Annotated in this window: 53 protein-coding genes and 1 pseudogene (2 of these 54 running past the window's edge); 40 read left to right on the plus strand and 14 right to left on the minus strand. The window is 66.8% G+C overall.

All coding sequences use genetic code 11. The features are described from left to right. The 4 genes from J7I89_RS03515 to J7I89_RS03525 all read right to left on the minus strand — a co-directional run. On the minus strand, positions 1-698 hold the 5' portion of the coding sequence (locus J7I89_RS03515) for an alpha/beta fold hydrolase (protein ID WP_214967315.1). It extends 115 nt beyond the left edge of the window; the window shows 698 of its 813 coding nt (coding positions 1-698); the start codon lies at positions 696-698; the stop codon falls past the left edge of the window. An 82-nt stretch (positions 699-780) separates the two neighbouring features. Beyond that, positions 781-1323, minus strand: a complete 543-nt coding sequence (locus J7I89_RS03520; protein WP_214967317.1) for a DMT family transporter — start codon at positions 1321-1323, stop codon at positions 781-783. Between the two features lie 32 nt (positions 1324-1355). Continuing rightward, on the minus strand, positions 1356-1484 hold the full coding sequence (locus J7I89_RS25560; RefSeq protein WP_285290175.1) for a hypothetical protein: 129 nt from the start codon (positions 1482-1484) through the stop codon (positions 1356-1358). Further along, entirely contained in the window at positions 1477-2211 is a 735-nt protein-coding gene (locus J7I89_RS03525) for a TetR/AcrR family transcriptional regulator (RefSeq protein WP_214967319.1), read from the minus strand. Before J7I89_RS03525 ends, J7I89_RS25560 begins: the two co-directional genes overlap by 8 nt. Positions 2212-2339: 128 nt before the next feature. Between J7I89_RS03525 and J7I89_RS03530 the strand changes: the two genes are divergently transcribed. The 3 genes and pseudogenes from J7I89_RS03530 (at position 2340) to J7I89_RS03540 (ending at position 5818) form a co-directional block, all read left to right on the plus strand. After that, positions 2340-3794, plus strand: coding sequence for an NAD(P)/FAD-dependent oxidoreductase (locus tag J7I89_RS03530; RefSeq protein ID WP_214967321.1), 1455 nt, complete (start codon positions 2340-2342; stop codon positions 3792-3794). A gap of 56 nt (positions 3795-3850) precedes the next feature. Then, a complete protein-coding gene (locus J7I89_RS03535; protein ID WP_214967323.1) occupies positions 3851-5374 on the plus strand; it encodes an APC family permease in 1524 nt (507 codons plus the stop codon). Between the two features lie 40 nt (positions 5375-5414). Next, a pseudogene (locus J7I89_RS03540) lies at positions 5415-5818 on the plus strand (pyridoxamine 5'-phosphate oxidase family protein). 108 nt (positions 5819-5926) lie between these two features. Here the strand turns inward: J7I89_RS03540 and J7I89_RS03545 are convergent. Continuing rightward, positions 5927-7267, minus strand: coding sequence for an MFS transporter (locus J7I89_RS03545; protein ID WP_214967324.1), 1341 nt, complete (start codon positions 7265-7267; stop codon positions 5927-5929). A gap of 226 nt (positions 7268-7493) precedes the next feature. Here J7I89_RS03545 and J7I89_RS03550 point away from each other — a divergent pair, with 226 nt between their 5' ends. The 4 genes from J7I89_RS03550 to J7I89_RS03565 all read left to right on the plus strand — a co-directional run bounded on the left by J7I89_RS03550 (position 7494) and on the right by J7I89_RS03565 (position 12526). Then, positions 7494-8222, plus strand: a complete 729-nt coding sequence (locus J7I89_RS03550) for a GntR family transcriptional regulator (protein WP_214967327.1) — start codon at positions 7494-7496, stop codon at positions 8220-8222. A gap of 181 nt (positions 8223-8403) precedes the next feature. Beyond that, the gene (locus J7I89_RS03555; protein ID WP_214967329.1) at positions 8404-9750 is read left to right on the plus strand and encodes an L-fuconate dehydratase; all 1347 of its coding nucleotides are present in this window, start codon (positions 8404-8406) and stop codon (positions 9748-9750) included. Further along, positions 9747-11318, plus strand: coding sequence for an aldehyde dehydrogenase (NADP(+)) (locus tag J7I89_RS03560; protein WP_214967331.1), 1572 nt, complete (start codon positions 9747-9749; stop codon positions 11316-11318). The genes J7I89_RS03555 and J7I89_RS03560 overlap by 4 nt, the downstream gene beginning before the upstream one ends. Further along, positions 11315-12526, plus strand: coding sequence for a fumarylacetoacetate hydrolase family protein (locus tag J7I89_RS03565; RefSeq protein WP_214967333.1), 1212 nt, complete (start codon positions 11315-11317; stop codon positions 12524-12526). Before J7I89_RS03560 ends, J7I89_RS03565 begins: the two co-directional genes overlap by 4 nt. Before the next feature lie 64 nt (positions 12527-12590). On the opposite strand, the gene J7I89_RS03570 is transcribed toward J7I89_RS03565, so the two are convergent. Next, complete coding sequence (locus tag J7I89_RS03570) at positions 12591-13058, minus strand: SRPBCC family protein (protein WP_214967335.1); 468 nt, start codon at positions 13056-13058, stop codon at positions 12591-12593. A gap of 164 nt (positions 13059-13222) precedes the next feature. On the opposite strand from J7I89_RS03570, the gene J7I89_RS03575 reads away from it, so the two are divergent. Then, positions 13223-13483: a hypothetical protein gene (locus J7I89_RS03575; protein ID WP_214967336.1), complete on the plus strand. Its 261-nt coding sequence runs from the start codon at positions 13223-13225 to the stop codon at positions 13481-13483. Between the two features lie 211 nt (positions 13484-13694). Then, entirely contained in the window at positions 13695-13904 is a 210-nt protein-coding gene (locus tag J7I89_RS03580) for a hypothetical protein (protein ID WP_214967338.1), read from the plus strand. Positions 13905-13964: 60 nt separating this feature from the next. Here J7I89_RS03580 and J7I89_RS03585 read toward each other — a convergent pair whose 3' ends face one another. Continuing rightward, positions 13965-14603: a hypothetical protein gene (locus tag J7I89_RS03585; RefSeq protein ID WP_308159792.1), complete on the minus strand. Its 639-nt coding sequence runs from the start codon at positions 14601-14603 to the stop codon at positions 13965-13967. A 512-nt stretch (positions 14604-15115) separates the two neighbouring features. On the opposite strand from J7I89_RS03585, the gene J7I89_RS03590 reads away from it, so the two are divergent. Continuing rightward, positions 15116-15691, plus strand: coding sequence for an alpha/beta hydrolase (locus J7I89_RS03590; RefSeq protein WP_308159800.1), 576 nt, complete (start codon positions 15116-15118; stop codon positions 15689-15691). Between the two features lie 75 nt (positions 15692-15766). Here J7I89_RS03590 and J7I89_RS03595 read toward each other — a convergent pair whose 3' ends face one another. Both J7I89_RS03595 and J7I89_RS03600 read right to left on the minus strand, forming a co-directional pair. Then, positions 15767-16450, minus strand: coding sequence for a response regulator transcription factor (locus J7I89_RS03595; protein WP_308159793.1), 684 nt, complete (start codon positions 16448-16450; stop codon positions 15767-15769). Further along, on the minus strand, positions 16443-17819 hold the full coding sequence (locus J7I89_RS03600; RefSeq protein WP_214967344.1) for a sensor histidine kinase: 1377 nt from the start codon (positions 17817-17819) through the stop codon (positions 16443-16445). The genes J7I89_RS03595 and J7I89_RS03600 overlap by 8 nt, the downstream gene beginning before the upstream one ends. A 769-nt stretch (positions 17820-18588) precedes the next feature. On the opposite strand from J7I89_RS03600, the gene J7I89_RS03605 reads away from it, so the two are divergent. The 5 genes from J7I89_RS03605 (at position 18589) to J7I89_RS03625 (ending at position 22895) form a co-directional block, all read left to right on the plus strand. Beyond that, positions 18589-19020, plus strand: a complete 432-nt coding sequence (locus tag J7I89_RS03605) for a hypothetical protein (protein WP_214967346.1) — start codon at positions 18589-18591, stop codon at positions 19018-19020. A gap of 109 nt (positions 19021-19129) precedes the next feature. After that, positions 19130-19510, plus strand: coding sequence for a VOC family protein (locus J7I89_RS03610; RefSeq protein WP_214967348.1), 381 nt, complete (start codon positions 19130-19132; stop codon positions 19508-19510). A 44-nt stretch (positions 19511-19554) separates the two neighbouring features. Continuing rightward, a complete protein-coding gene (locus J7I89_RS03615; RefSeq protein WP_214967350.1) occupies positions 19555-20577 on the plus strand; it encodes a PHP domain-containing protein in 1023 nt (340 codons plus the stop codon). 134 nt (positions 20578-20711) lie between these two features. Then, positions 20712-22091, plus strand: coding sequence for an MFS transporter (locus J7I89_RS03620; protein ID WP_214967352.1), 1380 nt, complete (start codon positions 20712-20714; stop codon positions 22089-22091). Between the two features lie 27 nt (positions 22092-22118). Continuing rightward, the gene (locus J7I89_RS03625; RefSeq protein WP_214967354.1) at positions 22119-22895 is read left to right on the plus strand and encodes an SDR family NAD(P)-dependent oxidoreductase; all 777 of its coding nucleotides are present in this window, start codon (positions 22119-22121) and stop codon (positions 22893-22895) included. Positions 22896-22921: 26 nt separating this feature from the next. Here the strand turns inward: J7I89_RS03625 and pdxA are convergent, their stop codons facing one another. Continuing rightward, positions 22922-25345, minus strand: a complete 2424-nt coding sequence (gene pdxA, locus J7I89_RS25725) for a 4-hydroxythreonine-4-phosphate dehydrogenase PdxA (RefSeq protein ID WP_214967355.1) — start codon at positions 25343-25345, stop codon at positions 22922-22924. A gap of 208 nt (positions 25346-25553) precedes the next feature. Here pdxA and J7I89_RS03635 point away from each other — a divergent pair, with 208 nt between their 5' ends. The 11 genes from J7I89_RS03635 to J7I89_RS03685 all read left to right on the plus strand — a co-directional run bounded on the left by J7I89_RS03635 (position 25554) and on the right by J7I89_RS03685 (position 36153). Next, positions 25554-27128: an ABC transporter substrate-binding protein gene (locus J7I89_RS03635; RefSeq protein WP_214967357.1), complete on the plus strand. Its 1575-nt coding sequence runs from the start codon at positions 25554-25556 to the stop codon at positions 27126-27128. Between the two features lie 3 nt (positions 27129-27131). Further along, positions 27132-28067 (plus strand): ABC transporter permease, encoded by a 936-nt coding sequence (locus J7I89_RS03640; RefSeq protein WP_214967359.1) that lies wholly within the window; start codon positions 27132-27134, stop codon positions 28065-28067. After that, a complete protein-coding gene (locus J7I89_RS03645; RefSeq protein WP_214967361.1) occupies positions 28064-29011 on the plus strand; it encodes an ABC transporter permease in 948 nt (315 codons plus the stop codon). The genes J7I89_RS03640 and J7I89_RS03645 overlap by 4 nt, the downstream gene beginning before the upstream one ends. A gap of 1 nt (position 29012) precedes the next feature. Next, positions 29013-30008: an ABC transporter ATP-binding protein gene (locus J7I89_RS03650; protein WP_251044869.1), complete on the plus strand. Its 996-nt coding sequence runs from the start codon at positions 29013-29015 to the stop codon at positions 30006-30008. Next, positions 30001-30834, plus strand: coding sequence for an ATP-binding cassette domain-containing protein (locus J7I89_RS03655; RefSeq protein WP_214967363.1), 834 nt, complete (start codon positions 30001-30003; stop codon positions 30832-30834). Before J7I89_RS03650 ends, J7I89_RS03655 begins: the two co-directional genes overlap by 8 nt. 49 nt (positions 30835-30883) lie before the next feature. After that, a complete protein-coding gene (locus J7I89_RS03660; protein ID WP_214967365.1) occupies positions 30884-31873 on the plus strand; it encodes an aldo/keto reductase in 990 nt (329 codons plus the stop codon). A gap of 58 nt (positions 31874-31931) precedes the next feature. Continuing rightward, complete coding sequence (locus tag J7I89_RS03665; RefSeq protein ID WP_214967366.1) at positions 31932-32708, plus strand: HpcH/HpaI aldolase/citrate lyase family protein; 777 nt, start codon at positions 31932-31934, stop codon at positions 32706-32708. A 3-nt stretch (positions 32709-32711) separates the two neighbouring features. Next, a complete protein-coding gene (locus J7I89_RS03670; protein ID WP_214967368.1) occupies positions 32712-33992 on the plus strand; it encodes an exo-alpha-sialidase in 1281 nt (426 codons plus the stop codon). After that, complete coding sequence (locus J7I89_RS03675) at positions 33989-34678, plus strand: SDR family NAD(P)-dependent oxidoreductase (protein ID WP_214967370.1); 690 nt, start codon at positions 33989-33991, stop codon at positions 34676-34678. The genes J7I89_RS03670 and J7I89_RS03675 overlap by 4 nt, the downstream gene beginning before the upstream one ends. A 96-nt stretch (positions 34679-34774) precedes the next feature. Then, positions 34775-35560 carry a DeoR/GlpR family DNA-binding transcription regulator gene (locus J7I89_RS03680; RefSeq protein WP_214967372.1) on the plus strand — a complete coding sequence of 262 codons (786 nt, stop codon included), beginning with the start codon at positions 34775-34777 and terminating at the stop codon, positions 35558-35560. Between the two features lie 68 nt (positions 35561-35628). Further along, the gene (locus J7I89_RS03685; protein WP_251044870.1) at positions 35629-36153 is read left to right on the plus strand and encodes a universal stress protein; all 525 of its coding nucleotides are present in this window, start codon (positions 35629-35631) and stop codon (positions 36151-36153) included. 127 nt (positions 36154-36280) lie between these two features. On the opposite strand, the gene J7I89_RS03690 is transcribed toward J7I89_RS03685, so the two are convergent. Together J7I89_RS03690 and J7I89_RS03695 are read right to left on the minus strand one after the other, a co-directional pair. Continuing rightward, positions 36281-38566: a fibronectin type III domain-containing protein gene (locus J7I89_RS03690; RefSeq protein ID WP_214967374.1), complete on the minus strand. Its 2286-nt coding sequence runs from the start codon at positions 38564-38566 to the stop codon at positions 36281-36283. A 344-nt stretch (positions 38567-38910) separates the two neighbouring features. Continuing rightward, a complete protein-coding gene (locus J7I89_RS03695) occupies positions 38911-39309 on the minus strand; it encodes a DUF5997 family protein (RefSeq protein WP_056623534.1) in 399 nt (132 codons plus the stop codon). 79 nt (positions 39310-39388) lie between these two features. Between J7I89_RS03695 and J7I89_RS03700 the strand changes: the two genes are divergently transcribed. The 5 genes from J7I89_RS03700 to J7I89_RS03720 all read left to right on the plus strand — a co-directional run bounded on the left by J7I89_RS03700 (position 39389) and on the right by J7I89_RS03720 (position 45072). Further along, complete coding sequence (locus J7I89_RS03700) at positions 39389-40126, plus strand: LysR family substrate-binding domain-containing protein (protein ID WP_214967376.1); 738 nt, start codon at positions 39389-39391, stop codon at positions 40124-40126. A 58-nt stretch (positions 40127-40184) separates the two neighbouring features. Further along, positions 40185-40649 carry a DUF6278 family protein gene (locus J7I89_RS03705; RefSeq protein ID WP_214967378.1) on the plus strand — a complete coding sequence of 155 codons (465 nt, stop codon included), beginning with the start codon at positions 40185-40187 and terminating at the stop codon, positions 40647-40649. A 93-nt stretch (positions 40650-40742) separates the two neighbouring features. Continuing rightward, positions 40743-41501: a LamB/YcsF family protein gene (locus J7I89_RS03710; RefSeq protein ID WP_214967380.1), complete on the plus strand. Its 759-nt coding sequence runs from the start codon at positions 40743-40745 to the stop codon at positions 41499-41501. Positions 41502-41599: 98 nt separating this feature from the next. After that, positions 41600-43264: a 5-oxoprolinase/urea amidolyase family protein gene (locus tag J7I89_RS03715; protein WP_214967381.1), complete on the plus strand. Its 1665-nt coding sequence runs from the start codon at positions 41600-41602 to the stop codon at positions 43262-43264. Continuing rightward, positions 43264-45072 carry a biotin carboxylase N-terminal domain-containing protein gene (locus tag J7I89_RS03720; protein ID WP_214967383.1) on the plus strand — a complete coding sequence of 603 codons (1809 nt, stop codon included), beginning with the start codon at positions 43264-43266 and terminating at the stop codon, positions 45070-45072. The genes J7I89_RS03715 and J7I89_RS03720 overlap by 1 nt, the downstream gene beginning before the upstream one ends. Before the next feature lie 495 nt (positions 45073-45567). Here J7I89_RS03720 and J7I89_RS03725 read toward each other — a convergent pair whose 3' ends face one another. Then, positions 45568-45987, minus strand: a complete 420-nt coding sequence (locus tag J7I89_RS03725; protein ID WP_214967385.1) for a MarR family winged helix-turn-helix transcriptional regulator — start codon at positions 45985-45987, stop codon at positions 45568-45570. A gap of 351 nt (positions 45988-46338) precedes the next feature. Between J7I89_RS03725 and J7I89_RS03730 the strand changes: the two genes are divergently transcribed. The 5 genes from J7I89_RS03730 to J7I89_RS03750 all read left to right on the plus strand — a co-directional run bounded on the left by J7I89_RS03730 (position 46339) and on the right by J7I89_RS03750 (position 51340). Then, positions 46339-47745, plus strand: a complete 1407-nt coding sequence (locus J7I89_RS03730; protein WP_251044872.1) for a DUF6421 family protein — start codon at positions 46339-46341, stop codon at positions 47743-47745. Beyond that, positions 47742-48473 carry an SDR family NAD(P)-dependent oxidoreductase gene (locus J7I89_RS03735; protein ID WP_214967387.1) on the plus strand — a complete coding sequence of 244 codons (732 nt, stop codon included), beginning with the start codon at positions 47742-47744 and terminating at the stop codon, positions 48471-48473. Before J7I89_RS03730 ends, J7I89_RS03735 begins: the two co-directional genes overlap by 4 nt. A 172-nt stretch (positions 48474-48645) precedes the next feature. Continuing rightward, positions 48646-49575 (plus strand): ABC transporter substrate-binding protein, encoded by a 930-nt coding sequence (locus J7I89_RS03740; protein ID WP_214967388.1) that lies wholly within the window; start codon positions 48646-48648, stop codon positions 49573-49575. Continuing rightward, positions 49572-50555 carry an amino acid ABC transporter permease gene (locus tag J7I89_RS03745; protein ID WP_251044873.1) on the plus strand — a complete coding sequence of 328 codons (984 nt, stop codon included), beginning with the start codon at positions 49572-49574 and terminating at the stop codon, positions 50553-50555. Before J7I89_RS03740 ends, J7I89_RS03745 begins: the two co-directional genes overlap by 4 nt. Then, positions 50552-51340: an amino acid ABC transporter ATP-binding protein gene (locus J7I89_RS03750; protein WP_308159794.1), complete on the plus strand. Its 789-nt coding sequence runs from the start codon at positions 50552-50554 to the stop codon at positions 51338-51340. Before J7I89_RS03745 ends, J7I89_RS03750 begins: the two co-directional genes overlap by 4 nt. A gap of 84 nt (positions 51341-51424) precedes the next feature. Here J7I89_RS03750 and J7I89_RS24975 read toward each other — a convergent pair whose 3' ends face one another. After that, positions 51425-52894 (minus strand): FG-GAP-like repeat-containing protein, encoded by a 1470-nt coding sequence (locus tag J7I89_RS24975; protein ID WP_308159795.1) that lies wholly within the window; start codon positions 52892-52894, stop codon positions 51425-51427. Positions 52895-53332: 438 nt separating this feature from the next. Between J7I89_RS24975 and J7I89_RS03760 the strand changes: the two genes are divergently transcribed. From J7I89_RS03760 to J7I89_RS03775, 4 genes are all read left to right on the plus strand, one after another. After that, the gene (locus J7I89_RS03760; RefSeq protein ID WP_214967390.1) at positions 53333-54037 is read left to right on the plus strand and encodes a LacI family DNA-binding transcriptional regulator; all 705 of its coding nucleotides are present in this window, start codon (positions 53333-53335) and stop codon (positions 54035-54037) included. Between the two features lie 375 nt (positions 54038-54412). After that, the gene (locus J7I89_RS03765) at positions 54413-55321 is read left to right on the plus strand and encodes an ABC transporter ATP-binding protein (protein WP_214967391.1); all 909 of its coding nucleotides are present in this window, start codon (positions 54413-54415) and stop codon (positions 55319-55321) included. Beyond that, positions 55321-56256: an ABC transporter permease gene (locus J7I89_RS03770; RefSeq protein WP_214967393.1), complete on the plus strand. Its 936-nt coding sequence runs from the start codon at positions 55321-55323 to the stop codon at positions 56254-56256. The genes J7I89_RS03765 and J7I89_RS03770 overlap by 1 nt, the downstream gene beginning before the upstream one ends. 39 nt (positions 56257-56295) lie before the next feature. Continuing rightward, a protein-coding gene (locus J7I89_RS03775; protein WP_251044874.1) for an LLM class flavin-dependent oxidoreductase crosses the window boundary here: on the plus strand, positions 56296-57671 show its 5' portion. The gene runs 79 nt beyond the window's last position; only the first 1376 of its 1455 coding nucleotides appear in the window; its start codon is at positions 56296-56298; its stop codon lies beyond the right edge, outside the window.

The raw sequence follows: 57671 nt of genomic DNA on the forward strand, positions 1-57671 counted from the left end.
GCGCGAGGGTAGTGCTCGATCAACTCCCAGGGGCCTGTGTACCCGGCCGTGGCATCCTGTCGCCCGGCAAGGACCAACACTGGATGCGGATAGGCTTTCGCAGCTTCCGGCCGATTCCGTAGCTCCCAGTGCGAAAAGATTCGCATCAGGCTCGACTCGTCAACGAGTGACGTTGCGGGAGCCACATGCTCCCGGAATCGGCGCAGAGTTTCAGCCGTCTGCACCACGAAGTAGCTACGGTAAGTGGCCTCGAGATCCGGGTCCAGTTCGCCGGTCAGATCGGCCGACGACACAAGGATCTCGTGCTGAGGCACGTCACGCGTATGCGCGCCAACCGGGCAGATGAGCGCCAGCCCGACAGCCTGATCAGGTCTGAGATTGGCAACCGCACGGGCTAAGTACCCACCGTAGGAATGACCGATGACAAGAAACGGTTCATCACCAATGGTGCTGTCGATAAGGCCGAGGAGAACGTCCAGGACGTCATCGTTGCTCGTGATCGTCCCGGGCGCCGGGGTGCGGCCCATCCCAGGCAGGTCCGGGTACAGGCGCCGAAAGCCATGCACGGTGCTGAATATCGGTTCAAGAGCGCCGGCGATCTCTCTGTGATCCGCACCAGCCCCGTGCAGAGCGAGAACCGGCGTGCCGCTGCCGTACTCGGCGTAATGCACAGGCAATTCGCTGACCGTAGCTTCCATCCAGACAGTGTAGAAGGCGAGTCCATGGATAGCTCCGCACGTGTGACACCTGCGAGCCAGCTGGAATGGTCGGATCCAACACTTATGCCGTCGGATTGCCGACTTTCTCCGGTTGACCCGTGACAGTCGATGCCCCTTGCGGTGCCTTGAGTTCCAGCCGCTGGCCCCACATGGTGCCAGCCAGCACGAGCACCACACCGAGGATGCCGACAGGGCCCAGGACGTCGCCGGCGAGTGTTGCGCCGATGACTGCCGCCCAGACCGGCTCGGTTCCGAGCAGGAGGCTCACCCTGGTCGGAGAAGTCCTGCGTGCTGCCCACATCTGGATGAAGAACGGAAACACCGTGCACACGATCACGAGATAGGCCATTTGCAGCGCCGCCGGCCAGTTCATGCTTCCGGCATAGGCCGCCACCGGTGTGCCCCAGAGACCCGACATGATGAGGAAAACCAGCCCGCAAGTAGCCATCTGCACGAAGGTCAGGTTCAGTGAATCGATGCGGCGTCCGGCTGAGAGCCGGTGCATTCCGGTCACGTGGACCGCCCGCGCAACGGCAGCCAGCAGGATCATCAAGTCCCCGAAGCCGAAGGACGCAGAGGCACCGCCGGTGGCGAGGAAGTACACGCCGGCAACCGCGGCCAGGTAAAACAGCCGGCTCAGCTTCCGCTGACCAGCTCCTTGGTGACCCAGTACGTTGAACCCCAGGCCACGGCAACGGCGAGCAGTAACATGTCGACGGTTGATGTCCGCCGTGTCGAGGCCCGGGCGGCCATGCGGTCAGGCACCCCGAAGCGCCCCGAGCCCGGCAATGAGTGCCTCAAGCCCCAGGCTGAACGCCACGTCCGCCGGCCGTTCGTGCCCCTGCGCGGCCAGGCTGCGCACCGCGCCGGTGAAGCTGGGCGTGGCTTCGGCCATGGAGCCGGAGTCGAAGATGTCCGCCGGCGCGGTGACGTCGTAGGCCGAGCCGAAGATGAATGACTCCAGCGCCACGATGGACGACACAATCCGCTCTTCCGGGAAGCCGGCGTCGCGGAATCCCGCGCTCACGGTCTCATACATGGCGAGGGTCTGCGGGGCGTCCGTCACCGGCAGCACCGCGATCACGGGAATCAGCGGGGTGTGCCGCGAGAAAACATCCCGGTAGCTCCACGCCCACTTCCGAACCGCTTCCTCCCAAGGCTCGGCGCCGAAGGCTGACACGTCAACCAGCGCGGCGAGGTGGTCTTCGACCAGCAGCAGCACGTCGCGTTTGGATTCCATGTGGTTGTAAAGGGCCGACGGCGCCACGTTCAGTGAGCGGGCCAGCGCGGCCATGGTGAGGCCGTCGTAGCCCTTCTTTTCAATGAGTTTCAACGCTGCGGCCGTGATGCCGGCCTTGTCCAGGACCCCGCCCACCGGGCGGCCGGCACGGCGCCGACCGGCGTCGGATCTCGGTTCCCCCAGGGCTGTGCTTCCGGGGGCGGCTGGTGATGCCGGCATGGCTGGCCTTTCTGCGGGCGGTGTCCTCAGCATTATTCCCTATGCCTCTTCATTCCGACCCCCTCTTCCCCGGGCAGGCCAAAGGCGCTATAGTTTCTCGTAAATGAATGGCATTCATTTAGTGGTCCGCATCACTCGGGCGGCCACAGAGAGAGGACATCATGCTGAATCTTGACCGCGACGTCGTCGTCGTAGGCGCTGGCCCCTCCGGGCTCACCGCGGCCCGTGCACTGAAGAAGGCCGGCCTCACCGTCGCCGTACTGGAGGCCCGCGACCGCGTGGGCGGCCGCACCTGGACGGACACCGTGGACGGGGCCATGCTGGAAATCGGCGGCCAGTGGGTCTCCCCGGACCAGACGGCCCTGCTGGCGCTCCTGGACGAGCTCGGCCTCGAGACCTATTCCCGCTACCGCGAGGGCGAGTCGGTCTACATCGGCGCGGACGGCGCCCCCGTCCGCTATGCCGGGGAGTCTTTCCCCGTCAGCGCCACCACGGCCGCCGAAATGGACAAGCTCACGGGACTTCTCGACGCCCTGGCTGCGGAAATCGGCCCCACCGAGCCCTGGGCCCACCCCAAGGCGCGGGAGCTGGACACCATTTCGTTCCATCACTGGCTCCGCCAGAACTCCGCGGACGAGGAAGCCTGCAACAACATCGGCCTGTTCATCGCCGGGGGAATGCTGACCAAGCCGGCCCACGCCTTCTCCGCGCTGCAGGCCGTGCTGATGGCCGCCTCCGCCGGCTCCTTCACCCACCTGACGGACGAGGACTTCATCCTGGACAAGCGGGTGATCGGCGGAATGCAGCAGGTATCCCTGCTGCAGGCAGCGGAACTGGGTGCCGACGTCGTTCTTGACAGTCCGGTGCGCACCATCAACTGGGAGCCAATCGCCGACGGTGGAAACAGCTCCGGTTACCGCGTCACCGCTGTCTCCGAGCGCGCCACGGTCAACGCATGCTTCGTGATCATGGCCGTGCCGCCCAACCTGTACTCGCGCGTCTCCTTTAACCCGCCGCTGCCGCGCCGCCAGCACCAGATGCACCAGCACCAGTCGCTGGGCCTGGTGATCAAGGTGCACGCCGTGTACAGCACGCCGTTCTGGCGCGAGGACGGGCTGTCGGGCACCGGCTTCGGCGCCGGGTCCCTGGTCCAGGAGGTCTACGACAACACCAACCACGGGGATTCGCGCGGAACCCTGGTGGGCTTCATCTCGGACGAAAAGGCCGACGCCGTCTTCGAACTCAGTGTGGAGGACCGCAAGCGCGCCGTCCTGGAATCCATCGCCGGCTTCCTCGGGGAGAAGGCGCTGCAGCCGGAGGTCTACTACGAATCCGACTGGGGCTCGGAGGAATGGACCCGCGGCGCCTATGCCTCCAGCTACGACCTCGGCGGCCTCCACCGCTACGGCAAGGACCAGCACGCGCCGGTAGGCCCCATCTACTGGTGCTCCTCCGACCTTGCCGCCGAAGGCTACCAGCACGTGGACGGCGCCGTCCGCATGGGCCAATTCACGGCGGCACGCATCACCGCGGCAGCCGGGAAAACCCCTGCGGCCCACAGCGTAGTGGCGTTCGGCGAGGCAGAGCTGGCCGACGCCGCTGCCGCCGTCGGCTGACAAGCCCCGGCCCCCACCCATTCAAAGACGAATGAAGATTCCGGAGAGGCAATTCCATGAGCACTGAAGCCGCTGCCGCCCAGGGCGCGGATGCATCGCACAAGACCCTGAGTGAAAAGGGCCTGAAGGCAGGGTCCGTGGGGCTGGTCGGCGCGGTGGTGATCGGGGTGTCGTGCATCGCTCCCGCCTACACGCTCACCGCCGCGCTCGGTCCCACCGTGTCCGAGGTGGGCGTGCACCTGCCGGCTATTTTCCTGGTGGGGTTCATCCCCATGCTGCTCGTTGCGCTCGGGTACCGCGAACTGAACAACGCAATGCCCGACGCCGGGACCTCCTTCACGTGGGCAACGCGGGCCTTTGGCCCGTGGATCGGCTGGATGGGCGGCTGGGGGCTGATCGCCGCCACGATCATCGTGCTGTCCAACCTGGCGGCGGTGGCCGTCGACTTCTTCTATCTCATGCTCTCCCAGCTGTTCGGCAACCCCGAACTCGCGGAGCTGGCCACCAACCTGCCGCTGAACATCGCCACCACGCTGGTGTTCATCGGCCTGGCCTGCTGGATTTCCTACCGGGGCATGGAAACCACCAAGGGCGTCCAGTACGTGCTGGTGGGCTTCCAGCTGCTGGTGCTCGGCTGGTTTGCGGTGTCCGCCTTCCTCCACGTGGCCAACGGCTCGGCCTTTGACGCCACGGCGATTTCGCCCGACTGGTTCAACCCCTTCGCCGTGGATTCCTTCTCCTCCTTTGCGGCCGGCGTTTCGCTCTCGATCTTCATCTACTGGGGCTGGGACGTGACGCTCACCATGAACGAGGAAACCAGGAACCCCGAGAAGACGCCCGGGCGGGCGGCAACCGTGACCGTCGTCGTGATCATGGCCATTTACATGACGGCCGCGCTGGCCACCCTGTCCTTCGCCGGCGTGGGCGAGACGGGACTGGGCGCCGGGAATCCGGACAACCAGTCCAGCATTTTCGCCGTGCTGTCCGGGCCGGTGATGGGCCCGTTCGCCATCCTGATGTCCCTGGCCATCCTCAGCAGCTCGGCGGCGTCGCTGCAGTCCACGTTTGTGTCCCCGGCCCGGACCCTGCTGTCCATGGGTCACTACAAGGCACTGCCGCGGACCTTCGGCAAGGTCAGCCCGGCGTTCAAGTCCCCGAGTTATGCCACGATCGCTGCCGCCGTCGCCGCAGCAGCGTTCTACGTCATCACCAGGACCACGTCCGAGAACGCCCTGTGGGACACCATCACGGCGCTGGGCATGATGATCTGCTTCTACTACGGCATCACGGCCCTGGCCTGCGTCTGGTTCTTCCGGGCCTTGGCGTTCAGCAGCGCCCGTGCGTTCTTCTTCAAGTTCCTGGCACCCCTGCTGGGCGGTGTGATCCTGCTGGTCATGTTCTTCAAGACCGCTTACGACTCGATGGATCCCGAATACGGGTCCGGGTCATCCGTGGGCGGCGTGGGCATGGTGTTCATCCTGGGCATGGGCGTGATCCTGCTGGGCGTGGTGATCATGCTGGTGATGGCCAGGATCAGGCCGGAGTTCTTCAAGGGCCAGGTGCTCGGGCGAGGTCTGTAGCGGCAAGGTTACGGACATCATCAACGATTCCCACATCGGAATGTTCACCACCATCAACGAAGAGGGCGCGCTCGTCAGCCGGCCGCTCGCCGTCCAGGACGTCCAGGACGACGGCGACATGTGGTTCTTCACCGGGGAGGGAACCTCCCAGGTGGCCCACATCGGCGCGGATCCACGGGTCAACGTGTCCCTCGGGAGGAGGACGGAATGGGTGTCCGTGGCCGGAACCGGGCGAAGATCCGGGAACTGTGGAACCAGACCGTTGAAGCGTGGTTCCCGGACGGACCCGACACCCCCGAGGTGGTCCTGCTGCACGTCGATTCCGACTCCGCTGAATACTGGACGAGCCCCGGCGGCACTGCGGCCACCGTGCTGCAGTGGGTCAGGTCCAAGGTCACCCACAGCCCGATGAGCGTCGGCGAAAGCCGGACCGTGGAGCTGTAACCGCATAACCAGGGCAGGCACGCGAAGGCCGCCATCCGGATGACCCGGATGGCGGCCTTCGCTTTTTCATGTCGCTTCCTGGGGCGCTGGTTCCGAGGGGAGGGCCGCTCAGGCCGCCGGTGCCGGCTCCTTCACCTTCAGGGGTTCGATCTTGCCCATGACGAACAGATAGTTGGCGGCACCGATGAGCGAGACCGCGCCGATCACGGCGAGGGGCGCCACGAACGATCCGGTCTGGTCAACAAGGACGCCGATGAGGATCGGGGTGAAGATGCCGGCCAGGTTGGAGGCGAAGTTCTGCAGGCCGCCGATGGAGCCCACGTGCCGTGAGCTGGGTGCGACGTCGGCCGGCAGCGACCAGATTCCGGTGGCGGCAACCGTGAGGCTCGAGTACGCCACGGACAGCAGCGCGAGGGCCATCCATGCCTCGGGAACCAGTGCGGCGAACATGATGACGGAGCCGCCCGCGAGGCCGCCGGCAATGGCGGTCTTGCGGACCTTGGTGACGGATGCCCCGGCCCGGACTGCGCGGTCGGCCAGGTAGCCGCCGAGCCAGCCGCACAGCACGGCGCAGATGCCGGGGATCGCGCCGAACATGCCGAGCTTGAGGAGGTCGAAGCCGCGTTCCTTCACGAGGTAGCTCGGGAAGAAGGTGATGAAGAAGTAGATGGCGCTGTTCAGGCAGAAGAAGCCAAACATCATGCTGAGGACGGTGCGGTACTTGAACAGTGAACGCCACGGCAGCTTTGCTGCGTTTGCATCGTCGCTTCCCTCACTGCGGGCGCCGCCTTCTTCGATGTAGGCCACCTCGGCGGCATTGGCTCCCGGGTGTTCCTGCGGGCTGCGGTACACCTTCCACCACACTGCCGCCCAGATGACTCCGGCGATGCCGATGATGATGAAGACCGCGTGCCAGGAGGTGAGGGCCACGATCAGGGTGACGATGGGCAGCGCGATGACGGCGCCCACGCGCGATCCGGAGTCCCAGATGCTGGTGGCAAAGGCCCGCTCCCGGATCGGGAACCAGGTGGCCACTACCTTGGCGGCAGTGCTGGGGGCCGGGCTTTCGCCGACGCCGAGGAGGAACCTGGCGGCGAAGAGGGACCAGAAGTTCGTGGCGGCGGCGGTCACCATGGTGAAGACGGACCACCATACTGCCGCCAGCGAGAACGACCGGCGCGGTCCCACCTTGTCCACGTACCAGCCGGCAGCGAGCTGGCAAAAGTCGTAGGCCCAGAAGAAGGCGGCGAAGATGAGTCCCTGCTGCGTGGCGGTGAGCTCGAAGTCCTTGCCCATGAACGGCAGGGCGACGCTCAGGCTTGAACGGTCAAGGTAGTTGATGCTGAGCCCGATGAAGGCGAGCCAGATGATGACCCAGCGTTTCCGGGTCATCATGCGCGGTGGTGTGGGGGATGACTTGGTGGCGGTCTTACTTCCGAGCGCAGTCATGCGGTCTCCTTCGACGTGAACATGGCTTCGGGTGCCTTGGGCACCGGCGGGAGGGAAGACGCCGAAGATGTCGGCGCCAAAATCATATAGGAATCTGGTCAATCATATAGATAATGTGATCCGGATCAAGTCCTGTTCGAAAAAAGTTCCACACGCCGTTCGCGGAGCGCCGTGGCTTATGATTCCCCAAGCGACTCCAGTCAGACCAGAACCAAGAGGTAAGCACGTGCCACCACGTCAATCGTCCGATACTTCACGAGGCAAGGCCGCTGTCAGTGACGTCTATTCGTCCATGCGCGCCGCCATCCTGGAGGGCGAAATTGCGCCGGGCACGCGCATCAACATCGATGCCGTTGCGCGCAGCCTCGGCGTCTCGCAGACACCGGTGCGGGAAGCGCTGCAGCGCCTCGAGGGCGACAACCTGGTGGTCTACAGCCCCGGACGAGGCTACAGCACCACCCCACTGCTGGGCCTGGCCGAGCTGCGGTCGCTGTTTGAATTCCGGCTCCTCGTGGAGCCCTGGGCGGCGCGCTCGGCCGCCGTGGACCGGCTGGCGAATCCCGCGGCGGCCCTGGGGAAGGAGCTCGCCGGGTTCCGGGAAACCATGGCCTCCTCTGGAGACCTGCGGCAGGACCTCGTGGCCCATGACACCCGCTTCCACGACACCATCCTCGCAGCCTCGGGCAATCCGGTGGTGCGCCACGCCTTTGCCCAGACCCACTGCCATCTCCACACCTTCCGCCTGTACCCGGCCGACGTCGACGGCGCCATCACCGTGGCCGAGCATACGGCCGTCCGGGACGCGATCGAGGCGTGCCTGCCGGAGCAGGCCGAGGCCGCGATGGCGGAACACATCCGCAACTCCTTTGACCGCTTCGCCCAGGCCTTCGAGGGGCACGCGGAACTGTCGCCCTTGGAGGAGAGTGGACCGCCCCGGAAGCGGATCATCAGGTAGGCGCATCCTCAGCAACCCAGCCCCGGCCTTTGCGGCCGGGGCTTTTTTCTGCCCCGTGGTGCCCCAAAAGGCGGGATCCGGGAGGCTGGGACTTGATCTGCATCACAGGTCCTATATGATTGGTGAAATTCGTATAGGAAATCATGCAAACCCTCCAGCACGACCATGAGAGAAGAGATACATGCCTTCCATCACCTCCATCACCACCCAGGACGTCCGCTTCCCGACGTCCCTGGAACTCGACGGTTCCGACGCGGTCAATGTCGACCCCGACTACTCCGCCGCCTATGTAGTGATCCGCACCGACGCGGGCGACGAAGGCCACGGCTTTGTGTTCAGCTGCGGCCGCGGCAACGAGATCCTGACAGCCGCCATCGACGCCTACGCCCGCCTGCTCATGGGCCGGGACATCGACGAGCTGATCTACGACCTGGGCGGTGCGTCCAAGCGCCTCATCCACGATTCCCAGCTGCGCTGGCTGGGACCGGAAAAGGGCGTGACGCAGATGGCCTGCGGCGCCCTGGTCAGCGCCCTGTGGGACATCCGTGCCCGTCGCGAGAACAAGCCCCTGTGGCTCCTGCTCAGCGAAATGTCCCCCGAGGAGATCGTGGACGTGGTGGACTTCACCCACATCCGCGACGCCCTCAACCCCCAGCAGGCGCTGGACATCCTGCGCGCCGGCCTGGACGGCAAGGCCGCCCGCATTGCCGCGCTGCAGGCCGACGGCTACCCGGCCTACACCACTTCGCCGGGCTGGCTGGGATACAGCGACGAAAAGCTGGTCCGGCTGAGCAGGGAAGCGGCCGCGGACGGATTTTCCATGATCAAGCTCAAGGTGGGCGGCGACATCAATGACGACCGCCGCCGCATGGCCTTGGCTCGCCAGGCCGTGGGGGACCTCCCGATCGCCATCGATGCCAACCAGCGTTGGGAAGTGTCCGAGGCCATTGAGTGGGTCAACCAGCTCGCCGAGTTCAACCCGTACTGGATCGAAGAACCCACCAGCACCGACGACATCCTGGGTCACGCCGAGATCCGGAAGGGCATTTCGCCGGTGCGCGTGGCCACCGGCGAGGCTGTGGCCAGCCGGATCGTGTTCAAGCAGCTCCTGCAGGCCGGCGCCATCGATGTCCTCCAGCTTGACTCCACCCGCGTTGGCGGCGTCAACGAGAATATCGCCAACCTCCTGCTGGCGGCGAAGTTCGGAGTACCCGTCTGCCCGCATGCCGGCGGCGTGGGCCTCTGTGAACTGGTCCAGCATTTCTCCTTCTTCGACTTCGCCGCCGTCAGCGGCAGCCAGGAAGGCCGCATGATCGAATACGTCGACCACCTGCACGGGCACTTCGCGGAGCCCGTCCGGATCGTCAACGGACGCTACGCCGCGCCGAAGCTCCCGGGCACGGGCGCCGAAATGTTCAGCGCCGCACGCACCCGCTGGGAGTTCCCCGCCGGCGCGGGATGGCAGGAAGTGGGCAACCGGGCAGCCGTCACGGGCGCCTCGCTGGTTCCTGCGGCGGCCAGCCGATGAGCGCCGCGGACACCGCGGTCCGGACGTCCGCAGCAGCAGCGGCCACCGGAACCGGGGAGCTCAATGCGGCCGTCGAGGCTGCCCAAGCCGCCTTCGAACAGGGCCGGACGGCGGATCCCGCCACCCGGGCCGCGTGGCTTGAGGCCATCGCGGCCGGCCTGGAGCAGGACTCTGCGGCGCTCGTGGAGATCGCCGTCCGGGAGACGCACCTCGGCGCACCGCGCCTGGAAGGCGAGCTCAAACGCACCGTTTTCCAGCTCCGGCTCTTCGCCGCGGAAATCCTGCAGGGTGAGCATTTCGACGCCACGATCGACCACGCGGACCCCTCCTGGGGCATGGGACCGCGGCCGGACCTGCGCCGCTACAACGTTCCGCTCGGCGTGGTGGGGGTCTTCGGAGCCTCAAACTTCCCCTTCGCATTCAGCGTGATGGGCGGCGACAGCGCCTCGGCCATCGCCGCCGGCTGCGCCGTCGTGCACAAGGCACATGACGGGCACCGGGAGCTCGCGGTCCGCACCGCCCAAACAGTGACCGCGGCGCTCGACGCCGCCGGGGCGCCGTCGGGCCTCTTTGCCCTGGTCACCGGACGGCAGGCGGCCGAAGCGCTGGTGGACCACCCGCTGGTGAAGGCCATCGGCTTCACCGGCTCGACGGCGGGCGGCCGGGCGCTGCTCAACCGCGCCGCGGCGCGGCCGGAGCCCATTCCCTTCTTCGGGGAACTCGGCGGCATCAACGCCGTCTTCGTCACCCGGAATGCCTGGGCGGCCCGCCGCGAGGAAATCCTCACCGGCTACGCGGGCTCCTTCACCCTGGGCATGGGCCAGTTCTGCACCAAGCCGGGGCTGCTGTTCGTCCCCGCGGGCACGTCGGCGGGCACCTCGGACGCTACGCCAGCGGGGGAGAACGCGGAAGTCCGCGCCGTCCTGGGGGCCGCCCTCGCGGAGTTCAAACCGGCACAGTTGCTCAGCGAACGCCTCCACGACGGCTACACGGGCGCCGTCCGCCGCCTGCAGGACACGGCGGGCGTGGAGCTGCTGGTCGAGGGCGACTTCGCCGATGCGCCGGCGCCCAAAGTGCTGCACACCACCGCCGATGCGGTGCGGAGGGACCCCGATATCCTGCGGCAGGAGATGTTCGGCCCGGCCAGCCTGGTGGTCGAGTACGGGGACGAGTCCGAACTGGCCGGGCTGGCCGGACTCCTGGAGGGCCAGCTGACCACCACGCTCCAGGCCGAAGAGGACGACGACGTCGCCGAGCTAGCGGCCCGCCTGACCGACATCAGCGGCCGGGTCCTCTGGAACGGCTGGCCCACCGGAGTCACGGTCAGCTACGCCCAGCATCACGGCGGCCCCTACCCCGCGACGACGTCCGCCACGACGTCCGTGGGGACGGCCGCCATCCGCCGCTTCCTCCGCCCGGTGGCGTACCAGTCGTTCCCCGCCGCCCGCCTGCCGGAACCTCTCCGGGACGGCAATCCGTGGAACGTCCCGCAAAGGGTCGACGGCGTCTGGCGCCGGCCGTCGTCGGGGCGCCCGCAGGAAGCTATCAACCAGGAGGATCAGCTGTGAGCAGTGTGCCGGGCCTGGCAGCGTCGGTCCTGCCGGAGGATGCGGGGCAGGCCCTGCTCGTGGGCCGGGTCTGGGACGTCGAGACGGGCGGGCCCCGGGTGGTGGCGGTCGGCGGCACCGAGGTCTTTGATCTGCACCGCGTGGCCGGCACCGTTTCGGAACTGCTCGAGCTGCCGGACCCGGCGGGCGCGGTCCGCGCCGCGCTGCTGGACCCGGACCTGGCCGAACCGCGCTGGGTGACCTCCGACGTCGTCACCGCATCGCTGGAAGGGGACACCAACCGCCCGCACCTGCTGGCGCCGGTTGACCTGCAGGTCATCAAGGCCTGCGGCGTGACGTTCGTGGACAGCATGATCGAGCGCGTGATCGAGGAACGCTGCGCCGGAGATGCCGGGCGTGCGGCGGAGATGCGCGAACTGGTGGGCAAGGCCCTGGGCGGGAGCATCGGTGCCGTGCGCCCCGGGTCGGCGGAGGCGGCAGAGGCCAAGCTGGTCCTGATCGCGGAGGGGCTGTGGTCGCAGTACCTGGAGGTGGGCATCGGCCCGGACCCCGAGGTATTCACCAAGGCGCCGGTGCTGTCCTCCGTGGGGCTCGGCGCGGGCATCGGAATCCCGGCCTTCTCGTCCTGGAACAACCCGGAACCGGAGCTCGTGCTGATTGCCACCTCCCGGGGTGAGGTGGTGGGCGCGACGCTCGGCAACGACGTCAACCTGCGGGACGTTGAAGGCCGCAGTGCCCTGCTGCTGGGCAAGGCGAAGGACAACAACGCGTCCAGCGCCCTGGGGCCGCTGATCCGGCTGTTCGACGGTGCGTTCACCCTGGACACCCTGCGCGAGGAGGAGATCCTGCTGGGGGTGGAGGGTCCGGACGGCTACCGGCTCGAGGGCCGCAACACCGTGGCCCGGATCAGCCGGCCCTTCGAGGAGCTGGTGGCGGCCACCCACGGCAAGCACCATCAATATCCGGACGGCTTCGCCCTGTTCACCGGAACACTGTTCGCGCCGACCCAGGACCGGGACGAACCCGGGCAGGGCTTCACGCACAAGCACGGCGACCTGGTCACCATCCGCAGCCGGCACCTCGGTGCCCTGATCAACCGCGTAGGCGCGTCGGAGGAACTGCCCGAGTGGACCTTCGGCCTGCGGCAGCTGTTCGGCTACCTGGCGGCCCAGCGGCTCGTGCCGTCTGGGGGTGCCGGCCGGGGCTAGTGTTTGGGCCGATATCCGTGATCCGGCACGCCGTTGGGGGCGTGCCGGATCACTTCATGCTTTCCTAGGCCTTGCGCGATGCCGCGGCGGCACCCAGGGAGGCCAGGCCCTTTTCGAAGTCTCCGCCCACCATCTTGTCCATGTTCATGAACAGGCCGAACACCTTGCCGATACCCTTGTGCTCGCCGGTCATGGTCCAGGTGACGCGGGTGCCGGTGCCTTCGGGAACGAAGGTAAAGGTGGTCGGGTTGATTGCCGGGAACGGTTTGGTGAATTCCAGCCGGATGCTGACGTTCTCCGGTTCCTGCGATCCGACGATCTCCATGTTGCCTGCGCCGGCCTTGCGGTTTCCGTTCCAGGCGTACTTCGCGCCCACGCCTGATTCCGGGCCCGAGTAGGTGCGGTTCAGTGCGGGGTCCACGGCTTCCCATGGCGACCATTTGGTCCATTCACGGAAATTGTTGACCAGCGGGAAAACGTCCTTGGCGGGGGCGGGGATGAGGGCGCTGCGGGTGACCGAATAGGTTGACATGGGCCCATCCTATGGCCGGTTACCGGCCCGCGGGAGGAGGTCTGGCCGCGCCGTTGTCCGGCATTTACAATCGGGGTGGGCGAACCTGGAAATAGTTACACCGGTTCTGCCCGACGGGGGGACGTCACCATATTGGAGCGTTGCCGAGACGAAGGATGCGGACCATGCCGGATATCCACGGAATGATCAGTTCACTGCTGCCGGAAGACCTTGCCTTGCTGCAGGAACGCGGGCCGGATTTCCCGTTGGACAAGGACCTGATCGATGCCATTGACCGCGCCGCCGGCGGGCCCGGAGAAGGCAGGGGCTATTACGTCGTGCGCGGCAGCCTGCAACCGCTGGAACACCGGAGTTACTTCCTTCGGGAGGACGTGGCCGCCGCCTTGTTCGCTCCTTCGACGCTCGAAGACGCAGCCGGCACGTAGAGTGCGTCGCCCCCTGCATACCCAGTGGTCAAGACTGGCAATTCTTGGCTCAGCTGTGGCGTTGGTAACGGCGGTCAGTGGGTGTTCATCCTCGCCCCTCCGAATCGTCACATCTGACATACCCCAGCTGAGCGGTATGGAAGCGCTGCACCGGGGCACGTTGGCAGCCGACGAAAACGGCTGCGTTCACTCGAAGACGGCCGGAGATTCCGTGACTACCCCTGTATGGCCCCAGGGGTACACCGTCAAAGGCGATTCGAAGTCCTTCGAAATCCTCGACGCCGGCAAGAACGTTGTGGCGGGTTCGGGAGTGCCCCTGGCCATAGGCGGGGGCGGTGCTGGCTCGTTCAAGGACACGTGGACCGAACGCGACTGCGCCAAGGGCACACTTTGGATGGTCGGCCAGATCGGACCGGGCTGACAGCCCGGTCTGGCCGGACCGAAAGCGTCCGGCAGATTCCGTCACCGGCATCAGGCAGGTTCAGGGTTGCGGAGCGGCCTCGGCGCCGCGGGGCTGCTCCTGCGATGAATGCCCTCCGCCGAGCGGGACCCCTGCTGCAGTTTCGGCACGGCCCAGGGCGAGTTCAAGCCTGGCAACGGCCGGCGCGTATCCGGGGTCAGTCGAGGCTTTCAACAGCTCCGCCTCCCGCATCGCCTTCACGAACGCGGAGGTTTCCGGCCTGGCCACGTCCGCCATGTCCGGGTAGCCGATGGCCAGCGCGGGATCCAGCTCGTAGCGCCGCCATCGGCTTAGGACGGCATTGTGGACCTCGACGGCGGCCTCGCGCCGCGGGATGTCCAGGCGCCGCTGGCGCCGGGCGCCATACCAGTCCAGGATCCGCGGGCTGCCGCGGTAGGCGGCAACGCCGCTCGCGGCGGCGACCGCCGCCAGCGCCAGTCCGGCTAGCGGAGACGCCACCGCGGGAATGAGGAGCGCCGGGACGATCACGGCCGCGCCGCCGAAGAGGTCCCAGAACAGCGGGTCTGAACCATCGGCGTCGGGCTTCCCGGCATGATGCCGGACGGCGACAACCGTGCAGGCCACGGCGGTCATCAGCACCGCGGCCCAGATGAGAAGCTGCAGCGGCCCCAGCGGGACCGCTTCGGATACGGCGGGCACCACAGCACCTCCAAGCGACGGGCCCTGCCCGGTAATTCGGGCTGCTTCAATTCCAGCCCCTGCGGCCGCACAGGTCAAGCAGTCCGCTACGCCAGCGGTGAGCTACGCCCGCACACTGCACCGCCCACCAGCGCGCGACGACAATGTTGCGCGGAGAAGGCCAGACTCCTCAAGCACTGGCCGGCGCACCGTGTGCAGTGTCAGGATTGAAGCCACGACACACACGTAGGCCAGAGGAGGCTCGTGGATGACTGACGAGACGACAGCCGCACCTGAAACCGGATACGCGTCGGTCAATGGGCTCCAGATGTACTACGAGTTGCACGGCGACGGTGACGGCGGCACCCCGCTGTTGCTCCTGCACGGCGGGCTCTTCGACATCGAGCAGCAGTTCGGCGCGCTGATCCCGAGCCTGTCGGCCGGGCGCCGGGTGATCGCCACGGACTTCCAAGGGCACGGACACCAACGACACCGATCGGCCGCTGGGCACTCCCGACCTGGCATCCGATGTCATCGGGCTTCTCGAGCACCTCGGTGTCCACAACGTCGACGTGTTCGGGTTCAGCGTCGGCGGTGCGGTCGCGCTGGACCTGGCGATCCGCCACCCAGAACTCGTGCGCAAGCTCATCGTTTCGTCGGTGTCGTTCCGGCCAGAGGGCGACCGTGGCGGCAACGCCGAGGCGGTCGCGGAGATGACGGTGGATATGATCGCGCGAACCCCGATGGAGGAACGCTACCTCGCCGTGTCGCCGCATCCTGATCGCGAGCACCTGCAGGGCCTGCTCGACAAGCTCGCACGCTACGGCGAGGGCGAGACCGGATGGAGCGACGACGAGATCCGCGGAATCGCCGCCCCGACGCTTTTCACGGTCGGCGACTGCGACATGGTCAAGCTCGACCACGCGGTGAAGTTCCTCCAACTGCGCGGGGGAGACGTGAACGGCGACTTCGAGGGTGTGCCCGCGTCACAGCTCGCGGTGTTCCCCGGCACGACACATTTCTTTGGCCTCGCGCGGACCGAGCTCGTGCGCGACGTCGTGATCACGTTCCTCGATGCACCCGAGCCCACCGTCTGGGCCGACGTTTAGCGCTTCCGCTCAGCAGTCAGCGTCTTTTGGAGTGTGGCTGGAGCGTTGTCTGCGCAGTTGCGGCCAGGTGCCTGTTCAGTTGCCCAGTAGACGGCGTTCATAGGCGAAGGCAACTAGCTGGAGCCGGGTGCGGAGTTCCAGCTTGTCCAGCACACTGCGCAGATGAGTTTTGACAGTGGCTTCGGAGACGAACAGGCTCTCCGCCATTTCGCCGTTGCTCAAGCCCTTGGCCGCGAGAAGAAATACGTCCCGCTCTCGCACGGAGAGAACGTCGAGGACGGACAAGTCCGGCCCCCTGGCGGGAGCGCTGCGGGCGGCATGTTCAAAGAGTGAGTGGATGGATCCTGGCGCGACGACGGAGTATCCGGAGTGAACGGTGCGGATGGCGGCCAGCAGGAATTCCGGTTCCGCGCTCTTGAGCAGATAACCGCTGGCCCCGGCCTGGACCGCCTGCACCACGGCCTGATCCCGGTTGAATGTGGTCAGTGCGATGATTCTGGGCTTGTCCGTGTCGGCTGCCTCGGCCTGCTGCACGATCCTCCGGGTGGCTTCGACGCCGTCAACGACAGGCATTCGCAGGTCCATCAGCATGACGTCTGGGCGCCGGTAGGCGGCCAGAGTTACGGCCTGCTCCCCGTCGCCTGCCTCGCCCGAGAGCTCCATGTCCTCTTGACTCTCTATGAGCATGCGGATGCCCGCACGGAACAGGGGCTGGTCATCCACTAAGGCAACGGTGACGCGTGCGCCGGCATCAGCCACGGTCGATCGCTTCCGGTCCAGCCGCTGTCTGCCGCGCGAGGCCTGATCCGGCCGGCACTGTCTGGGCTTCAGCGCCGGCAATCTCGGTGAGGGAGCCCTCCGCATCGGCGCGGGATGTATCGTTGCCAGGGCGGGTTTCCCGGGTTCCGTAGGGGATGAAGACCGTCACCCGGAAGTGCTCGCCGTCCGGTCCGGCCGTCAGCCAGCCTCCGGCGAGGTGGGCGCGTTCGCGCATGCCGGGAAGTCCGCGCCCGACCCGGGGCAGGACTGGATCATCGGCGGTTTCGTGATCGATGGGTGCTATTTCCGAGGCGACGTGCAGGGTGAGGCCGGGCCCGGTCCAGTCGAAGTGGAGCCGCACATCCGTGCCGCGGCCGCCGTGTTTGAGGGCATTGGTCAGGCATTCCTGGACGATCCGGAAAACCGCCACCTGCTGGCCCGTCGAGAGCTCCACGGGAGTCCCGGACTCGCTGGAGTGGATGTTCAAACTGCCGCGCTGCATGCCTTCGATCAACGGCTTGACATCGCTCAGCCGGGGCTGGGGCGTCACCATGCCGTCATCACGGACTCCCTCGATCACGCGTTGAGCATCCACGAGTGCGCTGCGAGCTGACCGGGCGATGGTGTCCAGTGCGTTAAGGACGGCCGCGGGCTGGCCCTTGCTGAGGTAGCGGGTTCCGTCTGCCTGCGCCGCGATGACAGCCAGGGAATGGGCGAGGACGTCGTGGAGATCCCTGGCGATGCGTGTCCGCTCCTGCTCCACGATCAGGTCGATCTCGGTTTCCTTCAGGCTGCTCTGGGCCTGTTCCCGGGCCCGGAACAGACTGCCCCGTTCCTGATATAGGGCGAGTAGAAGTCCGACGGCGGCGCAGGCCCCGGCGATCACTAAGAGGAGCGCGAACAACTGCCAGCCATACGTCGTGAACGTCAGCCTGTCACCGTAATGCAGGGGAATGAACCAGCCGACGCCGCCGCCGTATCTCCACGAGAGCATTAGAACGGTCATCACGGCCACGAACGCCAAATTGGCGCCGGCAGCGATGTAACGCATCTTGGGTGGGGCCGTCCACAGGATGAAGCCCAGAGCGACGAATGAGCCTACGTAGATGGCCCAGTGATTGGAAGCCATTGCCGGGATGGAATAGCTCAACTGCCCGGCGAGCAGTGCGGCCGTGAACCCCAGGGACACCAGCGGTTTCCACGAGGCGGTGGCAACAGCCAATGTCATCAGGGCCAGTGGCCAGTTCCCTGACCATGTCAGCCAGGACCCTCCCATGCGGCCGGCCTCAGCGACACACCAGAGGGAGAAGAAGATGACGGCCGCCACGGGGGCGCCCCAATGCCGTGCAATTTTCAGAACTGATTCCATGCCTGTCACCATATCCGCGGCTGTCACCCCCTCTCTCCGATTCGCCGCAATCTCAACCTGAAAGCCAGATGATTCATTCTTGGAGCCAGTTTTTGGGTCCAGCTACCCGGACAAATGATCCAACTGACGATGATCGCCGCAACAACAAGGACCAACAGCAGCGCGGCAGTGAGGATGAAACGAGGTTTCATATCGCGAAGCTTAGGCCAGTCTGCAGGGGTGAAGACCCAGCTGAGTTACCTGAATGGACGTTTCCCTTTGGCGAACCATGGAAATCACGGTGGTGCCATCCCAGTTTCGGAACCACTCAGGCGAAAGTTACTTGCTCTCCGAGAATTGGTGAATGCACTAGGCGTTGATCGCTCCGTGGGCTGCCGCTGGAAGCCGTCGGCAGTCAACGCGAGCTCTTGTTGGGGGTGTCAGCCGGCGGTATGCTCCGCATACATTTCTCGGGCAACAGGCATGCGTGGTCATTACACGAGGGGACTGACTGAACATGAGTCGCCGCTACCGCTCCCCGGAGACGGTCAGGCGCAACAGGCGCACTGTCAGAGCAATCGGCGGAATGATCGTGCTCATGGCTGTGCTTGTCGGCTGTGGCCCTGTCGGAGGCACTCAACCACCCGTGTCAACTGCCAATAAGGCGACGTCAACTACCGCAACCATGCCTCCGACTGCACCAGCGGGAGTTGGCGATACGAACGGAACCGATTGCATCACCCGTGACGAGTCAGGCCAACAAGTATGGTTTGGCCAGGCGAATCCTAGCGTGACCGCCTTGGGAAATGAGCTTCAGGCCATCGTCGATGAGCACAACGACCAGACAACGGGAGTTGCGCTGTGCTCGCATTACGAAGGAGCAGCGATCTATGTTGTGTCGCCGAGTGATGATGTGCGGCAAAGCATCGCAGGAGTAGCTTCGAAATTTCCCGATCTGCAAGTGATCACCCGTACAACCACAGCTTCTATTTCCCAGTTGTTCGCCGCAGGTACCAAGGTGCTCAAGAGCCCAGACATACAGGGCCTCGTTATGGGTGTCAGCCCAGACATGCACTCCGGCGGACTGCACATCACCGTCGCCCGGGACAAATGGCCATTATCGGCGAATGAAAAACGCCGCATCGACGATGCCGTGGAAGCCATAAATGGTTCACGTCTGCCTCTCACCTACGAGCAGGGAGGGACAGCGGTATTGGATTAAAGATGCGCTTTCGCCCATCGGGCCGGGGCTCTGGGCTATTGGTCAAGTCGGCAATAGCCGCCGGTGTGTACGGTTTGCAGCCGGCGCCGCGCGGCGTAGCGTTGGCCGCATGCGACTCAAAATGTGCAGCATCCATGTCCAGGACCCGGCCGCGGCCCACTCCTTCTATACAGGGACCCTCGGCTTCGAAACGCTCATGGCCATGCCTGAGCACAACCTGTTCATCGTGAAGGATCCCGGTTCCGATGCCGGCAACGTGGGGCTCCTTCTCGAGCCGAGTGACAACCCGATCGCGGCGGCGTACATGAACGGACTTCACGACGCCGGCCTCCCGGCCATCGTGTTCGGCGTTCCTGACGTGCGGGCCGAGCACCAGCGGCTCACCGCGGCCGGCGTCCGATTCCAAGGCGAACCGTCCGAGAATCCGTACGGGATCACGGCCGTGTTCGACGACGGCTGCGGCAACTTCGTCCAGCTGCACCAGGACTGACGCCCGCTGTATTTGACGCCGGAGCGGGCCGGGAAGGGGACTGAATGGACGCCGTTGATGCCCTGAACGAGATCGCGTTCTGGCTAGAGCGCGGGGCCGCGCCAACCTTCAAGGTCCAGGCCTTCCGGAAAGCGGCCGGCATCATCGGCGACCTGGACCCGGACGAAATTGCGGAACGGGCCCGGGACGGCCGGCTGAAGCGGACGAAGGGGATCGGGGACACCACGTTCCAGGTCATCCGGCAGGCGGTGGACGGCGCCGTGCCGGACTACTTGGAGAAGCTGAGGCAGAGCGGCGCGGCACCGCTTGCCGCCGGCGGCAACGGGCTGCGCCCGCTGCTTCGGGGCGATCTGCACAGCCACAGCGACTGGTCCGACGGCGGATCGCCGATTGAGCGGATGGCCGACGCCGCCCGGCTCCTGGGCCGCGATTACCTTGCCCTGACGGACCATTCCCCCAACCTCAAAATTGCGAACGGGCTGAGCGCCGAGCGGCTCAGCGAACAGCTCGACGTCGTGGCCCGGGTGAATGCCGACGGCGCCGGAGGCTTCACGCTGCTGAGCGGCATCGAGGTGGACATCCTGGAGAACGGCGAGCTGGATCAGACACCCGAGATGCTGGACAGGCTGGACGTGGTGGTGGCCAGCGTGCACTCCAAGCTCCGCTCGGACCGCCGCACCATGACGGACAGGATGCTCGCCGGCATCACCGATCCGCACACGAATGTGCTGGGCCACTGCACGGGCCGCCTGCTGCAGGGATCGCGGGGCACCCGTCCCGAGTCTGAATTCGACGCCGGACGGGTGTTCGCGGCGTGCGCGGAAGCCGGGGTCGCCGTCGAGATCAATTCCCGGCCCGAGCGGCAGGATCCGCCGGACAACCTCATGCAGCTGGCGCTCGACGCCGGCTGCCTGTTCAGTATCGACAGTGACGCGCACGCCCCCGGCCAGCTCGACTTCCTGCAATACGGGGCGGAGCGCGCGGAACTGAATGGAGTCCCGGCGGAACGGATCATCACCACCTGGCCCCTGGAACGGCTGCTGGGCTGGCTGAAATCCGGGCGCTGAGAGGGCGGAACCGTGCTGGGACGGGGCCGGAACTGCACTTGGTAAGCATGGTGACTATTAGGTTGCAGAGTGGTAAACCTTAACTGTTCCGCTGAGGAAACCCGGCGGGCCCGTTTCCTGAAGCGAGGTGCACCATGTCTTCCATGAACCCTGCGAACCAATTGGACGAGCTGGGCCAAAGAACTCTGCGGAGAGTGCGCGGACGCCTCATGCCGCTCATCGTCCTGCTCTACTTCGTCGCCTATCTCGACCGCAACAATGTGGGCTTCGCGAAGCTGACCATGAGCGAGGACATCGGGCTTAGCGCCTCGGCGTATGGCCTCGGCGCAGGCATCTTTTTCCTCGGCTACGCGTTGCTGGAAATTCCCAGCAACGGCGGCATGTACAAGTTCGGCGCCCGTAAGTGGATTGCCCGAATCCTGATCTCCTGGGGCATCTTCGCCACGGCGATGGCCCTGGTGAACGGCGAGACCACCTTCTACATCATCCGCTTCCTGCTGGGCGCGGCGGAGGCCGGATTCTTCCCCGCCATCCTCTTCTACCTGACGCTGTGGTTCCCGGCACGGCAGCGCGTCACGGTGCTGGGCATCTTCATCCTGGCCCAGCCGATCTCGAACGCCCTCGGCGCCCCGGTGTCCGGCCTGCTTCTCCAGATGGAGGGCATTATGGGCCTCCACGGCTGGCAGTGGCTCTACATTATTGAGGGCATCCCCGCGATTATCCTCGGTTTGCTCACCCCGATCCTCATGACGGACCGGCCAAGCCACGCGCACTGGCTGGCTACGGATGAACGGGAGTGGCTGACCAAGACCATGGACGAAGAACTGGCCCACAAGCAGAAGGGCCAGCCGCACCACTTCCTGGCCGGCCTGAAGGACCCACGGACCGTTGCTTACTCGGCGCTGTACTTCGGACTGGTCTGCGGCATCTACGGCCTGGGCCTGTGGATGCCGACCATCGTTGCCGCCCTGGGCAAGTTCAGCACCACGGAAGTTGGCTTCATCGTGGCGATCCCGTACACGATCGCCGCCGTCTTCGTCTACTTCTGGGGCAGGCGGTCCGACCGCACCGGCAACCGCGTCCTGCACGCCAGCATCAGCATGGTCATGGCCGCCATCGGCCTTGTGGCAGCCGGAAACCTCGTTCAGGTCAATGCAGTCCTGGCCCTGATCGCCCTGACTCTCGCGGCGATGGGCATCTACTCGGCCATTGCGCCGTTCCTGGCGATGCCTTCCACCGCCCTGGTGGGTGCAGCGGCCGCAGCCGGCCTTGCCATGGTTAACTCGCTGGGCAACCTGGGCGGCTTCGTCGCACCCTACGCAGTGGGGCTGCTCAACGACGCCACGGGCGACAACCGTTCTGGCCTCATGTTCCTCTCCGCCGTCCTGGCCATCACGGCAGTGGCCACCTATCTCTACGCGCGCAAGCGTCCTGAGGGCCATGTGAAGCCGGGTACGCCGTCCACGGTCGGCGAGGAAGCAGTTGCTGCCGACGAGTTCGATATCAAGAACTGACATCCAGGCGACGAGGGGCTGAGGAACATGACTCATCACGAAACGTTCCCGGCCGAGCGGACCGCGGTGCTGACCGGCGCCGCGTCTCCGCGAGGCATTGGCCGCGCCACGGCGGAAATGCTGGCCAGCCAGGGGTGGTCGGTCGGTATTTTGGACATCGACGGCGATGCGGCGCGGAGGGCTGCGGAGGAAATCACATCCGTCTATGGCGTCAAGGCCCTCGGCGTGGGCGCTGACGTCTCCGACCAGGCCAACGTAAACGCGGCCATCGACGAGGTCGAGTCGACACTGCCTCCGATAGTGGGCCTGGCCAACCTGGCCGGCATCAGTTCCCCCACGGAGTTCATGGACGAGACGCTCGATGCGTGGGAGCGGGTGTTCAAAATCAACATGACCGGCACGTTCCTCGTCACCCAACGTGTGCTCAGGGGGATGATCGAACGCAAGCTCGGCAGGATCGTCAGTGTCTCCTCGATTTCGGCGCAGCGCGGTGGCGGCACCTACTCCAAGGTGGCCTACAGCGCCTCGAAGGCCGCCATCATCGGGTTCACGCGCGCCCTGGCCCGGGAAATGGGCCAGCACGGCATCACCGTCAACTGCATCGCCCCCGGTCCCGTGGACACGGACATCATGGGAGGGACCCTGACGGAAGAACGCAAGGCCGCGATGTCGGCTGACATCCTGGTGGGCAGGGTCGGCACGGTCCGCGACATCGCAGCGCTCATGGTGTTCCTGATGGGCGAGGACGCCGGCTACATCACGGCCTCGACGTACGACATCAACGGCGGGCTGCAGATTTCCTGAAGGTGCCGCTTTCCTGAGGTGCCCGACTAGGCGCGCGGTGGCTGGATCGGCGAAGCCGCCGGGCTCGGTGACATTTCGGCGGCCTGGCGCAGCGCCTCGATCATGCTCCCCACTTCGACGATGCCCTTGCCGGCGATGTCGAAGGCCGTGCCGTGGTCCACTGAGGTGCGGATGACGGGCAGCCCCACCGTGATGTTGACGCCGGCCTCGATGCCGAGGACCTTGACCGGGCCGTGGCCCTGATCGTGGTACATCGCGACGATGAGGTCGTAGTCGCCGCGCCCGGCGAGGAAGAAGGCGGTGTCGGCCGGGAGCGGGCCCCGGGCGTCGATGCCGTCGGCCTGGAGTTTTTCGATGGCGGGGGTGATCTTCTCCGCTTCCTCGCCATAGCCGAACAGTCCGTTCTCGCCGGCGTGCGGGTTGATGGCGCAGACGCCGATCTTCGGTTTGGCGATGCCGGCGCGCTGCATGGCGTCGTAGCCGCGGCGGACCGTCCGTTCCACCAGCCCGGGCTCGATCTTGTTGATCGCATCTATGAGCCCGATGTGCGTGGTCACGTGGATGACCTTCACCTTCGGGGTGGAAAGCATCATGGACACTTCTTCAATGCCCATGAAGTGGGCCAGCAGTTCCGTGTGCCCGGGGTAGATGTGCCCGGCCTTGTGCAGGGCGGCCTTGTTCAGCGGCGCGGTGCAGATGCCCTGCACCTGGCCGCTCATGCCGAGCTCGCACGCGATCCTAATGTAGTGGTAGGCGGCGTTGCCGGCTTCGGCCGATTCCTTGCCCCAGGGCAGGTCCACCGGGAGCAGCTTCGGATCGATCACGTTGATGCGGCCCGGCTCAAACACGGCGTCCCTGACGCTCGCCACCTCCACGATGTCCGCCTTCACGCCAAGCGCCTTGGCGCCCAGCTGCAGACGGTACGTGTCCCCGATGACCACCGGCCGGCAGTCGCGGTAGGCGTTCTCGGCGACGAGCGCGCCCACCGTCACCTCGGGGCCGACGCCGGCGCCGTCGCCCATGGTCACGGCGATGAACGGCCGGGTGTCCTGACCGGTGTTGCTCGCGTCAGTGTTGTTCGCTGCTGCGGATGTCATGTCTGCTCCAGATTGGTGGGAGGGATTGTCAGGGTGTTCTGTGGCCGGGCCTGCGGGAAAGGCCGCGGGGCGGAGGTCTTTGATGGACAGGTACAGCTCGACGAGCGCGTGATCGTCCCCGAAGCTGCCGGGTTTGGTGCCGACGAGGCGCCCGTCATCGGACACGCTGACCACGGCGCCGTGCTGCGCGGACGCCACCGGCGTCAGGTGGCGGATGCCGAGGTCATCGAGCACTTCGCGGGCGGTTTCGCCGCCGGTGAGGATGAGGTCGGCGGTGCCGGCGGCATCTGCCACCAGCCGCCCGAGGCTGCGGACGATCGCGCCGGACTCTTGCGGATTTACGACGTCGGCGCTGACCGTCAGGACGGTCGGCGTGCCCGCCGCCAGGAGCTGCTTCGCCGACAGGAGCCGCTGCACGCAGGCCTCCGGCTCGCGGAGCTCGGCGGGAGCTATCCGCAGCGAACTGAAGCCGGCTTTTTCCAGCTCCAGCAGCTGCGCAGCCGCCGTGGCGGAGGCGGAGCCGACGGCGGCCAGCACCGGAGTGATAGCGCGCGCCCGGGATTGGTCTTGCCACCGGAAATGCCGGCTCTGCGTGTTTCGCGCAGGTTGGTTGCCCAGTTCCTTGGCCAGTTTCGTGCCCAATTTTCGGGCCAGGAGGGCCGCGATGCCGCCTGTTCCGGCCAACACGATCCGGCGGCCGGAGGCGGCGAACTCCAGTTCCAGCAGCGCGTCCGCGACCGCTTCCAGGTCATCCTCAGTCTCGCCGTCGGCAATCACCGTGGCGGGGCCGCCGCCTGACAGGGCCTCACCGAGAAACGCCGCCAGGCAACCGGACCTCACTGTGTCGAGGCCCGCCAGGGCGAGGGCGGATCCCACAGGCTGGTTCAACAACCGTTCCACTGACGACGGCGGCGCGGCGGCCTCCGCGTTCCAGAGCCCCGTGCGGTCCAGGCGGACGCCGCCTGCCATGGGCTCGCCGTCCACCACCGTTCGGCCAAGCTGGGGGAGCGCCCCGGCGACTACAACATGGTGGCCCAGGCCCGTCAGCGCGCCCAGTTCCGGGCCCACGTTGCCGCGCCACAGCGAATCTATCTTCTTGAACAGGACGTGCGCACGGGCTGCACTGGCGCCGCCAAAGACGCCGGAAACGGCTGCTTCGGCTGCTTCCGGGGCAACGGCCCGGGTATGCGTGTCGACCACGAGGACGTCCGAAGCGTCATTGGCCCCTCCGGCCTCAATGCCAGCTTCAGTGCCGGCCAGGAGGAGGCGCGTTCCCAGGCCCTGGGTGGCAAAGCACTGTCCCACCTCGGCCGCGCCGGAAAAGTCATCCGCCTGGATAAGGACTGCGGTCACGTCGTCCTCCCTTCTTCTGTAGGTCTGCCCCGATGGAGAACCGGCCGGGCTGGGTCCCGGGCCGCGTCGTCGGTAGCACCATCATGGCACGACTGCGCGAAATGCGCTAGAGCGCTTGCGCATTTCGCGCAGGAGTGGCAGAGTGATCCATGTAACACGGCGCAGGCCAACCGGCCAGCAGCCGTCCCGTTCAACCGAGAGGTCAACGATGACCGTTCTTCCTCAAGGAAGTGAGATCTCACGGCGCCGCCTCCTGCAGTTCGGCGCAGCCGCCGGATTTCTCCTGGGCACAGGCTCCATCGCCGGGTGTGCCGGGCCCACGGGCCTGCCGGGTCCCAGCACCCTGACCCTGGCGCTCAACAGGTCCCTTGTCAGCCTGGACAACAAACTCAACCAGTTCGACGCCGCCGTCACCGTCCAGCGCGCCGTCCGGCAGGGACTCACGGCGATCGGGCCCGAAACCAAGCCGGTACTGGTGCTCGCGGAAAGCTTCAAGATGACCAAGCCCACACAGTGGACGGTCAGGCTCCGCGAGGGCGTCCGATACTCCGACGGCACACCCGTGGTGATCGAGGACATCGCCACGGCCCTGAAGATGTACCAGCAGGTGCAGGGGTCCTTCGTGGCCGGGTTCTTCCCCGAGTTCCCCACTGTGGTGCCCGTCGATGAGCGGACCTTCCTGATGGAGTCCAAGAACCCCATCCCCATCCTGGATTCGCTCATGAGCATGATCCTGATCAGCCCCGCCGCCAAGAACAAGCCCGAGGAGCTTCAGGAGGGCGTTGGTTCCGGCCCCTACGTGGTCACCAAGTTCAACCGCGGCGCCGGCACCTACAGCCTCAGGCGCAATGAGAACTACTGGGGGCCTGCTCCCAAGGTGGACAACGTCGAGGTCCGCTTCCTCCCCGAGGAGTCCAGCCGCGTGATCGCCCTGCGCAGCGGCGAGGTGGACGTCATCGACTCCATCACCCCCGACTCGCGCGAACAGCTGGCGGGGCTTCCCGGCGTCGTCCTTGCTGAAGCCTCCAGCCTCCGGCTGAACCAGATCTTCTACAACTTCCGCAAGCCCGCCGGCCACCCGCTGGCCGACGTCCGGGTCCGCGAGGCCCTCAGCTGGGCCGTCGACGGCCAGGCGCTGGTCAAGGACGTGCTGGTCGATTCGGTCAGCGCGGCCGAAGGCGTGGTGCCGTCCAGCCTCACCGGCTACTCGAAGACCGGCACGTACACCTACGATCCGGACAAGGCCAAGGCAACGCTGAAGAGCCTGGGCGTCACCGACCTGAACCTGAAGATCATCTGGGAAACCGGCGAGTTCGCGTCCGACACCTCCGTGATGGAGGCCCTTGTGGAAATGTTCGGCGCCGTCGGCGTGAAAACCCAGCTCCAGCAGTTCGAGCCCGGCGGCAACATCCTGGCCTGGCGCCAGGGCAAGCAGGGCGACTGGGACCTCCTGGGCAACGGCTTCAGCAGCCCCACGGGCCTGGCCATCACCATGATGCAGGGCATGTACGCCGGCACTCCCGAGAAGGAGAAGACCCGCGACACCTACCAGGGCTACGTGTTCCCGGAGGTGCAGGCCAAGATCCAGGCAGCATCCTCCGAGGTGGACCCTGTCCGGCGGGAGCGGTTGCTCGCCGTGGCGCAGCAGGCCATTTGGGTGACCTGGCCTTGCGCCTGGGCCTTCGTGCCCAAGTCCGTGCTGGCCCACCAGAAGCGCGTCAGTGGCCTTTCGCTGGCGCCCACCAACTCCTACCCCCTTGTTGATGTCCGGCTGGAGGCCTGAGTCATGACGAACTACATCCTCAAGCGGCTCGGCCAAGGCCTGCTGACCGTGTTCCTCACCGTCTCCACGGTCTTCATCCTGGTCCGCCTTGCCCCCGGTGATCCTGCCGTGTCCTACGCCGGTCCGCTGGCCACCACCGAGCAGCTGGCCAAGGTCCGCGAGCAGTTCGGACTGGACCGCCCCGTGCTGGAGCAGTACTGGATCTTCCTGCAGCAGCTGTTCACCGGCAACCTCGGCACCTCCTACTCCTTCCAGGCGCCGGCCATGCAGGTGGTGGCCGAGCGGATGCCCTACACGCTGACGCTCGCCACGGCGTCGATCCTCCTCACCGCTGTGGTCGCCATCCCGCTGGGCGTGTGGATGTCCCGCCGCCCGGACACCAACCGGGAACTCGGCGTCAACGTCCTCACCATCGCCGGGCAGTCCATGCCGGACTTCTGGACCGGCATCATGCTCCTGACCGGCTTCGCCGTCCTGATTCCGCTGTTCCCGGCGTCGGGCTTCGCCACCTGGGGCGGGCTGGTGCTCCCCACCATCACCATCGCCATCCTCCAGATCGCCCTGATTTCGCGGATGGTCCGGCGCGAGATGACCGCAAACTTCGCGGCACCGTTCCTGACCGTGGCACGGTCCCGGGGCGTCCGGAACTCGGTCCTGACCTGGCGCTACGCCATGGGCAACTCCGCGATTCCCGTTTTCACCGCCCTCGGCACCCGGTTCGCCGCCATGCTCAACGGCGTGGTGGTGGTGGAGGTGGTGTTCGCCTGGCCGGGCGTCGGCTCCCTGATCGTCCGCGCCCTCGAGACCCGCGACTACCCCCTGATCCAGGCCACAGTCCTGCTGACGGCACTGCTGGCCGTAGCCGTCCAGCTGGTCATCGACCTCGCCTACCCCCTTCTTGATCCCCGTGTTCGTCTTGGAAAGGCGGCAACAGCATGAGCCTCGACACCACACCGCCTCCGGCAGGAGTCCCATCGGACCTGCCGACCGGACCTCCGGCGAGGACGCCGTCCCCGAGCGCCGTCACGAAGGAACTGATCGCCAAGGCGGGCGCCACCCGCCGCCGCAAGGCAGCGCAATGGAAGCTGCGGATCGGCGCGGTCTGCACCCTGATCGTCATCATCCCCATCCTGCTCGCCCAGCTGCTTCCGTTGCCGGACGCAAACCACCAGGACCTGTCCGCGCGCCGGCTCGCGCCGCTCATGGACGGCCACTTCTTCGGCACCGACCAGCTCGGACGCGACCTGCTCTCCCGTGTCCTGCACGGCGGCCAGGTCTCGCTGACCATCGGCGTCCTGGCCGTGGTGGTCTCGGGCGCCATCGGCATCATCCTCGGCGCCGCGGCCGGCTACTTCGGCGGCTGGGTAGACACCGTGGTTTCCCGCGTCCTCGAAGCCCAGATGTCGCTGCCGCTGCTGATGATGCTGCTGCTGGTGGTGGCGCTGTTCGGCCCCTCGATCCCGGTCATCACCTTCGTGATCGCCATAGCCCAATGGCCGGAAGTGGCCCGGCTGACGCGGTCCATGGTGCTGGTGGAACGGGAAAAGCCCTACGTCTCGGCGGCCCGGATCCTGGGCCTGCACCGGATCCAGATCCTGATCCAGCACATCATCCCCAACGTCATCAAGCAGGCAACCCTCGTTGTCCTGCTCCTTCTGGCCCAGGCCGTGCTCCTGGAAAGCGCGCTGAGCTTCCTCGGCGCCGGCCCGCAGCGGCCGTTCGCCACCTGGGGCCGCATCATCTCCGACGGCCAGGACTACATCACCACCTCGTGGTGGATGGTCACCCTGCCCGGTCTGGTGATCGTGCTCATGGTGGTGGGCGTCAACCTGCTGGGAGATGGCCTCCGCGACCGTCCCCGCCGCAAGAAGAAGGGTGCCTGACATGAACGCACACACTGACACCGCAGCGCACGCTGACACCGGCCATAAGGAGCCGGCCCTGCTGGAGGTCCGCAACTTCCAGGTGGAGCTGATCACCGACGCCGGCATCATCCGTGCCGTGGACTCCGTGAGCTTCAGCATCCACCGGGGCGAGACCGTCACCATCATCGGTGAGTCCGGCTCCGGGAAATCGACGACGGCGATGGGCATCCTGCGGTTGCTGCCGGAGGACCTTGCCGTGATCTCGGGCACCGTGCTGATCGACGGCGTCGATGTGATCGCCGAGCCCAAGGCGATCAACAAGGTCCGCGGCAAGACGCTCGCGCTGATTCCCCAGGACCCCATGACCGCGCTGAGCCCGGTGCACTCCATCGGCAGCCAGCTCTCCGAAGCGATCAGGATCGCGGGCGCCGCGTCCAAGGACAAGGATGCCGTCCGGGCCCGGGCCATCCGCCTCCTGGAGCAGGTCCATATCCCGACGCCGGACAAGCAGCTGAAGAAGTACCCCCACCAGCTGTCCGGCGGCATGCTCCAGCGTGTGCTGATCGCCATCGCGCTGGCCAGCGAACCGCAGCTCCTCGTGGCCGACGAGCCCACCTCGGCCCTGGACGTCACTGTGCAGGGCGGCATCCTGGACCTCCTGCTGGAGCTCCAAGAGCAGCGCGGCATCGGCATCCTGATGATCACCCACGACCTCGGGGTGGCCCGGCTCATTTCAGACCGGATCCACGTGATGAAGGACGGCTCCTTCGTGGAGTCCGGCGAGGTCCAGCAGATCGTGGAGCATCCCGCCACGGAGTACACCCGCGCCCTCCTGGCGGCCGTGCCGGTCCTGGGCCCGTGGGACGAAACCCCCGCGCTTCCCGCAAGCGAAACCCCCGCAAGTGAAGACCCGGCCGCAAACGGCGGCGACGGGGCCGCCGTCGGAAATCCCGCCGTCGACACCACCACCACGGCCGGCGCCGGCCTGACCAGGACTGGAGTCCGCCATGAGTAAGCCGTTCCTCTCCGTCGAAAACCTCGTGGTGGACTACCACGTGCCGGGCGGAACCTTCCGGGCCGTGGACGACGTCTCCTTCTCGGTGGACAAAGGCAAGACGATCGCCGTCGTCGGTGAATCCGGCTGCGGCAAGTCCACCATCGCCAAGGCGCTGATGCGCCTGGTGACGCCGGCCAGCGGCCGGATCGAACTGGACGGAACGGACATTGCGGCGATGAGCGAAGCGAAGCTGCGGCCGCTGCGCTCCAAGTTCCAGATGGTCTTCCAGGATCCCTACGGCTCCCTGGACCCGCACCTTACAGCCCAGGAGATCGTGGCCGAGCCGCTGAAGCTGCAGGGCGTGAGGTCCCGGGGCGAGCGGAACAAGGCGGCGGCCAAACTGATCGACCAGGTGGGGCTGCCCGCCAAATCCCTGGACCGTCATCCGGCGGAATTCTCCGGCGGCCAGCGGCAGCGGATCGGCATCGCACGGGCCCTGGCGTCCAAGCCGGAACTGCTGGTCTGTGACGAGGCCACCAGCGCCCTGGACGTGTCCGTGCAGGCCCAGGTGCTGCGGCTGCTGAAATCCATCCAGGAGGAGACCGGCATTACGTACGTCTTCATCTCGCACAACCTTGGCGTGGTGCAGGAGATCAGCGATAGCGTCATGGTCATGCAGCGCGGCAAGCTCGTGGAGTCGGGGACCACAGAGTCAGTCCTGACGTCCCCCAAGGAGGACTACACCCGCAAGCTCCGCCGCGCGGCACTGGACCCGTCAACAATGCGCGGGCTCAAGCCGCGGCACCTTGTCTCGTCGCTGGCCCTCGCCAACCAGCCGGGCTGACCTGAACCCGAACCGAACCAAACACACTGCAACCATGAGGAACCAACACATGAGCAAGCAGCCAGAAGGCACTCCCGTCGACGGACTGAGGCTACCCATCTCCCGCCTCGTCCTGGGCACCATGACATTCGGCGACACCGCCGACGAGGCCACCGCCGGCCGCATGGTGGATGAGGCCCTCGCCGCCGGCATCACCACGATCGACACCGCCAACGCCTACGTGGGCGGTGCCACCGAGGAAATGCTCGCCCGGCTCCTCAAGGACCACCGGGAGGACATTGTCCTGGCCTCCAAGGCGGGGATGCCGCACGCCGACCACGGCCAGCACTCACCCCTGTCGCCCCAGGGACTGCGCAAGAGCGTCGAGGGCAGCCTGCGCCGCCTCGGAGTGGACAGCATCGACCTCTTCTACCTGCACCAGCCGGACCGCGCCACTCCCCTCCGCGACACCCTGGCCACTGTGGCGGAACTCGCCGCCGAAGGCAAGATCGGCGCCCTGGGCGTGTCCAACTTCGCCGCCTGGCAGATCGCCGACGTCATCCACGTGGCCCGCGAAGTCGGGGCGCCGCGGCCGGTGGTGGCGCAGCAGCTCTACAACCTCGTGGCCCGGCGCGTGGAGGAGGAGTACCTCGAATTCGCCGCCACGCACGACGTCCACACCATGGTCTACAACCCGCTGGGCGGCGGGCTGCTCACCGGAAAGCACAGCTTTGAGTCCAAGCCCTCCGAGGGCCGCTTCGGCGACTCCAAGCTTGCCGCCATGTACACGCGGCGCTACTGGGACAAACAGCTGTTCGAGGCCGTCACGGCCCTGGCCGGCATCGCCGCGGACGCCGGAATCAGCCTCGCGGAGCTGTCGCTGCGCTGGCTCGCCTACCGCGACGGCGTCGGTTCGATGCTGCTGGGCGGGTCCAAGGTGGAGCAGCTGCGCGCCAACATCGAGGCCGTGGCCAAGGGCCCGCTCCCCGCGGACGTCACCGCTGCGTGCGACGCCATAGGAGCCGGGCTCCGTGGCCCCATGCCCGCCTACAACCGCTGAGCTGTTCACCAGCTGACCCCGGCCCCACAACAGCCCACACATGACTGAAGGTAGAAAAATGACATCGGAACTGGCCCTCGAATTCGCCCGCAAGATCCGCGCCCGCGAGCAGGCCGTCGGATACTGGGCCGTGCTGGACGCGCCCGTGGCCACGGAGCGCATCGGCCGCCTGGGCTACGACTACGTCGCCCTGGACGCCCAGCACGGGCTGCTCGGCTATTCGGGGATCCTCAACGGACTGATGGCCATCGACGCCGGGCACACCGCCGTCGGCATGGTGCGCGTTGAGGACAACAACCTGACCGCGATCGGCAAGGCGCTGGATGCCGGCGCCGTCGGCGTCATCGTGCCGCTCGTGAACACGGCGGAGGACGCCGCCGCGGCCGTCGCCGCTGCGAAGTACCCGCCGATGGGCGGCCGCTCGTACGGGCCCATGCGCTCCGCCCTGCGGATCGGGCCGGTTCCCGCCGACGCCAACGCCGCCACCCTGGTGTTCGCGATGATCGAGACGCCGGACGGCCTGAAAAACGTCAAGGAGATCTGCGCGACGCCCGGGCTCGACGGCATCTACGTGGGCCCCTCCGACCTTGCCATCGCCGTCGGCGGCGCCTTCCCCGGCGACCCCGCCATCGAAGCCGAGTTCAACGCAGCGCTGGAGGCGATCGCAGAAGCAGCAGCCTCGGCTGGCGTGGCCGCGGGCATCCACACCCCGGCGGGGGAGGTGGCGGCCCTCCGGCTGAGCCAGGGCTACACCTTCACCACCATCGCCTCGGACCTCACGCACCTGGAACAGATCGCCAAGGCCCACCTCGCCGCGGCCATCAGCAAGGACTGAACCATGCAGAACACCGTCAGCAATGCCTACAGCTCCATCACCCCGGACGGCGCCGTGAAGCACGCCGATGGCGCGGACTTCGCGTACCTGCCGGCTCCCACCGTGCAGAGCCACGCCGCCAACCTCCTGACGCTGCCGGACGGGCGGCTCGGCTGCGTCTGGTTCGGCGGAACCCAGGAGGGCGTGCCGGACATCTCCATCTGGTTCTCCACCCTGGAACCGGGGAGCACGCAGTGGTCCCCGGCGGAGCAGCTCTCCGACGACGGCACTCGGTCAGAGCAGAACCCCATCCTGTTCGCCGCCCCGGACAGCCAGCTGTGGCTGCTCTACACCGCGCAGAAGGCGGGCAACCAGGACACCGCCGAGGTCCGCCGTCGGACGTCCACGGACAGCGGCCGGACGTGGGGTGAGGTGGAAACGCTGTTCCCCGCCAACGAAACCGGCGGCGTGTTCGTCCGGCAGCTGCCCGTGGTGCTGCCGTCCGGCCGCCTGATCATCCCGATCTTCCGCTGCATCACCACGCCCGGCGAAAAGTGGGTGGGCAACAGCGACGACAGCGCCGTGATGATTTCCGACGACGGCGGCGCCAGCTGGAACGAGCACGTCCTGCCGGGCAGCCTGGGCTGCGTTCACATGAACATCCAGCCGGTGGCCGACGGCTCCCTGCTGGCCCTGTTCCGCAGCCGCTGGGCGGACTCGATCTACGAATCCCGCTCCACCGACGACGGCACCACCTGGAGCGAGCCCGTCCCCACCGAGCTGCCCAACAACAACTCCTCCATCCAGTTCACGGCGCTGGCCGACGGCCGGCTGGCGCTCGTCTACAACCACAGCCGCGCAGAGGAGAACACCGAACGGCGGCTCTCGCTCTACGACGAGATCGACGACGACGGGCTGGCCGTCGAACAGGGCCAACTCGCCGAGGCACAGGTGGAACCGGCCGCGCCGGCCGGCGGCGCAGTTCCCGGCGGTGCGGTTTCCGGCGACGGCGCAGAGCGCCGCGCCTTCTGGGGCACGCCCCGCTCGCCGATGACCCTGGCCATCTCGGAGGACTCGGGCCGCAGCTGGCCCATCCGGCGGAATCTCGACGTCGGGGACGGCTACTGCCTCTCCAACAACTCCCGCGACGGGCTGAACCGCGAGTACTCCTACCCGTCCATCCACCAGGGCCCGGACGGCGCACTGAACAGCGCCTACACGTACTTCCGCCAGGCCATCAAGTACGTGCGCGTGGACCCGCAGTGGGCCTACGAGGGAAGCACCACCCCCGGCGGCGACACGTGAGCAGTCCGCAGGCTGAGCGGCACGCGGTGGTCACCGGCTGCAGTTCGGGCATCGGCAAGGCCATCGCCGTGCGGCTGCTGGGGGACGGCTGGACCGTGACGGGGCTGAGCCGCAGCGAAACCGCACTGGGGCCGGGCTTCCGGTGGCGCCGCGCGGACCTGTCCGATCCGGCGTCGCTGGCGGAGGGCGTGGCCGGAGTCGGCCCTGCCGACGCGCTGGTGCACGCCGCGGGGTTCCAGCGGACCGCCGTCCTGGGCGAGCTGGACCCGGAGGCGCTCGCCGGGATGTTCACGGTCCATGTGGCCGCTGCCAGCGCCCTGGCCAACGCCCTGGTGCCGAAGATGCCCGACGGCGGCCGGGTCCTCCTGATCGGCAGCCGGACGTCAACCGGGTCTCCGGGCAAGAGCCAGTATGCGGCCACCAAGGCCGCGCTGCTGGGCATGGGCAGGACCTGGGCGCAGGAGCTTGCACCCCGCGGCATCACCGTCAACGTCCTTTCGCCCGGGCCGACGGACACGCCCATGCTGGCCGATCCCGGCAGGTCGGCCACCCCGCCGAAGCTGCCGGCGCTGGGCCGCCTGGTGGACCCGGAGGACGTGGCGGCGCTGGCCGGTTTCCTGCTGGGACCGCACGGGAAATCCATCACCGGGCAGAACTACGTAATCTGCGGCGGCGCGTCCCTGTGAGCGGATTCGGCCGGCGGGCAAATACGATGAGGTCAGCGTGATGGCCCGCCGAACGCGGACCAGGATGCGGCATCAGCTGCCAAAGGAGAACCAGGGATGACCACCGCCAAGACCAGGCGCGAAGAGATCTACCACCTCGCCGTCACCACGGGGCTGGCGTCGGTGGAGGAACTGTCGCGGCATTTCCAGGTCACGGCGTCCACCATCCGCCGGGACCTCGCCCAGCTGAATGAGGAAGGAAAGCTCGCCAGGACCTACGGTGGCGCGGTGGCGCTCGGCGCCCACCCCGAGCCGTCCCTGCGGCAGCGCACCGGCCAGGCGTTCGAGCAGAAGCATGCCATTGCGGGCTGGGCCGCTTCGGAGGTCAAGGACGGCGAAAACATCCTGCTCGACGGCGGATCCACCGTTGGCGCGCTCGCGCACGCACTGCGCGGACGGGAGAACCTGTCGGTCACCACGCCGGGCATCAACACCCTTCAGGAACTGGCCGACTCCCCGGGCATCCAGGTGGACTGCCTCGGGGGCCGGCTCCGCGGGGTCAGCCAGACGTTCGTGGGTCCGCTCGCCGAAGCCGCCCTGGAACGCATGAGCTTCGACCGGGTGTTCCTGGGCGCGGATGCCGTGACGGCCGATGACGGGCTGTGCGAGGCAGACCACTCCCAAACCAGGCTCAAGGAACTCATGGCACGCCGTGGCGACGCCGTCTACGTCCTCGCCGACTCCAGCAAGCTCGGCAAGCGCCCCTTCCACGCCTGGGCCAGGATCCCGCTGCCGTGGACCCTCGTCACGGACGCCGACGCCGACCCCGGCCAGGTGGCATTGTTCAGGAACGCCGGTGTTCGGGTGGAGCTGGTGCGGATTGAAGGCAAGGCAACCGCCTAGGCGACTGAGCCAGCACTCGCGGCCAAAAGCCCCGGCAGATAGTCTGACGCCCATGAACGTCGTTCAGGTTGAGCGGCAGCAAAGACCGCAGCGGCACGGCGGGGCAGGTCGGACCCTTGCCTAGGGAGGGCTGGCCGGACGGGCCGATCGTGCTCGGCGTCAGCTGGGGGTTTCCGGAGCTTCTGGTCCGGAGGGCCGCTGACCTCGCCTCGGATCTTGGCCTGCACCTGGTGTGCGCTTTTGTCGATCCGGCCAGCTACCTGACCGAATGGGAGGCTGCAGAGCTGCGGACCGCCCATTCCATGGACCCCGCCGTCAATGAGGAGGCCGACTTTCCCGCCGGGCAGCTGCTGCTGCGCCTGGAGGCCATTCTCGGGAAGCCGGGGGAGAACTGGTCTTTCCGCGTGCTGAACGGTGACATTGCGCCGGCGCTTGGCCGCCTCGCCGAGAGCGCCGGCGCGTCCATGTTCATCGTCGGCTGCCCCAGGTCCGGTGTGCTCGCCTGGATGGACCGGCTCATCGAGGGATCGGTCTACGCAGCCCTGGTCCGTCAGCAGCGGCTGCCGGTTCTCATCATCCCGTGCGACGGTTGATGGCGAACTAGGCATGCCGACACAACGAAGTCCGGTGGCTGCCGGCCTGGTGCCGGCAGCCATTGGACTGGTGGCGGAACTGCTTGGAATTATGCAGCGTCACTCGTGATCGTTGAGGCCGGAGCTCCTATCGGTTCGCTACGGTGGTGGGTCCCGCGGTGCCGCCGACGCTGGACTCAATCCAGACGGTGCCGGGGTTGCGGGTTCCGGCGGCGGCGTTGCGCAGCCGGAGGATGTATTCGCCGCCGGTTGCCGGTGCCACAGCTGCGGTGACGCTTACGCGCCCCAGGACGGGTCCGGACAGGCTGCCCGAGTGGATGGTGATCACGCTGCCAACCGCGCTGCCGGTGCCGCTGATCCGGAGATCGCCGGTCTTCCACTGCGCCAAGCCGATCGTCACCCGGTCCGCAACCGGCGTCACCTTGACCTCGTCGGTCCGGACGTCAGTGCCCACGGCGACCGTCAGCCTGAAGGTGAGAGGGCTGTTGGTCATCGGGTACTTGAAGACCGGCAGGCTGAACGTGGGCTTCAGGGTGGTCGCGCCGCTGAGTGTGACCGCGTTCGGGTCGGTTGCCCCGGACAGGACCTGCTCCCACCGGTAGGTAGCGCCGGCTGAGGTGGAGCCGGTGCCGTCCAACGTGACGGTGGTGGCGGTGGTACGGCGTGCGACGGTCTGATCCGGACCGGCCATGGCTACCAGGGCACCCTGGACGGTCACGGGAGCGGTCTTCTCGGATTCGGGGCCCATGCCGTTGGTGTTGCTGGCCCTGACTGTGAACTCGTAAGCGGTGTCACCATTGAGTCCGTCATAGACCAGGGTGGTGACGTCGCCGGCGACCGTCTTGGGGGCGCCGAACGGCGCGCCGTCCGCGGTGTAGGCCTGGACCGTGTAGCCGGTGATGGTCAGTCCCGCAGCGCCCGGGTCCGGAGCCGTCCAGGACAGGGTGGCCGTCCCTTGGCCGGCAGTGGAGGCGGAGAAGACCGGTGCTGCCGGAACGGGATCGTTGGTGATGCTGAACGTGACTTCTCCGGTCTCGGAGGTGTTGCCGGAAGGATCAATGGCCACGAACTTCAGCGTGCTGGTCTGGGCGATGTCCATCGGCCCCGTGTAGAGCTCTGCACCGTCGGCGAGGACGCCACCCGCAAGGAGGACCTCGGACCCGTCGAGGGTGTAGTAGATTTCTGCGCCCGATTCGCTGGCGGTCAGAGTCACCTTCTGGGCAACCGGGGAGGTTCCGCCGTTGGGAGAAGCCGTCACGGTAGGCGCCGTGGTGTCTGTCTCCGGAATGGCATGGGCGGCAGGGAAGGTCTCGCCGACGCTGCTCATGCCGACGACGTAGACGTCATACTCTTCCGCATTGGACAGGCCGGTGATCGTGGTGCCCGTGGCTCCAGCCCCGGAAATCCGCTTGCCGATTTCCACCTTCTCGTTATTCGTCTCGGTCTTGCCGACTGCCACTGCCCGGTAGCCCGTGATGGCGGGGGTGCCGGGGATGGCCTCGGCCGGGGTCCAGTTCACCTTGAGGCCGGTCGACGTCTTGGCGGCGGTGATGCTGGACGGTGCGGGCGGTCCGGACTGCAGGGGGCCGTTGGGGCAGCCGCCCATTCCGGGGCCGCCCGGTTCGCCGTACTCGGCAATGGTCAGGCCCTGGCGGTTGGCATCTGCGTCTTCAAACTCCCATGCCATGGCGCGTTCGCCGAGCCCTGCGTTTGCAGCAATTTCTGCGTTGGCGGCATCGTCGAAGACATAGGTGGCGGTGAAAGTGTCTCCCGCGAATTCAAGGCTGGAAGAGTAGCCGCCCTTGTCCGAGGGCGTCAGGGGGCCGGGGATGGCCCGGATGTCGCGGCGGCCGACGCTGGTGTCCTTCAGCGCCGGCTCGATGATGCGCTGCTCCATCTGGGCGCGATTGACTCCGCTGCCCACGTGTCCCTTGACGGTGATTGTGTCGCCGCTGAGTTCGGAATCTCCGGTCACATAGGTGTCCTGAACCGTCGTTTCGCCGACGGTGGTTGTTCCGAACTTCATGGAGACGACGTCGCCGGGACGGATGTCGGGGGTGACGTTGAGCCCGGTACCGGCGCCCCAGCAGACACCGCCGGGGTGGTTGACCTCAAACGCGACGCCGCCGGCATCGACCACGGCCTCGGCGGAGCCGGTGATCTTGCCTGCCCGCTTGACCTCGAGGGTGGCGGTCTCGCCGGCGTGGCCCTCGTAGCCCTCGATGGAGACGAAGTCGCGGTCGGGGAAGACAACGATGTTGTCCGGGAAAGTGGGTACGGCCGCGTTGGCGGCCGGGATGGCAAACATGGAGGTTGAGCAGATGACGGCCGAAACGGTGGCAATGATTCCGGCCCTGCGGGTCCCGGGAAGGCGAGAAGTGTGCGCTCCCGGCTCGTTCTGTGCTGATTTCATGATGACCTCATCGATCCGAGGTGCGCGATACCTTCACGCACAACCACAGAATCAATAAGTCCCCCTTGGGGAAATGCTGTACGTCCCGGAGAGTTCAAGCGCCCCCGTCCACCAATTTGACAGCACCCCTGGTCCCCCCACTAGGAGGGGGAACGGAGGGGATGACCCGCCCGCGGAATCGCCGTAACGGCAGGCATGCGAGGCTGTGATCAGTCCCTGCGGAAAGGGAGTCCCGTGCGGGGGCACGACCCCCACGGGGGTGGGCGGTCCCCTAAGGCTGGGGGATCAGGGATCCGGGGTTTCTCCAAGGGCTGCGACGGGATCCGCGCTGCCAGGGAGCCGGATTAGCCCTGGCGGGCCTTCTTCGCGTCCTTCTTGGCGGCCTCGTCCTTGACGCGCTGCGCCTCGGCGCGCACTGCTGCATGCGTGGAGCGCTCGGCAACCAGCCAGGCCGGGGGAGCCTGCAGCAGCGCCGTGATTTCCGCCGTCGTCAGTGCCTCTTCGACGCCGCCGCGGGCCAGGCCGCTGATGGAGACGTTGAGCTTCTGCGCCACCACCGGACGGGGGTGCGGGCCGTTGCGGCGCAGCTCGGCCAGCCACTCCGGCGGATTGGCCTGCAGTTCGGCGAATTCAGCGCGGGTGATGGTTGAATCCTGGAACTCCTGGGGTGTCGCGGGCAGGTAGATGCCAAGCTTCTTGGCAACGGTGGCCGGCTTCATGGACTGGGAGTTAGCAGAGGTCATGCTTCAAGGGTATCTGGCTGGCCGCGCACAGCGCACCAACAGCGGCACCGGCAGGCGGTGCTGGCGGTACTGTGAAGGTGTGCCCGCTGAAGATGAACCCACGCTTGCCCCCGCCCCTCCGGAACCCCAGGCGCGGGAGCTCCGCTTTGCATATGTCGCCGGGGTGACTCCGGGCAAGTGGATCAGGCGCTGGGAAGAGCGGATGCCGCATGTTCCGCTGCGCTCGTTCATGTCCGACGGCGGCACGCAGCTTTCGGTGCTGCGCGACGGTTCGGCGGACCTCAGCTTTGTCCGGCTGCCCGTCGACCGCGAGGGCCTGAACGTCATTCCCCTGTATGAGGAACAGCCCGTGGTGGTGGCGCCCAAGGGCCATGAGATCTCCGTGTTTGAGGACGTGGCGCTTGAAGACCTGGCGGCAGAGACCTTCCTCGACGCCGACGAGCTCGGCGGGCCCGAGGCCGCCCTCCAGGTGGTGGCGACCGGGGCGGGCCTGCTGATCGTGCCCATGTCCGTGGCCCGGCATTTCAACGTCAAGGACACTGTGGCGCGCCGCCTCAGCGGAGCGCCCGGGACGGAGATCGCCCTGGCGTGGCCCAGCGGTTCAACGGACGAAGTGATCGAGGAGTTCATCGGCATTGTCCGTGGCAGGACTGCGCAGAGCTCGCGGCAGCCCTCGGCCCAGCAGGAGAAGCCGAAGAAGGAACCCAAGCCGGACCGCCGCGGCACCGGAGTCAAGAAGCCCAAGGTGGCCCAGCGCTACGCCCCCAACCCGGACAAGGGCCGCGGCAAGGGCTCCCGGAAAAAGGGCAAGCGCTAGATAAGGCCGTTCCTGATGGCGCTGACGGATGCCGAACCGCCGAGCGTAGGCTGGCGGCATGATCGATCCGGAAGACTCCGCCGAACCGCTGCAAAGGCTGCCCCCGGGAATGCCCAGAAGATACGCCGAATACCGGCCGGCGGACAGGCAACAGCCCGGCCCTCCGCCAACAAATGTCGGCGGCTACGACGAACTGCTAGCGCACTTCCAATCCAACGGAATGCAGTTGCCTCGGTCAGTGGACGGCCTTGCTGCCATCGATAACCTCATCGACTCCATCGACGACAAGACCTCCCTCTCAACACTCGTCCGACCCATCGGCATGTTCTATGGAGACGTGCTCACCCACACCATTCCAGGAGCCCACTGGGAGGTGATCCAGGAGGGATACCCACTGGTCCGGGTCACAGCCAAAACCGCGGTTGACGTGGTTCAGGTCGCCATTCGGCGAATGGCAACCGCGGACCCGACACTCCTGCAGAACTATGCCCACGTGAAGGACCTCGTAGGGAAAGAACCGTAGGCCAAGCCTAGATCGTTGAATTGCTGGATTGTTGAACAATTCAGAAAAGTGTTGCATCCTTGAAGCAGGCACTTCAATGAGACAGGGGTCACAATGCCAACGATGGACCTGAACAGTGACGTCGGGGAATCCTTCGGACGATGGACCTTGGGCGATGACCAGGCGATGTTCCGCTCGGTCACCAGCGCCAACGTCGCCTGCGGATTCCACGCGGGTGACCCCAGCGTCATCCGCAGCACCTGCCGGAAAGCCGCGGAGGCCGGCGTCGTAATCGGAGCGCACGTGGGCTACCGCGATCTCGCGGGCTTTGGCCGCCGCTTCCTGGACATCGACCCCAACGAGCTGGCCGATGACGTGGTCTACCAGATCGGCGCGCTGCAGGCACTGGCCGCAGCGGAGGGGGCGCGGGTCAAATACGTCAAGCCGCACGGCGGCCTCTACAACGCCATCGTCCACCACACTGCGCAGGCACGGGCCGTCGTCGACGCCGTCAAGTCCGTGGACCCCGGACTGCCCATCATGGGCCTCCCGGGCTCCGAGGTGCTGCGCCTGGCCGAGGCCGCCGGCTTGCGGGCCGTTCCGGAGGCATTCGCGGACCGGGCCTACACCCCCGAGGGCACGCTGGTCTCCCGCTCGCTGCCCGGATCCGTCCTGGAAGATCCGGCACAGGTGGCGGAGCACGTCCTCCGGATGGCCACCGAATCCGCCGTCCGCGCTGTGGACGGCTCCATCCTCAAAATCCGGGCCGAGAGCATCTGCGTCCATGGCGACTCTTCCGGCGCCGTGGCGATGGCCGCCGCGGTGAAATCGGCCCTCAGCGGGGCGGGCGTCAGCCTCGCCGCGTTTGCCTGACCGTGTTTGCCAGATTGTCGCAGCGTGTCCGCCCGAGTCCGTCCCCGCAGGACACCGCAACTCACTCCATCACTCCAACACCCCATCCGGAGTATCAAATGACCGCAACAAGTGAAACCGTGCACAGGGTGAAAACCGTACGGCCCGTCGGTACCAGGGCGGTGCTCGCCGAGCTGAGCGGGCTGCACGACGTGCTCGCGCTGCAGGCCCTGCTGCTGGAGGCTCCGCTGCCCGGGCAGCTCGACGTCCTCGCGGCGGCGGAAACCGTGATGATCAAGGCGGAGTCGCCGGCGGCCGCGCGCCGCATGGCCGCCCTCCTGCTGGACATGGACCTTACGGCGCCGCCCCAAGCCGGCGGCGGCCTGGTGGTCATTGACACCGTGTACGACGGCGACGACCTCGCCGAAGTGGCGGCGCTGACCGGCCTGGGCAAGGACGGCGTGATCGCCGCCCACTCCGGGCAGGTCTGGACCGTGGCCTTCGGCGGGTTCGCCCCCGGGTTCGGCTACATGGTGGGCGAGAACCAGGTTCTGGAAGTTCCCCGCCGGAACTCCCCTCGCACCGCCGTTCCGGCGGGCTCGGTGGCCCTGGCCGGGAACTACTCCGCCGTGTATCCGCGCAGTTCGCCCGGCGGCTGGCAGCTGATCGGCCGGACCGGAGCGAGCATGTGGGACCTCAGCCGGCCCCAGCCCGCGCTTGCCAGGCCCGGCGACCGCGTGCAGTTCCGCCCGGTGCGCGAGGCGGTCGCCATAGCGCCGCCCGCGGCACCGGAAACAGTGCCGGAAACAGCAGGTGCCGCTGGTGCAGGCCAGGCGGCGGCCGGTCTCCGCATCCTGTCCCCGGGGCTCCAGAGCCTGATCCAGGACCTCGGCCGGCAGGGCCATGCCGCCCTGGGCGTTTCCGCCGCCGGCGCGCTCGACCGTGCATCCCTGCGCCGCGCCAACCGCCTCGTGGGCAACGGCCCTTCCGCGGCCGCCGTCGAAACCGTCGCCGGCGGGCTCCGCGTTGAAGCGGTGGGGGACCAGGTCCTGGCCGTCGCGGGTGCGCCCGCCCCGCTGACCATTGAATCGCCGTCGGACGCCGGAGAACCCGGCCGGCAGCGTACGGTGCCGGCCGCCACGGCGTTTGCCCTGCTCGACGGCGAAGTCCTGAGCATGGGTGCGCCGGAGAGCGGGTTCCGCAGCTACCTGGCCATCCGCGGCGGCGCCGACGTTGCTCCGGTGCTCGGCAGCCGGTCCACCGACACGATGTCCGGGATCGGCCCCGCGCCGCTGGCCGCCGGCCAGCTGCTCCCCGCCGGCCACGTCACCGATACCGGAGTGGTGGGAAGCCCCGAGCTCCAGCCGGAGTTCCCCGGGGCGGGCGTCACCGAACTGGAGATCGTCCCCGGCCCGCGGGATGACTGGTTCGATGACGCGGCACTTGCCTCGCTCTGCAGCCAGTCCTGGCAGGTCACCCCGCAGTCCAACCGCGTGGGCATGCGCCTGAAGGGCGAGCCGCTGCGGCGCAGCCGGGACGGCGAGCTTCCCAGCGAAGGGACCGTGGCCGGTGCCATCCAGATCCCCCCGGAAGGACTGCCCGTCCTGTTCCTGGCCGACCACCCCATCACCGGCGGCTACCCGGTGATCGGCGTGGTGACCGACGAGCACCTGGACCGGGCAGCCCAGGTGCCGATCGGCGGGAGCATCCGCTTCCGGATCGCCCCGCATGCCCACACCCCGCATGCCCCAACGCAACCAACAACACAAGAAGTGAGTAACTGATGCGCAAGGTCCTGATCGCCAACCGCGGTGAAATCGCCGTCCGCATTGCCCGCGCCTGCGATGACGCGGAGCTCGGCTCGGTAGCCGTGTACGCCGACGTCGACGCCGACGCGCTGCACGTTTCCGCCGCGGACGAGGCATACAGCCTCGCCGGCAACGCGCCGTCGGAAACCTACCTGGACATCGCGAAGCTGCTCCGCGTCGCGGCCGACTCCGGCGCGGACGCCGTCCACCCCGGGTACGGCTTCCTGTCCGAGAACGCTGACTTCGCGCAGGCCGTGCTGGACGCCGGACTGGTGTGGATCGGCCCGACGCCTGAGGCGATCCGGCTGCTGGGCAACAAGATCACGGCGCGGGAAATCGCCGTCCGCGCCGGCGCCCCTCTGGTGGCCGGCAGCGACGGCCCTGTGGCGACCGCCGGCGACGCCCGGGCCTTCGCCGAGGAGCACGGCCTGCCCATTGCCATCAAGGCGGCGTTCGGCGGAGGCGGACGCGGGCTGAAGGTGGTCCGCGAGATGGACCAGATCGAGGAGTCGTTCGACTCGGCAGTCCGGGAGGCCGTGGCCGCATTCGGCCGCGGCGAATGCTTCGTGGAGCGCTACCTGGACAGGCCCCGGCACGTCGAGGCCCAGGTCCTTGCGGACATACACGGCAACGTGGTGGTGGTCGGGACGCGCGACTGCTCCCTTCAGCGCCGCCACCAGAAACTCGTGGAGGAGGCCCCGGCGCCCTTCCTGAGCGAACAGCAGACCCGGGAAATCTACGACGCCGCCAAGGCCGTGTGCCGCGAGGCAGGCTATTCCGGTGCCGGAACGGTGGAATTCCTCGTGGCCGCGGACGGTACCGTGGCGTTCCTGGAAGTGAACACGCGCCTGCAGGTGGAGCACCCCGTCACGGAGGAGACCACGGGAATCGACCTGGTGCAGGAACAGTTCCGGATCGCCGCGGGGGAGCAGCTGCGGTTCACTGCCGACCCGGCTCCACGGGGCCACTCCTTCGAGTTCCGGATCAACGCCGAGGACGTGGGGCGCGGCTTCCTGCCGTCCCCCGGCACGGTCGCGGAGTTCACCGGTCCCACCGGCCCCGGCGTCCGGGTCGATGCGGGGTTCGGCGCCGGCTCGCTGGTTCCGCCGCAGTTCGACTCCCTGCTCGCCAAGCTGATCGTTACCGGCGCGGACCGCCAGCAGGCCCTGCGCCGTTCCCGCCGTGCGCTCGCGGAAATGCGCATCACCGGCGTTCCCACGGTCCTGCCGTTCCACCGCGCCGTCGTCGAGGCCCCGGACTTCAGTTCAGTGGAGCGCCTCGGCGTCCACACCCGGTGGATCGAGACGGATTTCGCCGGTCAGATTCCGGCCGACGAGGCGTTCAACGCGGCTGGCCCCGGCGGTGAACGCCGCACCATCACCGTTGACGTGGACGGCAAGCGGCTGGCCGTCGGGCTTCCGGCGGCGCTGCTGGACGGCTGGGCCCGCTCCGGGCAGGGACTCCCGGACGGGTTCGACGGCGGAGCTGCCGCCGCCGGGAACACCGGCACGGCCCCCGGCGCCGCCGCCGGTTCAAACGGAGGAGCCGGAACCAACGGCAGCGTCGCCCACCCGGCTGAACTCCGCTCGCAGATGGCCGGGACCGTGGTGAAATGGCTGGTCGACGCCGGGGCACAGGTGACTGCCGGGGATCCGCTGCTGGTGCTGGAGGCCATGAAGATGGAAACCCAGGTGGCAGCGCACCGCTCGGGAACGCTCTCCGAACTGGTTGCCGTGCCGGGCGGCGTGGTCAGCGCCGGCTCCGTGGTGGGACGGATCGAGTAGCGGTGTCTGCACCTCATCGAAGCGTCGGAAGCCCCTTCTTGGGGCCCAGTCGTCAACATTCTGCTCGACGGAGGCGTGATGCTGCAGTTCGCTCAGCACCAGCCTTCGCTTCAGGGGAGTGACAACGCCCATCCACGCACTGCTGTCAGGATCGGAAACTGACTGTTGCGACGTTGGTTCGACCGCCAACGGATCACTTCGCGGCAGAGGGCGCAGTGACGAACCGCAAGTCGTTCAGGGAGCCCGGATAGCCCCTGTTTTGGGAGGCGTGTCTTTGCAGAGAACAATGGCTGCGATTGCGCCCGCCGATGCGGACCAATGGACTTTGGAAAACTGCGGCCAGAATGGCTAAGCCTGCATCTGCTATGGGGGATGGCCCGCGCTGCACTGGTCCGTCGTTTCGACGACGGCGCAGTACCGTAGCGCCATTCCACCCCCGGTCACTCGGACAGCCATGGCGTCAGTATGCCAGTGTGCCTAAAGGGGTTTTCCTATTTAATGCGGGGCCAGCCGTTCCGCATTTTTGCTCATGCGTTCGAGGACGCTCACGGCCATGGCATACTCATCCACTCCGATGCCTTCCGTTAGCTCATGGCGGCTGGCGTCGACGATCCTGGACGCCTCGGTGTGCAGGGCCCAGCCGTCGTTGGTGAGGGTGAGGCGGCCATCCAGCAGGAACACAAGCTCCCTCCGAACCAGCGCGGCCATGTCCCTCTCCTGCGCGGCACCGCCGTTGGCTGCGCTGAAAGGGCGTAGGACGTCCGCCAGTTCGACGGGTGTGATGGGGCCAGAGCTCAACGTATTGAGGACCTGCCACTGTCTTCTGCTCAGATGGAGGCGCGCGAGGGTGGAATCAAGGTGTGTCTCCAGCGCCGCATCCAGCCGCTTGACCCAGTATCCGATAGGCCTATTCACCATGCCATGGTGGCAGGGGCCTCCCCCTTGGGCAAGATATGCCCGCCCCAGGCCGGTCACTCCTTCAGATGAGCGTCGCGGGCATCCTGCGTGTCGAACTGCAACTTCGGAAACTGACAATTTTGCTTAGCGGGGAGTGTTCGCCTGTGACCGTCCCAGTTCGAGGGTGCTGGAACACATGCTGACGTCAACTTCCAAACCGTTGCGACCGTAGCGGGGGAGTTCTTAGCCACAGGCGCTATTTCGACGGGTTAGCCTAAGAGCGTCTTATGCTTGACCGTTTTTGAGGCAAGGAGCCCTTTGCGTTCATTAGTGTTATGCGCGTCACAGAGAAGGAAGGACGCCGTAGCAATGTCTGCAACAACCGCTCAAAAAGAACTTCAGTCCCCAGCGGGGCACGTGCTGGCCTCAAGTAACGCGTGGATCGCACTGAAGCGAGCCGCCGGGGATCTGCAGCAGATCCAGGTCCAGGACGGCTCCATACCCGATCCGGCGGACCACGACCGCGCACAGCTCGCCGTCGACTCGATCACGGCTTCGATCCGGGAACTGGCCCCCTCGTTCCCGCACGATGCGGAGTATCTGGCCTTGCTTGAAGCGGACTTCGGGCAGTGGGCTGGTTCCTCCTTTGGGGTACCTGATTTCCTGGATTCGCTGCTCGCTTTCCAGCCGCAGCAGCACCGCATCGACGGGCTGCCGCACCTTGTGGTTTTCCCGATGTACACGCAGAACGGCAGTGCAAACCGCTTCGTGGAGGCCGTTCTCTTCGAAGTGGCGTGGCCGGAGTTCGTTGCGGAACTCGAAAGCGGAGAATACTCGAACCAGCTTTTCGTGCCCATCCGCTTCATCGACTTCACACCGGGCTATGACACGAATTCGGCCGTGTTGTTTCCCGAAAGTGTGGCCGTTCGGGAAACCCCGGCGTTCACATGGGGCGGTATTTTCGCCGACCGCGAGGCTGAGAGGTTCCGGCGGGTGGTGGCTGCGGCGAGCGAGACCACCTCCCTCACGCTTCCGGACGACGCGCGGCGGCTCCTCGAAGACCCTCAGCTTGCCCTGGAAACCTTTGTGATGTGGGATCTGATCCACGACAGGACGCACATGCGCGGCGACCTGCCGTTTGATCCGTTCATGATCAAGCAGCGGATGCCGTACTTCCTCTACACCCTGGAAGAGCTGCGGTGCGATCTGACGGCATTCCGCGAATCCGTACGCATTGAGCGGGATGAAAGTGCGTCGCCGGAGGCGCGCAGCCACGCCAAACTCGTGCAGTACGCCGTCATTTTCGACAGGATCTTCCGGTTTGCGATGACCGGGACTCGGGTCCGTAATTACGACGGCCTGGGCGGGCAGCTCCTCTTCGCCTGGATGCACCAGCACAAGGTGCTTCACTGGACGGACTCGGCACTCTCAATCGACTGGGCGGACGTGCCCGACGTCGTCATCGAACTGGGCAAGCGGATCGAGGAGCTGTACTGGCGTTCCATCGACCGCCCGAAAACCGCCCACTGGCTTGCCGCCTATGAGCTCATCAGCGGGACAGTCACCCCTAACCCCGCATCCGTCTGGGCCAAAGGGCCGGACGCGCTGCCCCTTGACGGCCCTCCACGGGGCCTGACGGATCAGGTGCTCGATGACGAGTTCCCGCTCTCGATGTTCTATGAAGCACTCGATAAGAAGATGAGGACCGTCATCGACTCAACGGCCGGAATCACTGGCGGGTCCATCGGCGCCAGCGCTGACAAGGACGCGGCATGACGGCGCTGGGCGGACCCCGGACGGTCATGGTGGCGGGTTCCACCAGTGAAGCCGGGACGGCCGTCGTGTCTGCCCTCTGCGATGCCGGTTTCCGCGTCGCAGCCGTTGATCTGGACACCGAACGCGTGCAAAACCTCGCGCAATCCCGTCCGAACGTCACCGGCTACACCTGCAACCTTGCAGAGCCAGCGGCCGTACGGGAGCTGGCGTCTTCCGTCCGCAGTGACCTTGGACCACTCGACGGCCTGATCCACCTGGTGGGCGGCTGGCGCGGCGGCGACGGCATAGCGGGCCAGAACGACGAGGATTGGGACTTTCTGCACACGAGCGTCCTGACGACGCTGCGGAACACCAGCCGCGCCTTCTACGATGACCTTGAAAAGTCCCCGGCTGGCCGGCTGGCCATAGTCTCAGCCCAGGCGGCCGCCAACCCGTCAGCGGGTGGTGCCGCGTATGCAGCGATCAAGGCCGCTTCCGAGGCCTGGACCCTGGCGATTGCCGACGGCTTCCGCAGCTCGCAATCGGCCAGCAACGGCGACCCGCAGCCGCAGCGATCGGCCGCCGTCGTTTTCGTTGTCAAGGCGCTCGTCGATGACAGGATGAGGGCCTCCCAGCCCGAGCGGAAATTCCCGGGATTCACCGATGTGAAGGATCTAGGGGCAGCGTCGGCCGCACTGTTCAGCGGGTCCGCCGCCGACCTCAACGGTTCGCGTTTGCCACTGGGCTGATCCGCCGTCTGTCCCGAAAGTGAGACCTGCGCCGCACGCTGCTGCAAGAACCAGCGTGGCCGCGGCGCAGGCAGTTGACCAATAGAAAAACAATGCGTCTCGCCACGCACATGCTGTGTGGCTGCGCGTCTGGATCCCCTTTCGTGGGACCACCCCGAGCAAAAGGTAATCAATGATGATTTCTTCGTCCAAGAGGTCAACGGCGCTGGCAATTCTCGCCGTCGGCCTTCTCGCACTGACCGGCTGCACCAATGCGTCCCAGACCGCCGGTGGAACCGCCCCCGATTCCACCGGCTTCGATCCCGCATCCGTGGCCAGGGATGATGCCCTCGCCGCAAGCGTCCCCGACGCCATCAGGAGTAAGGGCACCATCACCGTGGGCGCCGACACCTCGTATGCGCCTGCCGAATCCCTTGGCGGCTCCGACGGCCAGACACCGGTGGGCTACAACGTGGATTTCGCGAAGGCCATCGGCGCGACCCTCGGCCTCAAAGTCAAGGTCCAGACCTCGGAATTCACCGGGATCCTGCCTGCGCTCGGCTCCAAGTACGATCTGGGAATCTCCTCCTTCACGATCAACTCGGAGCGCCTGAAGGCCGTCAACATGGTCAGCTACTTCAACGCCGGCACCTTGTGGGCCGTCCAGAAGGGCAACCCCAAGAATTTCAGCGTCGATGACATCTGCGGCAAGACCGTGGGCGTGCAGACCGGCACCACCCAGGAAGACCCTGACGTGTCCGGCCGCTCCAAGGCGTGCGCGGATGCGGGCAAGCCAGCCATCAACATTGTCACCCTGAAGACCCAGACGGACGTGACCACCCGGCTGGTGAACGGCAGCATCGACGCCATGTCCGCCGATTCGCCCATCATCGGCTACGCTCTCTCCCAGACCGGCGGGAAGCTGGAAGTCTTGGGCGATGTTTACGACGCCGCACCGCAAGGCATCGCCGTGGCCAAGGGCGACCCAGCCCTGGCCGAAGTCATGAGCAAAGTCATGAACAAACTGATCAGCGACGGCACCTACAAGAAGATCCTTGATGGATGGAACAACTCCGCCGGAGCCGTCACCAAGTCTGAAGTGAATCCGGCGGTGACAAGTTGAGCATCCAGGCACCTGACCTCCCCGCCACGGACCGGAGCGGGCATGCAGCCCCCGCGCCGGAACTGATCAACGCCGTTCCGGTCCGGCACCCCGGGCGCTGGTTGGGCGCCGTCGTCCTCTTTCTGTTTCTTGCCCAGCTGTGCCAGAGCCTGGTGACCAATCCCAATTTCCGCTGGGACATTGTGGGCACCTACATCATGGACGTGCTGGTGATCCAGGGCATCGGATGGACCCTGCTGCTGACGGTCCTCTCCATGGTCCTTGCCGTTTCACTGGCAATTCTGCTGGCTTTCATGCGGCAATCGGACAACCCCCTGTTCCGCTATGTCAGCTGGTTCTGGGTCTGGTTCTTCCGCGGGACCCCCGTCTACACGCAGTTGGTCTTGTGGGGCCTGGTCTCCGTCCTCTACCCGAAGATCTCCGTGGGCGTTCCCTTCGGTCCGGAACTGTTCCACTTCAGCACGCAGGACCTGGTCACTGCCGGGTTCGCCGCCGTCCTGGGCCTGGGGCTGAATGAGTCCGCCTACCTGGCCGAAATCTTCAGGGCCGGCCTGAAGTCCGTGGACGGGGGCCAGATGGAAGCCGCCGAGGCGCTGGGCATGCGCAAATCCAAGATCATGTGGCGGATCATTCTTCCGCAGGCCATGCGCGTGATCGTGCCACCGACCGGAAATGAGACCATCGGCATGCTGAAGACCACCTCGCTGGTCCTGGCGGTGCCCTTCACCCTGGACCTGACTTTCGCGACGAATGGAATCGCGAACCGCACCTACCTGCCGATTCCGCTTCTGATCGTGGCGGCCTTCTGGTACCTGGTGATCACCAGCCTGCTGATGGTGGGCCAGTTCTACATTGAGAGGCACTTCGGCAAGGGCGTGGACAACCTGGTCCAAGCCCCGGTGAAGGCCAGCCAGACCGCGGCCGCCGCACGCGCAGCCAAGGGAGCCCACGCACGCAAGGAAGAAGGTGAGGAACTGTGACACTTACCCACGAGGTGAGGACGAAGGAAGCCTTGGTCCGCATTGAAGGCGTCCACAAGTATTTTGGCGAACACCATGTGCTCCGCGGGATTGACATGAATGTCAAGGAGGGCGAGGTCTCCGTGATCATCGGTCCCTCCGGCTCCGGAAAGTCCACCCTGCTGCGCTGTGTGAACCTCATGGAATCCATCAGTGCTGGCAGAATCTACGTCCGCGACGAGCTCATCGGCTACCGGGAAGCCGGCGGCAGGCTGCACGACCTGAGCGGCAGGGAGATTGCCGCCCAGCGCCGTGAAATCGGCATGGTCTTCCAACGCTTCAACCTGTTCCCGCACAAAACCGCCGTGCAGAACATCATCGAGGCCCCCATCCAGGTCAAGAAGCAGTCCAAGGCCGCCGCCCGTGCGAAGGCCCTGGAGCTGCTGGACCGCGTCGGCCTTGCCGACCGGGCCGGGCACTATCCGGCCCAGCTCTCCGGTGGGCAGCAGCAGCGCGTGGCCATCGCCCGGGCTCTGGCGATGGAGCCGGAGCTGATGCTCTTTGACGAGCCGACCTCGGCCCTGGACCCGGAACTGGTGGGCGACGTGCTCAGCGTGATGAAGGACCTGGCCAAGTCCGGCATGACCATGATCGTGGTGACCCACGAGATCGGCTTTGCCCGCGAGGTAGGCGACACGCTGACCTTCATGGACGGCGGTGTCGTCGTGGAAAGCGGTGACCCGCGCGAAGTCATCGGCAACCCGCAGCACGCCCGCACCCAGGAGTTCCTCTCCAAGGTTCTCTAACGGACCCGCCTCGGACGGTCAGTTGGTGCGGCAGTCTTCCCACGGCCCCGCACCAACTGGCCAGCAAGGAAATGACGAGCGGCCTCAGCGGACGAACGTGCGGAATCCGCCCCAGCCCGTCCCGATGTTGCTGGGTGCGCCCCACTTTCCCTGGCCCAGCGGGAAATACCGCACGTTGCCGTCATGGAACAGGACAGCCAGCCCCCGGGTGCCTGCACCCTGAAAGCTGGAGCTGGCCGTGATGGCGCGGGCACCACCCCAGCCGGTGCCGATCTGCGGGCGGGCTTCGCTGCGGAAGTTGCCCCGGCCGTCCTGGCGGTAGAGGCGCAGGACACCGTCCCGGCCCGGTGCCAACAGGTCCGGAATCCCGTTGTTGTCCCAGTCCGCAATGGTGACGTTTGTCAGGGTTGCCCACCCGCTGCCCACGAGGCGGCGGCCCGCCAGCCCCCGCCCGGCAGGGTTGTCATAGTGCCAGAGCTTCCCCGCGGCGTCCCGTGCCAAAACGCCCGGGTACCGCCGCGAGGTGTCCCACGTGCCGGCCGTGATGGACATCTGCTGCCACCCGGCGGTTCCGGCCGTGAAGGCGGCACCGAAGCCTCCTGCAGACCGGCCAGGGTGGACGGTCAGCGTGCCGTTGGGCCACTGGGCCAGCAGGTCCAGCATGCCGTCCCGGTTCCAGTCCACTTTGGACACGGAGCGGGCAGTTCCCCATCCCTTGCCGATTGCGGCGCGCTGGCCAAGGCCGCCGTTGCCGAGGGCCGGGTAGTTCCACAGTGTTCCGTCCGAGGCCACAACCAGGGCATCTGAACTGCTGTGGATCGACGCAAGGGATTTTCCTGCGGTATCCGCAGGGCCCGTCCGTGAAGCCGATCTGAACACGTCGCCCACGGCGCCCATGACGATGCGGTCTCCCGGCCTGCTGGTCCGCAGGAACCTGGTCACCGTGGAGAGCGTGGTGGAGATGCAGCCTGCCGACGGGACGTTTCCGGCGTGGAGGAAGATGGCGTACGACGCGCCCTGGACCGTGGAGGCATCCGGAAGACGGTTGTAATTAATGACGGCGGCCTGCTCGTAGTAGCCCTGGTTCATGTACGTCCACAGGTTCTCGTCCGCAGGCCCGCCGCGGCCCTCAAAGTACTGGTTGTAGGTGGCTCCGCGCTCGCCTCCCCACCGGGAAGACCGGTTGATGGCGCGGTACCTGAGCGCCGTGCCTGGATTCCTCCGGCCCAGGGCCTCTGTGACAGTGAACGATCCGGTAGGGGAGCGGTAAGTGTCCTCCCAGGCCTGGCCCGGCGCGGAGAACCCCCGGCTACCCGCGAAGCCGGTGGTCTGCCATTCGGTTGTGTAGCCGGCCCCTGATTTCACGCAGCCCGTGATGACCACCCGCGTCTGGTTCCGGTCCGGGGCCGTGGCGAAGGTGACCCGTGCGGCCCCGTAGGTGTTGAACTGCACCTGCCCTGCCGAGAGCCGTGCGCAGGCGTTGTAGACCTGGGCGGCGGCGTCCGCCGGAGGAACAGTCCCCAGGGCCAGAAGCAGGACCAGGACTGAAACCACCAGGGGCCGCAATCCGGACGGACGGTTCGCCGAAAAAAGCCTCAATTTATCCCCCAAATAAACGCGCAGCAGCGCCGCGCAGCCTGACCCGCAGTTGCGGATACCCATGAGTAAACCACCCATTCAGGGTGGGAACTCGCGTTGATGGGTGCCTTCCCCAAGGTTTTCAGAAGTCGGCCGGCGCACGATGGCCTTGTTCCACTTCCGGTGTATTGGGAGCTGCCAGGAACTTGGAGGAATGCGTGGAGACACGAAGGCACATCGAACTACAGGGCCGCCTGCCCGGCAGGCACCTGGGATGAAGCGTCTTCTCCTGATCGCGCCGCCGGTCGCCGCGGCGAGCGATTCCGCCGCAGCCACGAAGGTGGCCACCACGTTCCATCAAATCGGCACGTAAATGCCGGCGCCGCTCAGCGGCGAGAGTGACAGGAGTAAGCAGTGAGGAGCGTATCCAACCCCACCATTCGCGATGTTGCCGAAAGGGCGGGAGTCTCCCTGACCACCGTTTCCTACGTGCTGTCCGGCAGGAGCGGCGGCACAACCCGCATCAGCCAGGCAACCCAGGAGCGCGTGCTGGCCGCCGTCGGGGACCTCGGCTACGTACCCAACCAGGCGGCCCGCGGAATGCGCCGCGGACGGACGGACCTCGTGGCCATCGCCGTCGGCGATCTTGAGTGGCCGCCGGACCGCGCGCTTGCCACGGCGGCCGCTTCCATCCTGCCGCGCCACGGCTATCAGCCGGTCATCCTGCTGGGCCAGTCGTGGCGGCAGTTCATGCTGTCCGGCGGTGCGGACGGCGTCATTGTGGGCGTGGCCCCGCACGCCGCCGCCGAGGACGGCACCATCACCGAACTCGCCAGGCGCGGAGTGGCGCAGGTGGTCATCTCGGGAACCATGCACCCGGCAGGCTTTGACGTCCTGGTGCCCTCCGCCGGCCATCCGGAGCCTTCAGCAGGGGGTTCGCAGCACCTGTCGGAACGGGCCGTCTCCATGTTGGTGGACCGGCTGGACGGGCGTACGCCGCCGGCCGGAGTCCGGGTGGCCGTGCCGCGGAAACTGACGCTGCGGGGCGCAACCCTTGACGTGCACCGGGCGGTGCCGTCCGCCGTCGGACTGTTCCCGCAGCAGGTCGCCCGGGCGTAGTTGCGGCACCCGCCTTCCGGCGACCTGGCTGGCGTAACATTCGGCGCTCCGCCGCGCCCTTCCCTTGCGCCTGCGCATGACACCCACTGTGACGGTCGCTGTCACATGCCGTAGCGGCGAGTAGCCCCGGCGTCACATTGAGCTGCCCGCGGCACGGGCAGCATCGGAAACACCGCGGGAGATGTCCCCGTGCGTCGCCGTTCTACGCACTGTTTCACCGTGTGTCCGTCGGCCTAGGCGGGCCGCCGGAACGCCGACCGGGGGCAGCAGGTTACGTCCCGTTGCCCCTCATGACCGTGCCCTTCAGGCCCGGACTCATCTCTGTTCTGATGGTGGACACAACGAATCCAACGACCTGCTGAAGGGAAGCACAGCATGACCTCCGGTACCGGCCCCACCCCGAAAATCAGCCTCCAGAACATCACCAAGAAGTTCACCGTCCGGCCCACCAGGGAGAACCCCGAAGGGTCCGTCCTGACAGCCCTCGACGGCATCTCCCTGGACGTCTCCGCCCGTGAGTTCATCACGCTCGTCGGGCCCAGCGGCTCCGGCAAGACCACGCTCCTCGACCTGCTGGCCGGGCTGACGAAACCGGACACCGGCAAAGTACTCGTGGACGGCAGGGAAGTCACCGGACCGGGCCGGGACCGCGCCGTCGTCTTCCAGCAGTACGCGCTGTTCCCCTGGCGAACCGCGGCGGCGAACGTCTCCTTCGGCCTCGAAGGGGCCGGCAGCGACGGGAAGCGCTTCAACCGCAAGGAACGTGCCGAGAAGGCGCGCGAGTATCTCGATCTCGTGGGACTCGGCGGCTTTGAGGACCGCTACCCGCATGAGCTGTCCGGCGGAATGAAGCAGCGGGTCGCCATAGCCCGCAGCCTGGCCTACGAACCTGACGTCCTCCTGATGGACGAACCGTTCGCGGCCTTGGATGCCCAGACCCGTGAGCAGCTCCAGGAGGAACTGCTGCGCATCTGGGCCACCACCGGGAAGACCATCATCTTCATCACCCACGGCATTGACGAAGCCGTGTACCTGGGCCAGCGGGTGGCGGTGCTCAGTTCCCGGCCCGGCCGGCTCAAGCAGATCGTGGACATCGATCTGGGCGACAGGTCCGGGGACGAGGACGTCCGCTCGAACTCGGCATTCGTGGAACACCGGCACAAGGTCTGGTCGCTTCTTCACGACGAGGTGCGCCGGGCCCAGGAAGCCGGGCACGCCAAGATCCAGCCGGACGGCTCGGCACCGGACGAAGCACGGACCATCCCCACCGGAAAGGCAGCCTGATGAGCACGCCAACACTGACCAAAGACACGAACACCCCGGACAGTCCCGCCCAGGACGGTTCTGCAACGGACGCCCCTGCAACGGCGGCCGCGACTCCGGCGCAGGCCCACGCGCCTCATGCCGGCCACGCCGGACCGTCACGGTTCCGCCTGGCCGCGCTGACGGCGGGGCGCGCCGTCTGGGGCACGGGCGCCATCCTCCTGTTCCTGCTGCTGTGGGAACTGGGCCCGACGTACCTCGCGCCGGCGTCAACGCGCGTTTTTCTTCCGCCCCTGCACGAGGTGCTCCAGGCACTGGGAACACTGATCGAGAACGGCCAGCTGCAGAACCACCTGGCGGCCAGCCTGACCCGCTCGGCCAGCGGCTTCGGCATCGCCGTGGTGTCCGCCGTCGCCCTCGGCCTGCTGGTGGCGTGGTACCGGTCCCTGGACCGCTTCCTGAATCCGCTCCTGGAAGTGTTCCGGAACACCGCGGCGCTCGCGCTGCTGCCCGTATTCACGCTGCTCCTGGGCATCGGCGAAACATCCAAGATCAGCATCGTGGCCTACGCCGCATTCTTCCCCGTCCTGCTGAACACCATCGCCGGCGTCCGGACCGTCGACCCGCTGCTGATCCGGGCCGCCCGCTCACTGGGGTTGTCGAACTTCCAGCTGTTCCAGAAGGTCATCCTGCCCTCGGCCGTGCCCACCATCTTCACGGGCATCCGGATGGCGGGGACCTCCTCGATCCTGGTCCTGATTGCCGCGGAAATGGTGGGAGCCAAGGCCGGCCTGGGCTATCTGATCGTGAATTCGCAAATGAGTTTCCTGATCCCGGACATGTACGCGGGGATCCTGACTGTTTCGCTGCTCGGCCTGCTGGTCAACTACCTGCTGGTCGCCGTCGAACGCCATTTCTCCCGCTGGCGGACCGCCGTCGGATCCCAGGCCGCCTGAGCGGCCCCCCATACCCGCCCCTGAACACGAAGGAACGTCATGCCAGAACGTACACAAACCAAGCGCGAAGCGGCCGGCGGCGAACGCCAACTGCATCTGAACGCCTTCCTCATGAGCACCGGACACCACGAAGCCTCGTGGCGGCTGGCGGAAAGCGACAGCTTTGCAGGGACCCAGGTGGCCCACTTCCAGCGGCTCGCCCGCACGGCTGAACGGGGAACCTTCGATTCGATCTTCTTCGCGGACTCACCGGTGCTGCACGGCGACGTGCGCCAACGCCCCTACGGCACGCTGGAACCCACGCTCTTGCTGAGCGCCATCGCCGCCGTCACCAAACGGATCGGGCTGATCGCCACGGCGTCCACCACCTACAACGATCCCTACAACCTCGCCCGGCGCTTCGCCACGCTGGACCACATCAGCGGCGGCAGGGCAGGCTGGAACGTGGTGACCACCGCCGGCGAAGCCGCGGCGCGGAACTTTTCGCTGGATGACCAGCCCGCACACTGGCGCCGTTACGAGCGGGCCGCCGAGTTCCTGGACGCCTCCCGGAAGCTCTGGGACAGCTGGGAAGACGGGGCTCCGGTGGGGGATAAGGCCGCCGGCGTCTGGGCGGACAGTTCCCGGGTGCACGCCGTCAACCACACGGGCCGGTACTTCCGGATCCAGGGGCCGCTGGACGTGCGGCGGCCGCCGCAGGGCCATCCGGTGATTGTGCAGGCAGGCTCCTCCGAGGACGGCAAGGACTTCGCTGCCCGCTACGCCGAAGCCGTGTTCACCGCGCAGCAGACCCTCGCGGAGGCCCAGCGGTTCTACGCGGACCTGAAGCGGAAGACAGCCGGCGTCGGACGGAACCCGGACCACATCAAGATCCTGCCCGGCATCGTTCCGATCATCGGCTCCACCGAGCAGGAAGCGCGCCGCCTGGAACGCGAACTCGACGAGCTGATCCACCCGGAACACGCACGGAAGCAGCTGGCGGGCATCCTGAGGGTGTCGCCCGAATCGCTCCCGCTGGATGGGCAGCTGCCGGAGGACCTCCCGTCGGAGGACGAGATCGAGGGCGCCAAGAGCAGGTACACGCTGATCGTGGAGCTCGCCCGGCGGGAGCGGCTGACCGTCCGCCAGCTCATCGGCAGGCTGGGCGGCGGCCGCGGCCACCGCACCTTCTCCGGCACCCCGGGGCAGGTGGCGGACGCGATCCAGGGCTGGTTCGAGAACGGCGCGGCGGACGGGTTCAACATCATGCCGCCCGTGCTTCCGTCAGGACTTGACGCGTTCGTGGACCACGTCATCCCGATCCTGCGGGCCCGGGGACTGTTCCGGCGCGAATACACGGGCAGCACCCTGCGGGAGCACTACGGACTGCCCCGGCCCGCCAGCGTTTATGCCGACGGCGGCACCTCCGACGGCGG

It is taken from the genome of Arthrobacter sp. ISL-5 (assembly GCF_018613835.1).
In the GTDB taxonomy this organism is placed as follows: Bacteria; Actinomycetota; Actinomycetes; order Actinomycetales; family Micrococcaceae; genus Arthrobacter.

Excerpts from the sequence above, each read along its gene's own strand:
- J7I89_RS03670 (WP_214967368.1), top strand. The coding sequence starts at position 32,712 with ATGCAGAACACCGTCAGCAATGCCTACAGCTCCATCACCCCGGACGGC.
- J7I89_RS03730 (WP_251044872.1), top strand. The coding sequence starts at position 46,339 with ATGTCTGCAACAACCGCTCAAAAAGAACTTCAGTCCCCAGCGGGGCAC.
- J7I89_RS03740 (WP_214967388.1), top strand. The coding sequence starts at position 48,646 with ATGATGATTTCTTCGTCCAAGAGGTCAACGGCGCTGGCAATTCTCGCC.
- J7I89_RS03695 (WP_056623534.1), bottom strand. The coding sequence starts at position 39,309 with ATGACCTCTGCTAACTCCCAGTCCATGAAGCCGGCCACCGTTGCCAAG.
- J7I89_RS03615 (WP_214967350.1), top strand. The coding sequence starts at position 19,555 with ATGGACGCCGTTGATGCCCTGAACGAGATCGCGTTCTGGCTAGAGCGC.
- J7I89_RS03625 (WP_214967354.1), top strand. The coding sequence starts at position 22,119 with ATGACTCATCACGAAACGTTCCCGGCCGAGCGGACCGCGGTGCTGACC.
- J7I89_RS03555 (WP_214967329.1), top strand. The coding sequence starts at position 8,404 with ATGCCTTCCATCACCTCCATCACCACCCAGGACGTCCGCTTCCCGACG.
- J7I89_RS03600 (WP_214967344.1), bottom strand. The coding sequence starts at position 17,819 with ATGGAATCAGTTCTGAAAATTGCACGGCATTGGGGCGCCCCCGTGGCG.
- J7I89_RS03660 (WP_214967365.1), top strand. The coding sequence starts at position 30,884 with ATGAGCAAGCAGCCAGAAGGCACTCCCGTCGACGGACTGAGGCTACCC.
- J7I89_RS03535 (WP_214967323.1), top strand. The coding sequence starts at position 3,851 with ATGAGCACTGAAGCCGCTGCCGCCCAGGGCGCGGATGCATCGCACAAG.
- J7I89_RS03770 (WP_214967393.1), top strand. The coding sequence starts at position 55,321 with ATGAGCACGCCAACACTGACCAAAGACACGAACACCCCGGACAGTCCC.
- J7I89_RS03720 (WP_214967383.1), top strand. The coding sequence starts at position 43,264 with ATGCGCAAGGTCCTGATCGCCAACCGCGGTGAAATCGCCGTCCGCATT.
- J7I89_RS03575 (WP_214967336.1), top strand. The coding sequence starts at position 13,223 with ATGCCGGATATCCACGGAATGATCAGTTCACTGCTGCCGGAAGACCTT.
- J7I89_RS03655 (WP_214967363.1), top strand. The coding sequence starts at position 30,001 with ATGAGTAAGCCGTTCCTCTCCGTCGAAAACCTCGTGGTGGACTACCAC.
- J7I89_RS03525 (WP_214967319.1), bottom strand. The coding sequence starts at position 2,211 with ATGCTGAGGACACCGCCCGCAGAAAGGCCAGCCATGCCGGCATCACCA.
- J7I89_RS03610 (WP_214967348.1), top strand. The coding sequence starts at position 19,130 with ATGCGACTCAAAATGTGCAGCATCCATGTCCAGGACCCGGCCGCGGCC.
- J7I89_RS03530 (WP_214967321.1), top strand. The coding sequence starts at position 2,340 with ATGCTGAATCTTGACCGCGACGTCGTCGTCGTAGGCGCTGGCCCCTCC.
- J7I89_RS03640 (WP_214967359.1), top strand. The coding sequence starts at position 27,132 with ATGACGAACTACATCCTCAAGCGGCTCGGCCAAGGCCTGCTGACCGTG.
- J7I89_RS03765 (WP_214967391.1), top strand. The coding sequence starts at position 54,413 with ATGACCTCCGGTACCGGCCCCACCCCGAAAATCAGCCTCCAGAACATC.
- J7I89_RS03680 (WP_214967372.1), top strand. The coding sequence starts at position 34,775 with ATGACCACCGCCAAGACCAGGCGCGAAGAGATCTACCACCTCGCCGTC.
- J7I89_RS03705 (WP_214967378.1), top strand. The coding sequence starts at position 40,185 with ATGATCGATCCGGAAGACTCCGCCGAACCGCTGCAAAGGCTGCCCCCG.
- J7I89_RS03620 (WP_214967352.1), top strand. The coding sequence starts at position 20,712 with ATGTCTTCCATGAACCCTGCGAACCAATTGGACGAGCTGGGCCAAAGA.
- J7I89_RS03650 (WP_251044869.1), top strand. The coding sequence starts at position 29,013 with ATGAACGCACACACTGACACCGCAGCGCACGCTGACACCGGCCATAAG.
- J7I89_RS03715 (WP_214967381.1), top strand. The coding sequence starts at position 41,600 with ATGACCGCAACAAGTGAAACCGTGCACAGGGTGAAAACCGTACGGCCC.
- J7I89_RS03545 (WP_214967324.1), bottom strand. The coding sequence starts at position 7,267 with ATGACTGCGCTCGGAAGTAAGACCGCCACCAAGTCATCCCCCACACCA.
- J7I89_RS03665 (WP_214967366.1), top strand. The coding sequence starts at position 31,932 with ATGACATCGGAACTGGCCCTCGAATTCGCCCGCAAGATCCGCGCCCGC.
- J7I89_RS03735 (WP_214967387.1), top strand. The coding sequence starts at position 47,742 with ATGACGGCGCTGGGCGGACCCCGGACGGTCATGGTGGCGGGTTCCACC.
- J7I89_RS03710 (WP_214967380.1), top strand. The coding sequence starts at position 40,743 with ATGCCAACGATGGACCTGAACAGTGACGTCGGGGAATCCTTCGGACGA.
- J7I89_RS03635 (WP_214967357.1), top strand. The coding sequence starts at position 25,554 with ATGACCGTTCTTCCTCAAGGAAGTGAGATCTCACGGCGCCGCCTCCTG.
- J7I89_RS03560 (WP_214967331.1), top strand. The coding sequence starts at position 9,747 with ATGAGCGCCGCGGACACCGCGGTCCGGACGTCCGCAGCAGCAGCGGCC.
- J7I89_RS03690 (WP_214967374.1), bottom strand. The coding sequence starts at position 38,566 with ATGAAATCAGCACAGAACGAGCCGGGAGCGCACACTTCTCGCCTTCCC.
- J7I89_RS03645 (WP_214967361.1), top strand. The coding sequence starts at position 28,064 with ATGAGCCTCGACACCACACCGCCTCCGGCAGGAGTCCCATCGGACCTG.
- J7I89_RS03570 (WP_214967335.1), bottom strand. The coding sequence starts at position 13,058 with ATGTCAACCTATTCGGTCACCCGCAGCGCCCTCATCCCCGCCCCCGCC.